Origin of the sequence: Pedobacter segetis, assembly GCF_016623585.1 — a bacterium.
GTDB classification, from domain to species: domain Bacteria; phylum Bacteroidota; class Bacteroidia; order Sphingobacteriales; family Sphingobacteriaceae; genus Pseudopedobacter; species Pseudopedobacter segetis.
In genome coordinates, this window is the sequence record NZ_JAEHFY010000009.1 from 115343 (window position 1) to 158072 (window position 42730).

The 42730-nt window shown below is 37.6% G+C and carries 34 protein-coding genes and 1 tRNA gene; 19 read left to right on the forward strand and 16 right to left on the reverse strand.

Translation table 11 applies throughout. The features are described from left to right. Window positions 1-6: 6 nt before the first annotated feature. The 4 genes from I5M32_RS07920 to I5M32_RS07935 form a co-directional block, all read right to left on the reverse strand. Window positions 7-80 (reverse strand) — tRNA-Asp (locus I5M32_RS07920). Between the two features lie 105 nt (window positions 81-185). Beyond that, on the reverse strand, window positions 186-1259 hold the full coding sequence (prfA, locus tag I5M32_RS07925; RefSeq protein ID WP_200585667.1) for a peptide chain release factor 1: 1074 nt from the start codon (window positions 1257-1259) through the stop codon (window positions 186-188). Between the two features lie 466 nt (window positions 1260-1725). After that, entirely contained in the window at window positions 1726-2556 is an 831-nt protein-coding gene (locus tag I5M32_RS07930; RefSeq protein WP_234461896.1) for a hypothetical protein, read from the reverse strand. Continuing rightward, a complete protein-coding gene (locus I5M32_RS07935) occupies window positions 2553-3314 on the reverse strand; it encodes a UDP-2,3-diacylglucosamine diphosphatase (protein ID WP_200585669.1) in 762 nt (253 codons plus the stop codon). Before I5M32_RS07935 ends, I5M32_RS07930 begins: the two co-directional genes overlap by 4 nt. Window positions 3315-3616: 302 nt before the next feature. On the opposite strand from I5M32_RS07935, the gene I5M32_RS07940 reads away from it, so the two are divergent. From I5M32_RS07940 to rhaM, 9 genes are all read left to right on the forward strand, one after another. Next, entirely contained in the window at window positions 3617-4654 is a 1038-nt protein-coding gene (locus tag I5M32_RS07940; RefSeq protein WP_200585671.1) for a GntR family transcriptional regulator, read from the forward strand. 168 nt (window positions 4655-4822) lie between these two features. Next, a complete protein-coding gene (rhaT, locus tag I5M32_RS07945) occupies window positions 4823-5899 on the forward strand; it encodes an L-rhamnose/proton symporter RhaT (protein WP_200585673.1) in 1077 nt (358 codons plus the stop codon). Between the two features lie 18 nt (window positions 5900-5917). Next, on the forward strand, window positions 5918-8038 hold the full coding sequence (locus I5M32_RS07950) for a bifunctional aldolase/short-chain dehydrogenase (protein ID WP_200585675.1): 2121 nt from the start codon (window positions 5918-5920) through the stop codon (window positions 8036-8038). Window positions 8039-8272: 234 nt separating this feature from the next. Continuing rightward, window positions 8273-9547: a sugar isomerase gene (locus tag I5M32_RS07955; protein ID WP_200585677.1), complete on the forward strand. Its 1275-nt coding sequence runs from the start codon at window positions 8273-8275 to the stop codon at window positions 9545-9547. 252 nt (window positions 9548-9799) lie between these two features. Next, window positions 9800-11179: an FGGY-family carbohydrate kinase gene (locus I5M32_RS07960; protein ID WP_200585679.1), complete on the forward strand. Its 1380-nt coding sequence runs from the start codon at window positions 9800-9802 to the stop codon at window positions 11177-11179. Between the two features lie 4 nt (window positions 11180-11183). Then, complete coding sequence (locus I5M32_RS07965) at window positions 11184-11924, forward strand: (Fe-S)-binding protein (protein WP_200585680.1); 741 nt, start codon at window positions 11184-11186, stop codon at window positions 11922-11924. After that, entirely contained in the window at window positions 11921-13297 is a 1377-nt protein-coding gene (locus I5M32_RS07970; protein WP_200585681.1) for a lactate utilization protein B, read from the forward strand. Before I5M32_RS07965 ends, I5M32_RS07970 begins: the two co-directional genes overlap by 4 nt. After that, window positions 13290-13880 (forward strand): LutC/YkgG family protein, encoded by a 591-nt coding sequence (locus I5M32_RS07975; protein WP_200585683.1) that lies wholly within the window; start codon window positions 13290-13292, stop codon window positions 13878-13880. The genes I5M32_RS07970 and I5M32_RS07975 overlap by 8 nt, the downstream gene beginning before the upstream one ends. A gap of 206 nt (window positions 13881-14086) precedes the next feature. After that, window positions 14087-14401: an L-rhamnose mutarotase gene (gene rhaM, locus I5M32_RS07980; protein ID WP_200585685.1), complete on the forward strand. Its 315-nt coding sequence runs from the start codon at window positions 14087-14089 to the stop codon at window positions 14399-14401. Between the two features lie 36 nt (window positions 14402-14437). Here rhaM and I5M32_RS07985 read toward each other — a convergent pair whose 3' ends face one another. The 6 genes from I5M32_RS07985 to I5M32_RS08010 all read right to left on the reverse strand — a co-directional run bounded on the left by I5M32_RS07985 (window position 14438) and on the right by I5M32_RS08010 (window position 25429). Next, window positions 14438-15697 (reverse strand): DUF2264 domain-containing protein, encoded by a 1260-nt coding sequence (locus I5M32_RS07985; protein ID WP_200585687.1) that lies wholly within the window; start codon window positions 15695-15697, stop codon window positions 14438-14440. Between the two features lie 272 nt (window positions 15698-15969). Next, window positions 15970-17310, reverse strand: a complete 1341-nt coding sequence (locus I5M32_RS07990) for a BNR repeat-containing protein (RefSeq protein WP_200585689.1) — start codon at window positions 17308-17310, stop codon at window positions 15970-15972. 6 nt (window positions 17311-17316) lie between these two features. Then, window positions 17317-19143 carry a glycoside hydrolase family 71/99 protein gene (locus tag I5M32_RS07995; protein WP_200585691.1) on the reverse strand — a complete coding sequence of 609 codons (1827 nt, stop codon included), beginning with the start codon at window positions 19141-19143 and terminating at the stop codon, window positions 17317-17319. Window positions 19144-19145: 2 nt separating this feature from the next. Further along, a complete protein-coding gene (locus I5M32_RS08000; protein WP_234461897.1) occupies window positions 19146-20921 on the reverse strand; it encodes an alpha-L-rhamnosidase-related protein in 1776 nt (591 codons plus the stop codon). A 1-nt stretch (window position 20922) separates the two neighbouring features. Then, a complete protein-coding gene (locus I5M32_RS08005; protein ID WP_200585693.1) occupies window positions 20923-24189 on the reverse strand; it encodes a glycosyl hydrolase in 3267 nt (1088 codons plus the stop codon). 352 nt (window positions 24190-24541) lie between these two features. Next, window positions 24542-25429 (reverse strand): AraC family transcriptional regulator, encoded by an 888-nt coding sequence (locus I5M32_RS08010; protein ID WP_200585695.1) that lies wholly within the window; start codon window positions 25427-25429, stop codon window positions 24542-24544. Between the two features lie 256 nt (window positions 25430-25685). On the opposite strand from I5M32_RS08010, the gene I5M32_RS08015 reads away from it, so the two are divergent. Together I5M32_RS08015 and I5M32_RS08020 are read left to right on the forward strand one after the other, a co-directional pair. Beyond that, entirely contained in the window at window positions 25686-27020 is a 1335-nt protein-coding gene (locus I5M32_RS08015; protein ID WP_200585696.1) for a family 43 glycosylhydrolase, read from the forward strand. Between the two features lie 461 nt (window positions 27021-27481). Then, window positions 27482-28909, forward strand: coding sequence for an arabinose isomerase (locus I5M32_RS08020; RefSeq protein WP_234461898.1), 1428 nt, complete (start codon window positions 27482-27484; stop codon window positions 28907-28909). Between the two features lie 97 nt (window positions 28910-29006). On the opposite strand, the gene I5M32_RS08025 is transcribed toward I5M32_RS08020, so the two are convergent. Together I5M32_RS08025 and I5M32_RS08030 are read right to left on the reverse strand one after the other, a co-directional pair. Next, a complete protein-coding gene (locus tag I5M32_RS08025; protein ID WP_200585697.1) occupies window positions 29007-29348 on the reverse strand; it encodes a hypothetical protein in 342 nt (113 codons plus the stop codon). Window positions 29349-29552: 204 nt separating this feature from the next. Continuing rightward, complete coding sequence (locus I5M32_RS08030) at window positions 29553-30365, reverse strand: sialate O-acetylesterase (protein ID WP_200585699.1); 813 nt, start codon at window positions 30363-30365, stop codon at window positions 29553-29555. A 304-nt stretch (window positions 30366-30669) separates the two neighbouring features. Here I5M32_RS08030 and I5M32_RS08035 point away from each other — a divergent pair, with 304 nt between their 5' ends. From I5M32_RS08035 to I5M32_RS08060, 6 genes are all read left to right on the forward strand, one after another. Further along, window positions 30670-31353 (forward strand): sugar-binding domain-containing protein, encoded by a 684-nt coding sequence (locus I5M32_RS08035; RefSeq protein WP_200585701.1) that lies wholly within the window; start codon window positions 30670-30672, stop codon window positions 31351-31353. A gap of 264 nt (window positions 31354-31617) precedes the next feature. Then, on the forward strand, window positions 31618-31755 hold the full coding sequence (locus I5M32_RS08040; protein ID WP_200585702.1) for a hypothetical protein: 138 nt from the start codon (window positions 31618-31620) through the stop codon (window positions 31753-31755). Between the two features lie 51 nt (window positions 31756-31806). Further along, entirely contained in the window at window positions 31807-32046 is a 240-nt protein-coding gene (locus tag I5M32_RS08045) for a hypothetical protein (protein ID WP_200585704.1), read from the forward strand. A gap of 46 nt (window positions 32047-32092) precedes the next feature. Continuing rightward, on the forward strand, window positions 32093-34738 hold the full coding sequence (locus tag I5M32_RS08050; protein WP_234461899.1) for a glycoside hydrolase family 2 TIM barrel-domain containing protein: 2646 nt from the start codon (window positions 32093-32095) through the stop codon (window positions 34736-34738). A gap of 5 nt (window positions 34739-34743) precedes the next feature. Next, window positions 34744-35937 (forward strand): mannonate dehydratase, encoded by a 1194-nt coding sequence (gene uxuA, locus I5M32_RS08055; protein WP_200585707.1) that lies wholly within the window; start codon window positions 34744-34746, stop codon window positions 35935-35937. A 560-nt stretch (window positions 35938-36497) separates the two neighbouring features. Further along, window positions 36498-36671, forward strand: a complete 174-nt coding sequence (locus I5M32_RS08060; RefSeq protein WP_200585709.1) for a histone H1 — start codon at window positions 36498-36500, stop codon at window positions 36669-36671. Between the two features lie 55 nt (window positions 36672-36726). Here I5M32_RS08060 and I5M32_RS08065 read toward each other — a convergent pair whose 3' ends face one another. The 4 genes from I5M32_RS08065 to I5M32_RS08080 form a co-directional block, all read right to left on the reverse strand. After that, complete coding sequence (locus I5M32_RS08065; protein ID WP_200585711.1) at window positions 36727-37434, reverse strand: hypothetical protein; 708 nt, start codon at window positions 37432-37434, stop codon at window positions 36727-36729. A gap of 97 nt (window positions 37435-37531) precedes the next feature. Next, entirely contained in the window at window positions 37532-38806 is a 1275-nt protein-coding gene (gene purD / locus I5M32_RS08070; RefSeq protein WP_200585712.1) for a phosphoribosylamine--glycine ligase, read from the reverse strand. A gap of 203 nt (window positions 38807-39009) precedes the next feature. After that, window positions 39010-39417: a DoxX family protein gene (locus I5M32_RS08075; protein ID WP_200585714.1), complete on the reverse strand. Its 408-nt coding sequence runs from the start codon at window positions 39415-39417 to the stop codon at window positions 39010-39012. A gap of 83 nt (window positions 39418-39500) precedes the next feature. Continuing rightward, complete coding sequence (locus I5M32_RS08080) at window positions 39501-40391, reverse strand: S66 peptidase family protein (protein ID WP_200585716.1); 891 nt, start codon at window positions 40389-40391, stop codon at window positions 39501-39503. A 110-nt stretch (window positions 40392-40501) separates the two neighbouring features. Here I5M32_RS08080 and I5M32_RS08085 point away from each other — a divergent pair, with 110 nt between their 5' ends. Beyond that, window positions 40502-42169 carry an ATP-binding protein gene (locus I5M32_RS08085; RefSeq protein ID WP_200585718.1) on the forward strand — a complete coding sequence of 556 codons (1668 nt, stop codon included), beginning with the start codon at window positions 40502-40504 and terminating at the stop codon, window positions 42167-42169. Between the two features lies 1 nt (window position 42170). Further along, a complete protein-coding gene (locus I5M32_RS08090; RefSeq protein ID WP_200585720.1) occupies window positions 42171-42674 on the forward strand; it encodes a response regulator in 504 nt (167 codons plus the stop codon). Window positions 42675-42730 lie beyond the last annotated feature (56 nt).

The window sequence follows — 42730 nt, forward strand, 5'->3', positions numbered from 1 at the left end:
TTTTAGCGGAATGGACGGGACTCGAACCCGCGACCTCCTGCGTGACAGGCAGGCATTCTAACCAGCTGAACTACCACTCCGTTTGGTTAAAAACTTATATTAAATTTTTAATTTTTACCCTTACCTTGCGTTAGGGAGTGCAAATATAGACAAAAGGAGCTAACTCCAAAATTTATTTTCAAAAATTATTCTGTTGAGCCTTCTTTTAATTTTTCCGCATTTTCTGCAAACTGTAAAGCTTCTAAAATCTCTGTTAAATCGCCGTTCATAACGGCAGGCAAGTTATAGGTAGTAAGCCCAATGCGGTGCTCTGTTACCCTTCCTTGCGGATAATTGTAGGTTCTTATCTTTGCAGAACGGTCTCCGGTAGAAACCATCGTTTTACGTTTGCTGGCAATCGCTTCGTTATGTTTTGCCAGCTCACGCTCGTATAACTTGCTGCGCAACATTTCCATTGCCCGCTCGCGGTTTCCTAATTGCGAGCGCTCAATCTGGCAAACCACCACAATTCCAGAAGGCCTGTGCGTTAACTGTACTTTAGTTTCTACCTTGTTCACATTTTGTCCTCCTGCACCACCAGATCTAGAGGTCTGCAAATCTACATCGGCAGGGTTAATATAAACATCCACATCCTCGGCCTCTGGCAAAACCGCCACGGAAGCAGCTGAGGTATGCACCCTGCCCTGTGTTTCTGTATCTGGTACACGTTGCACACGGTGCACACCCGATTCATATTTTAAAACGCCGTAAACATCCTCGCCTATTACCTTAAAAATCACCTCCTTATAGCCGCCGTTTGTTCCTTCTGTAACTTCTAATGTTTCGCATCGCCAACCCCTTCCCTCACAATAACGCACATACATACGGTAAAGGTCCCCAGCAAAAATAGCCGCCTCGTCTCCACCTGTACCTCCTCTTATCTCTACTATGGCATCTTTCTCGTCGCCTTCTTCTTTGGGGATCAGCATCAAACGGATCTTGGCTTCCAGTTCTTCCTTCTCTGGCAAAAGCAGGTCTAGTTCATCTTTTGCCATCTCCCTAAACTCTTGGTCTTTCTCGTTGGCCAAAATGTCTTTGTTAGACTCGATATTGCTCACCACATCCCTATAAATATAATATTGGTCCACGATCAAACCTAGGTCTTTATATTCTTTGCTCAATTGCGCAAAACGCTTCATATCCTGGGTAACCTCGGGGCTACTCAGTTCTATCTCAACATCGTCTCTTCTTTGCTTAATCGCTTCTAATTTCTCTAACATTTTTTATTTTGAAAATGGCCAGCGAAAAGGCTGGCAGGTTATGTTCTTTTGGTTTCTGTTTAGATTGTAAATAGCTTAAAATAAAACTAATAGATTTTAAAAATTATTTGGTCGTTTCAATCCCGAATTAAATTCGGGACAGGCTACGCTTTTCGCTATATCTTTTTTTTGTCCTTCCACTCTCTCTTAAACCATCTCTTCGATTCCCTCTTCGACTCCCTCTTCGACTCCGCTCAGAGTGACAATGCTCAGAGTGGCAATACGCAGAGTGACAATGCTCTGAGTGGCGATGCGCAGAGTGAAAATGCTCAGGACGACAGAAAAAAAAGCCTTCCCGAATTACAGGCGGGGATACCGCATCAATCATTAGCGCAAAAAACATTTCCGCTAGATATAAATTCTTAAAAAGAACCATTTTACTTTAAAAATAAATTTTATCCAACAAAAGACATCATGAACTAGCGGCTCAATTATTTTTAACAGCCCACAAAGTTATATCTTTTTCCTTTAAAATTACCAGTCGGTTAAACCTAAGTGCGGCATCTATAAATGGTTCTTTGATCGGCAGATCAATTTTTGACAATGAATAGGTATTTATGTTATATTTCATCAAAGATTTGTCTTTCATAAAATATATTTCTTTATCATTTACTTCAAAGTTCTTCTGGGGGTAAATAACGGCCGTTTTGTAGAAATTCCCAAAACGATCAAAAATCCTAACGCCTTCCTTTTGATCATTCAGGTAAATATAATCGTCATCTGTGAGCATAAAATTGGCTTGCATATCAAAACCGTTTCTTTGATAGATGTTCCCGCTCTTCAAATCATCAATAAAATTATTGCTCAGTTTTCTTAGCTCTCTGTTAATTTGATCATAAACCCAAAGGCCATTGTTGTTTGCAGAAGCAACTAAAGTGATTTGCAAATTTGGGTTTTGGTTAAAGGTAAACTTGCTTATCTCGCTCAAATTATTGTTCAAAACCACAATTTGCTGGTAAGTTTGATAATATAATATTACCCTTAGAGGATCTGTAACATCTATTTGGCTTACTTCCCCAAAAGTTTTGTTGGTATAATTCCAAAGAAACTTACCTTGCGGGCTAAATTTTAGAACTTCGTTTTTTGGCGTAACCACAAACAGGTTGCCCAAATTATCTAAGGTAACTATTTTGGCAACGGTATCTATTTTGGCAATGAATTGATATTCTTGCGCATCAACTTTCAAAGAAATTGAAACCATCAACAAATAAAAGAAGATCATCATCTTGAAAGGCTGCCAGGAGTTTTGTTTTATCATTTATTTGGTTCAAAATGAAGCAATTCCAATTTCTCTGTATCCAATTTGGCATAGCTGGTATAATTTACCCATTCGCCAAGGTTAACGTATTTGGTTTCTTCGTTAATATCTATCATTACCGGGTAGTGGCGATGTCCCAATATTATATAATCAAAACGGCCATGTTCTTTAAACAAAGTTTGCGAATAAGCCTTTACCCATTCTTCTTCTCTTTCTAAAAACCTTTTGCCTTCTCTTTTATTACCGGCCAATCTGCTTTTTTTGCTCCAAAAATTTGCGATCCCTATGCCTAAATTTGGGTGTAGCCTCGCAAAAAGCCATTGGCAAAACCTGCTCCTAAAAAAAACCTTCAATAATTTATAAGCATGGTCTCCTGCCCCTAAGCCATCGCCATGGTGCAGAAACAGCCTTTTTCCGTTAGCTTCCAAAATAAATTCGTTACTAATAACGGTTGCGCCCAGTTCTTTCTCAAAATAATCGAAAACCCACATATCATGGTTGCCTTTAAAGAGATAAATCTTTACTCCAAGATCGCTCAACTCCGCCAATTTGCCCTGTAAGCGGATATAGCCCTTGGGGATCACGGTACTGTACTCAAACCAAAAATCAAATACATCGCCCAACAAAAAAACAGCTTTTGCATCTGCTTTGATAAAATCTAACCAAGCCACGATCTTAGCCTCCCTTTCCCTGCTGTTTTGATAAGTTGGAGCGCCTAAATGAAAATCGGAGGCAAAATAATAATGCTGTTTTTCCAAAAGAATGAAAATTATAAAAGCCAAAATTATCAAAATAATTTGTAACCTTATTTCTTCATGAAACCTATTGTTTGCTTTATTTCCGTTTTATGATGCAGGTTGCCAAAAGGCAAAAAACCAATGCTGCCAATTTCCCTAAAACTAGCTGCCAGACCCAAAATCTGGCAATTGCATCAACAAATTAAAAAAACATCCTTCCTGATACCTCGCTTTACATAATGCCGAAGTTACCAAACAAATTTAACCCTGCGTAACCCTTATTTTAAATCTATTTTTTACCTTAGCCGTTATTAACCGTTATAATGAAGGCCGAAGATTTTTTCAAGTACATTTTTATAGACGAATATTCTGCCACTCCAAAATACCTTCAGTTGAGCAATTCTATTATTGCGGCAGTAGAAAACGGTAACTTTAAAAAAGAAGATATCTTACCTTCTATCAATGAATTAAGCTACGTTTTAGAAATATCAAGAGATACGGCAGAGAAGGGCTACCGCTACCTAAAAAAAAGGAGCGTAATCGTTTCTGTACCGGGCAAAGGATTTTATATTGCCAACACAAATTTTAAAAAGCAGATAAAAGTCTTTTTATTGTTCAATAAATTATCGGCCCACAAAAAGATTATTTATGATTCTTTTGTCTCTGCCTTGGGCGATGATGTTTCTATTGATTTTTATATCTACAACAATGATTTTGCGCTTTTTAAAAAGCTGATACAGAACAAGCACACAGATTATACGCATTATATCATTATCCCTCATTTTGTAGAGGGCGGAGAAAACGCCCATGAGATCATCAACACTTTGCCCGCCAACAAGCTTATTATCTTAGATAAAAAAGCGGGGAGTAAAATTAATCCCTGCTCTTCTATTTATGAGAATTTTGAGAAAGACATCTATGGCGCACTAACTGATGCGAAAGAGGCCTTGATGAAGTATCAAACCTTAAAAATAATATTCCCAGAAAAGAGTTATTTCTCAAAAGATATCATAAATGGCTTTAGGCAGTTTTGCCAACAGTATGCCTTTAACCACGCTATCGTAAAAAACATCCAAACAGAGACCATTTCTACAGGCGAGGTTTACATCAACCTGATGGAAGATGACCTTGTGATATTGATAGAGCGCATCATTTCCTTAGGCTTAAAAATAGGGCAAGATGTAGGTGTTATATCGTACAATGAAACCCCGCTTAAAAAGCTGCTTTTGAACGGGATCACTACCGTTTCTACTGATTTTAAATGGATGGGCACCATGGCAGCCGAATTAGTAAAGAAAAGCCCATCTAGCCCTAGCGATATTGAAGTCCCCTTTTATTTAACGCTCCGCTCCTCTTTATAACCCTCCCATCATCCCAATGAAGGTTAACATCTTCAAATCTCCCTCAAAAAAAATCATTTTTTTAAGAATTAAGGCAACATCATAACAGTTCATAACAGTTCTGTAAGCAATGATCAGTAGTTTAGCGTTACCAATAATTTTAAAATAAACTTAAACAACAAATAATATATGGAAGCAATTTTTGGTGTTATATACCATTTTTTCGGGGGGTTTGCATCTGGGAGTTTTTACATCCCTTACAAAAAAGTTAAAGGATGGGCTTGGGAAAGCTATTGGATCGTAGGGGGTATTTTTTCTTGGCTGATAGTACCACCTTTGGCCGCTTATTTAACCATCCCGGGTTTTGCAGATATAATTACCGCAGCTCCTGGCCCTGTTTTCTATTATACTTTTCTTTTCGGTGCGCTTTGGGGGATAGGTGGCCTAACTTACGGTTTGGGGGTAAGGTATTTAGGGGTGGCCTTGGGAAGCTCGATTATCTTAGGCCTGTGTTCTGTATTTGGTGCCCTGGTTCCTTCTATCTTTTATGAATATTATCCAACAGCTGGTAAAGATTCTATAAGTATGATCGCTGGTTCTACTTGGGGGCAATTGGTTTTATTGGGGCTTTTCATTTGTGTTGTAGGGATCGTAGTTTGTGGCGTAGCCGGATCTATGAAGGATAAAGATTTGGGCCATGCAGAAAAAGATGCTTCTGGCACAGAATTCAAAATAGGGCTAGGCTTATTTGTGGCGATAATTTCGGGGATATTGAGTGCTTGCTTCGCTTTTGGTATAGATTCTGGAAAAGAAATGGCCAACCAAGCTAACGAAGCTTGGAAAGCGATTCATCCTGGGCAAGGAGAGTTTTTGTTTCAAAACAACGTAACCTATATAGTAATAATGTGGGGAGGCCTATTAACAAATTTTGTTTGGTGCATGGTTTTAAATTTCCGTAACAAAAGCTTTAAAGATTATGGCGATAAGAAAACGCCGTTAACCAAAAACTATATTTTTTGTGCTTTGGCGGGTACCACCTGGTTTTTACAGTTTTTCTTTTACGGTATGGGAGAAAGCAGGTTAGGTAACGGCGCAAGTTCTTGGATTTTGCACATGGCCTTCATTATATTGGTGGCAAACCTTTGGGGGCTAATATTAAAAGAATGGAAAGGCGTAAGATCTAAAACCATGGGGACCGTCATTATAGGGATCATCGTTATATTAATATCTATCCTAGTAGTAGGGTATGGCAATTCAATCAAATAAAAATCATCAAAAATTATTATGTCAATAACTAAAAATTCTTTTAAACACGTAAGCTATTTGTGGGACGATGCAGAAGCTGCGAAGCTGGCGGGAGACGAGGTAGCACTGTTAATTTATAGATCAAATATGTTGGGTGCCGATCTAAGGCTCACAAATTACGGTGGAGGAAACACCTCTTGTAAAGCAATGGCCAAAGATCCTTTAACTGGCAAAGAGACAGAGATCATGTGGATCAAAGGATCGGGCGGCGATATAGGTACCTTAAAGAAAAGCGGCTTGGCAGCATTATATGTTGATAGATTAAGATCTTTGAAAAACGTATATAGGGGCATAGATCATGAAGACGAAATGGTAGAACTTTTTAACCATTGCATTTATGATCTAGCTTCTAAAGCACCATCAATTGATACACCCCTTCACGGTTTTTTACCCTTTAAACATATTGATCATTTACATCCCGATGCCGCCATTGCAATTGCAGCGGCTAAGGACGGAGAAAAAATAACTCAAGAACTTTTTAACGGCGCCATTGGCTGGGTACCATGGCAAAAACCAGGTTTTGATCTAGGTTTACAGTTAAAAGAATGTTTGGATAAAAACCCGGGCATTAAAGGTATTATGTTAGGTTCCCATGGTTTATTTACCTGGGGAGATACAGCTTATGAAAGCTATGTAAATACCTTAGAAGTGGTAGAGAAATGTGCAGAATACCTAGAACAGAACTATGGTAAAAAAGGGCCTGTTTTTGGCGGACAAAAAATACAAAGCTTGATAAAAGCAGAAAGACACAAAAAGGCAGCAGAGTTAGCTCCAATCTTGAGGGGGTTTTGTTCAAGCGAACGCTCTATGATTGGGCATTTTACCGATGATGACAGAGTTTTGGAATACATCAATTCTAATGATCTAGAAAGATTGGCACCAATGGGCACTAGCTGCCCGGATCATTTTTTGAGAACAAAAATAAGTCCGCTGGTTTTAGATTTAGCCAAAGATGAAGACTTAAGTGATGTTTCGGCAATCAAAGCAAAATTAGCTCCTGCTTTTGAAGCTTACCGTAAAATGTATGCAGATTATTATAATACCTGCAAACACGATAACAGCCCTTCAATTCGCGATGCCAACCCCGTGATCATTATTTACCCGGGTGTTGGGATGTTCTCTTTCTCTAAAGACAAACAAACAGCCCGAGTTGCTGCAGAGTTTTATACCAACGCCATCAATGTAATGAAAGGTTCAGAGGCAGTTTCTGAATATACCTCATTACCTCGCCAAGAAGCTTTTAATATAGAATATTGGTTGCTAGAAGAAGCAAAATTGCAGCGTATGCCCAAACCAAAAGCATTATCTGGCAGGGTTGCCATGATCACGGGGAGTGCGGGTGGCATAGGAAAAGCTATTGCTAGGAAATTTGTAGAAGAAGGTGCCTGCGTTATTTTAAACGATATGAATGCAGAGCGTTTAGCAGAGGCAGGAGAAGAGTTTAAAAAAGATTTCGGTAAAGACAGTTACGCAACCGCAACAATGGATGTTACCGATCAAAACCAAATTGAAGAAGCAATGAATATTGCCGCTGTAAGTTTTGGCGGTGTAGATATTATTGTGAACAACGCTGGTTTATCTATTTCTAAAACCATAGAAGATCACGCTCAAAAAGATTGGGATCTATTGTACGATGTATTGGTAAAAGGGCAATTTTTAGTAACACAAGCCGCTACTAATGTGATGAAGAAACAAGATATTGGTGGTGATATTATAAATATTGTGAGTAAAAACGCACTAGTAAGCGGGCCAAACAATGCAGGTTACGGAAGTGCCAAAGCAGCGCAATTACATTTGAGCAGGTTAAATGCTGCCGAATTAGGTGCAGCAGGAATTAGGGTAAACGTGGTTAACCCAGATGCGGTAATTAGCGATAGTAATATTTGGGCCGGCGGCTGGGCAGAAGGAAGGGCAAAAGCATACGGGATTACCGTTGCAGAGCTTCCTGCTTACTATGCAAAAAGAACATTGTTAAATAAAATCATCCTTCCGGTTGATATTGCAAATGCTTGTTTTGCTTTCACTGGTGGTTTATTATCAAAATCAACAGGTAATATGCTTAACGTTGATGGTGGCGTTGCGATGGCTTTTCCAAGGTAAAAGCTCCAATTAAACTCTCCGTAGGAAAGAAATTATTGAGGAAAGCAGTTCTTAGCCAGTCCGTCATGTCGAATGATAATGAGACATCTCAAGAATAAGTAGCGGACAATATAAATCGTCTCCGCTTGTGAGATTTCTCGTCCCTCGAAACAACGGGATGCAGAGAAATGAATCAGAAAAAATAAAATTAACAATCCCCCCCTAAACGGGGGGGAATAATCATAACAACCAATTATGAAATTAGAAAAAAATGTAATTGATGCGCATAACCAAAGTTTAGCGCAAAAACACAAAAGTAAATTAGCGCATTTCTTAGAAGAAAATGAAGGTGCCGATGCACATATCCAAAAATTAAGAGATTTCCAGATAGCGATCCCAAGTTGGGCTTTAGGTACCGGCGGAACCCGTTTTGGACGCTTTTCTGGTGGTGGGGAACCCGCTAACTTAGAAGAAAAAATGGCCGATATTGGTGTTTTGCACCAACTGAACCAAAGTAGTGGCGCAATCTCCCTGCATATCCCTTGGGACATCCCAAAAGATGCAGAGAAAATAATGAGCTTGGCAAAATCGTTAAACTTAAAGTTTGATGCCATCAATTCTAATACTTTTCAAGATCAGCCAAACCAAAAATACAGCTACAAATTTGGCTCTTTGCAAAACGTAGATAAAAACGTTAGGGACCAAGCCGTTGCCCATAACATAGAGGTAATTAAGCATGGTATTGCCTTAGGTTCAAAATCTTTAACGGTTTGGTTGGCAGATGGCTCAAGTTTTCCCGGTCAGTTAAATTTTAGGGAAGCTTTTGAAAATACTTTGGCCAGTTTAAAAGAAATTTACGCCGCATTGCCAGCTGATTGGAAAATGTTTGTAGAATATAAATCTAACGAACCCAATTTTTACTCAACTACGGTTGCAGATTGGGGCCAGTCTTTATTATATGCCACCAAATTAGGGCCAAAAGCTTATACTTTGGTAGATCTGGGCCATCATCTGCCAAATGCAAACATAGAGCAAATTGTATCCTTATTATTGATGGAAGGCAAGTTGGGCGGTTTCCATTTTAACGATTCTAAATATGGTGATGATGATTTAACAACAGGTGCGATCAAGCCTTACCAACTGTTCTTGATTTTTAACGAATTGGTTGAGGGGATGGACCATGCTAAAATGAACCATGCTTCTGGTTTAGCTTGGATGATAGATGCTTCCCATAACGTTAAAGATCCTTTAGAAGATTTATTGCAGTCTGTAGAAGCCATCATGATGGCTTATGCACAAGCGCTATTGGTAGATAGAAAAGCATTGAAGAATGCACAACAGAAAAACGATGTAAGCTTGGCACAAGAAATTTTGCAAGCGGCCTACCGTACAGATGTACGTCCGTTAATTGCAGAAGCAAGGTTGCAAAGCGGTGGCGCATTAGATCCGGTTAAATTATTTAGATCTGCCAAAGTAAGGGAAGAATTGATAAAAGAAAGAGGTACAGAAACTAAAGCAACGGGGCTTTAAAGCAGATATGAGAAATGAGATGTGAGATGTGAGAACTTGTAAAAGCCGAATTTCATATCTCTTGTCTCTTTTTGCGTTAACGATAGCAACGGCAGCTTTTTTTGTTATCCGGAGCGGAGCGGAAGGATAGACAAAAAAACTATAGTGGATAGCGTGTTAAAACGCCCAAGTTACTATCATCATCTATTTTCACGATGTCAGTAGTCTCATATCTAGCGTCTCAAATCTAAACGCTCACATCTAATTAAAAAAATGAAAATTCCAGTTATAGCCATATTCGATATTGGGAAAACCAATAAAAAGCTGTTCTTATTCGATGAAGATTATAAGATAGTTTTTGAACGTACGGCAAGGTTTATAGAAACTAAAGATGAAGATGGCGATACTTGCGAGAACCTAGAAAGTTTAAGGCTCTCTGTTTTTGATTCTTTACATGAAGTTTTGAGGAATAAACAATTTGACATCAAAGCCATCAATTTTTCTACTTACGGTGCCAGTTTGGTTTATGTAGATGAAAACGGAAGGCCTTTAGCACCACTTTACAATTATTTAAAGGCCTACCCAGAAGAATTAAAGTCGCAATTCTATAATAACTACGGTGGGGAAGAAAATGTAGCCCTAAGCACTGCTTCGCCTGTTTTGGGAAGCCTAAATTCTGGTATGCAGCTTTATCGCATTAAGTATGAAAAACCAGAATTGTTTGGGAAAATAAAATATGCCTTGCACTTGCCTCAGTATATGAGCTCTATCATCACCGGTAAAATGCACAGCGATATTACCAGCATTGGTTGCCATACCAACTTTTGGGATTTTAAGAAAAAAGATTACCACCATTGGGTTTATGAGGAAGGTTTGGCAGATAAGCTGGCCCCGATTTTCCCGGGAGACGGTGTGATGCAATCTACTTTCCCAAGTGAAAATTATTTGACCGGTGTAGGTTTACATGATAGCTCTGCAGCATTAATTCCTTATATAGAGAGCTTTAAGGAGCCCTTTATTTTGCTATCTACCGGTACTTGGTGTATCAGTTTAAACCCGTTTAACAACCAACCCTTAACAAAACAAGAATTGGATAATGATTGCTTGTGCTATCTCTCTTATCAGGCAAAGCCGATAAAAGCATCACGGTTATTTTCTGGTTTTGAGCATGAGCAAGAAGTAAAAAGAATAGCCAACCATTTTGGCACAACGGTGGGGAAATATAAAACCACCAAACTATCGGTTCCGGTTATTCAAAAATATTTGCCCAAAGGCGAGTTGAGGGCCCATTTTGAAACTTTGGAAGATACCCATTATGATTTTTCTAAAGAAAATTTAAGCGAGTTTAAAGATGATATTGAAGCCTATCATTTTTTGATATTTACTTTGGTTTTTAAGCAGTACAAATCAACCCAATTGGTACTTAAAAATACAAATGTTAAAAGAATATTTGTAGATGGCGGTTTCTCTAAAAACCAAATATTCATGAATTTATTGGCGATGGTTTTTCCAGAAACTGAGGTTTATGCCGCATCAATGGCACAAGCTACCTCAATGGGTGCTGCCGTTGCCATACATAAACATTGGAACACCAAACCTTTGCCAACCGATATGATTGCGTTAAAGCTATTCGTATCGCCAGTAAAAAATTAAGAAAATGAAAGTTGCACTATTTATACCTTGTTACGTTGATCAGTTTTACCCTAAAGCTGCAATTGCTACGCTGCAGTTGCTAGAAAAATATGGGTGCGAGGTAACTTATCCAAAAAACCAAACTTGTTGCGGGCAGCCCATGGCAAACTCTGGTTTCGAGCATTTAACGGGGGGTTGTGATCATAATTTCGTAGATAATTTTAAAGGGTTCGATTATATAGTAGCGCCCTCTGGTAGTTGCGTACTGCATATAAAAGACCACCTTCATGATGATCGCTTTCCGGCGGAAGCCAAAAAAATAAGGGATACCACTTACGAGTTGATCACTTTTTTAACCGATGTTTTAAAAGTTGAAAAACTCAGGGCAAGTTTCCCGCATAAAGTAGGCATACACCAAAGTTGCCACGGATTAAGAGGTTTAAAGCTTGCGCAGATGAGCGAATTGAACGCTCCGCCCTTTTCTAAACCTGTGCATCTGTTAAACATGGTTAATGATATCGAGATCATCCATTTAGAGAGAGTGGACGAATGTTGTGGTTTTGGCGGTACTTTTTGCGTTGCAGAAGAAGCGGTATCGGTAAAAATGGGGGTAGATAGAGTTGCCGATCATGTTCTGCATGGTGCAGAATATATTACAGGTGTGGATATGTCTTGCTTAATGCACATGGAAGGTTTATTAAATAGGGATAAAAGTACTGTGAAGGTAATACATATCGCAGAAATTTTAAACGGAGGTGTACAATGAAAGTAATGGATCACGCAGAAAAATCTAAGGTTTTTAACGGGGATGAAAAACGGGTAGATTGGCATGATGAAACCCTTTGGTTCATCAGGAAAAAGAGAGATGTAGCCACGCACAACATCCCAGAATGGGAAGATTTACGGGAAGCAGGTTCACAGATTAAAAACCATAGCCTATCAAACCTTAACCATTATTTGCAACAATTTGAAACCAACGCAAAAGCAAACGGTATAGTAATACATTGGGCAAAAGATGGGGAAGAGCATAATAAAATTGTTTTAGGATTACTTCAAAAACACCAAATCACAGAGATGGTAAAAAGTAAGTCTATGCTAACCGAAGAATGCCATTTGAACGATTATTTAGAAAATAATGGTGTTGCTGTTGTAGATTCTGATTTGGGCGAACGTATTGTGCAGTTGGCAAAAGAAGCTCCAAGCCACATTGTTTTACCTTGCATCCATAAAAAGAAAGAAGAAATTGGCGAACTTTTTCACGAGTTTTTGGGAACACCAGAAGGCAGTGCAGACCCACAACTATTAACCGAAGCAGCCCGCCAGAGTTTAAGAAATACTTTTTTAACCAGAAGGGCAGCACTTACAGGGGTTAATTTTGCCATAGCAGAAACCGGTGAATTTGTGGTTTGCACCAATGAAGGTAATGCCGATATGGGCGCTCATCTGGCCGATATCCACATTGCTAGTATGGGGATTGAAAAGGTTATTCCACTGCGTAAACATCTAAGTATTTTCTTAAGATTATTGACCCGAAGTGCAACAGGGCAACCGATAACTACCTATTCTAGCCATTTTGCAACACCTGCAAAAGGTAAAGAACTACATATTATTTTAGTAGATAATGGCAGAACCAAACAATTAGCGAGACCAGATTTTAGGAACTCTTTAAAGTGCATACGTTGTGCGGCTTGTTTCAATACTTGCCCGGTTTACCGTAGAAGCGGAGGGCACAGTTATCAGAGCGTGATCGCAGGGCCAATTGGATCTATCTTGATGCCAAATCTGGATATGAAAAAACATGCCGATTTGCCTTTTGCATCTTCACTTTGTGGATCTTGTAGCAACGTTTGCCCGGTTAAAATAGATATACATGATCAGCTTTATAAATGGCGGCAAGTAATAGTTAAAGAAGGCTATGCCAACCCTGCAAAAACCGTTGCCATGAAATTAATGGCCAAAACCTTGGCTTCGCCAACCTTGTATAAAATGGCAGGGAAAGCAGCAAGAACAACTTTAAAATATGCTCCTTTTGTGGTAAATAATAAATTTAACGCCTGGTATTTACATAGGGATATGCCAGAAGTACCTAAATCATCTTTTGGAGAATGGTACAATAAAAACAGGAAAAACAATGACTAGCAGAGAAAAAATTCTTGAAGCGGTACAATCAAGCCAGCCAGATTTAAGGGAATTGCCAAATTTGGATCTTTTTTATAAAACCTATGCTACTGTTGAACAAGATAGGGCAAAGTTTATACAAACGGTGCAGATGATAGGTGCCAAAGCTTATGAAGTAAATGGTTATGAAGAAATAATTAAAAGGATAAAATCTGATTTTGAGATAACGGGTAAAAGAGTAGTTTCTGCAGTTAGGGAATTAGACCAAATTGCACAACAATATACCGCTACCGATAACCACGAATTGGCAAATGTAGAACTTATGATCTTGCCAACACATTTTGCCGTGGCAGAAAACGGGGCTTGTTGGGTTGATGATGAATTGTTTGAAGAAAGATTATTGCTTTTTATTCCTCAGCACCTAGTTTTTATCGTTAAAAAGGATCAAATAGTCCCTAATCTACACCAAGCTTATCGGCTAATAGCCGATAAAAAATATGGTTATGGTGCTTTTGTAGCCGGCCCGTCTAAAACGGCAGATATAGAACAAAGTTTGGTTTTAGGTGCCCATGGCCCTAGAAGTTTAACCGTTTTTATGCTTTAGTATTTGTTTTCCATGGTAAAATTAATGGAATTACATTCAATTTAAGTTTCTGTAAGCAGAGTAGGTAATTATGCCATCTATATTGATAAAATATTGATACCATGTTTTTTAAAATCGAATGTTTTGTACCTGTTCTTTTATCCTTAGGATTCATCAACATGGTTACAACCTCATAAAAAAAATAATCTTTTAACCCAGCGCCCCAAATGGAAAAAATAGCATTCAAAATGAAATTAAAGCCCGGTTTTAAGGCCGAGTATATTAAACGCCATTATTTTATTTGGCCAGAATTGAAGGCCATCCTAAAAAAACACAGAGTAAAAGATTATACTATTTTTTTGGATGAAGAAACAGACACTCTTTTTGCGGTACAATTAAAGCAGGGCGAAAGCGATTCCCAGCAGATCGGATCTGAGGAGGTGGTACAAAAATGGTGGGCTTATATGGCAGACATCATGGAAACCAACGAAGATAACTCTCCCATATCAAAACCCCTGATCAATGTTTTCCATTTAGATTAGTTAAATAATACGAATTGGATTTCCTTAAAATAGGTTTTAAATAGCATGATCTGATGATATATCAACTCCAGACCATGCTTTTTTCGCTGTCCAATCGACAGGTGGGTTGCTCCAAAAAGCATCTGTTTGTGGTAAGCCCAAGGGCAGCATCCCAACAGAACATAAGTATAAACTACCGGTAGAAATATAAAGTTCGGCAATATGAGGTTGATGCCCAGCAAAACCTATTTGCAACCAACCGTTTTCATCAAAAGTTCCAGATGGCTCGATCATATTTTTGATCACCAGAGATAGCCCTTCCCTAACTTGGGCAGGATCAATTTCATTGGGTAGTTTTTTCATTTGTGCAATCATACTTAAACATTGCATTGCTCCAAAACGATAAGCCAAAGACCTGCCAACAGGCGGAAAGCTTCCTTCCGGAGAAATCAATCGCTCTTCTATTGTGGCGTAGCGTACCGCCCTTGTTAACGCCGTTTCATAGCTTGAAGCGTTTTGATCTGAGCGCTTTTTTAGTACCTCGGTTATTTTTACCATCATTGGATGGATAACAAAACTGTTGTAATAATCAAAGTGGAAATCCTTACCATCACCATAAACGCCATCGCCTTTATACCATTCTAAATGTTTGTTAACCGCAAATTCTATCCTTACCAGATCTCCCTCTTCGCCAACTTCTAATAAAAATGCTTCTATCATCGCCATAAAAAGCAACCAATTATTATATCCCGGTGTAATGGCTCTAGTAGCCTTAAAAGCCGTGATAACATTTACTTTAACTTCTTTTGGTAAAGGATGCCATAATTGGTTTGGTGCCCGTAACAAACCATGTGCAAAAAATGCCGAATCTACCAAAGCTTGGCTATGTCTGCCCCCAGTAAAGTTCATAAAATCAGGAGAATTTGGGTCGGTTGCATTGCTTATGCTCCGCTGTGCGAGATTGATGTATTTCTCTCTGATTTTTCCTTCATCAGAATTATCTGCACCTAATTCTAACCATGGTGCAATGCCCGCCAACAACCTACCAAAGGCTTCTAAATGTGTAAACTTAGACCTATCTTGATTACTGTTTGGGTTAATCTCTACAGGCATATTTTTATGCAACGTACCAACACTTAAATTGCTTAAAACCGGGTGTGCTATTTTTACCATCGTTGCTACCCAATAAGCTCTTAAATTGGTTTTAACTCTGGTTTCTTTAGGCTTGCTTTCTTCTTTTACTAATAAGTTTTTTGGCAAAAGCACACTTGTAGCCAGCGTAACTGGGATAAATGATAGAAATTTTCTTCTAAACATATTATGGGTAAATTTTGGTTAGTGGTTTGCCCAAGATAAAATTTGATAGCAAGCTTTGCAATTTAAAAACCCAAATTGTTTTTCGATTACTAATTCTTTATCCCTATGGTACTTTTGGATGATATATTAAGCATTCTTATTATTTACTAAATTATCTACTAAAGCTGCTCTATCCTTCAATAAAAACGGGGGTTTTTCTTCTTAGAGAGCCTAAATAATTGCGCAGCCAAGTAATTGAACACCAACAAAATCTATCGGGTTTCCCTTTACTGCTATTTAATTCCCCATTCTAAAACCGCAGCTTTTTGGCCAGTTAATTCTTTAATGGTTTCTCCATCGCCCTGTTCTACATGCTCCACAAAAAGATTTAAAATTCTTTTATCCTTCCAAAGTTCGGTATCATAAGTTGGCTCCCATAAGCCTACGGATGTTTTGGTTAAATCTTTAAATTTCCATTTATCTTTATCGATATTCTTATTGATAGCCACACTTACCTTGTCCCCTCTTTCAAGATCCCTAAAAAAAACGTAAACATGCTTTTTTTGATGCTTTTGGGCAACAATTAATAGCGGCCTTGAGATAGGAATACGTTTTGTACCCCCGCCCGAAAGGCTAAAAGGGATTTTTCTATTAGAAATTTGTTGGGTTTGCCAAACATCATCCTTTTTATAAACCAAACGATATTGAGGAACACTATCTTTGGCTGTTTTCCAATAATTAACTATGTAGGGGTTGTTTTTTTCATCAACTGCAATTGCTGTGGTATTTATCAATTCTGACTTTTGAGGAATTTTTAAGGAGTATTCTGCATTAGCTGCCGTAATGGGTAATACATATTTTTCATTTGTGCTTTTTTTCCAAGTTATGCCTCCATCATCAGATTTTGCATAACAAATATCATGATTTGTAGCCACGTCTCCCGTCTCCCTCCAAACCCAAGATATTTGGATAGTACCTGCATTATCAATTACGGTTTGCCAATAAGGGCTGCGTTGGCCTTCTCCGTTTATCCAACCATCTTGTAAGGTTTTCCATTCTCTTGTTTGGATGCTATAACTATCCAACATTAAACTGCCATTACCAGAAGCACCATCCCTATATAAAAATAAGAGGTTCCCATTTGCCAGTTTATAAAACTCTGGATAGGTAACATGTTTTTCTTTAAAGCCCGTCATGCTCATTTTTGGAGTTAATTCTAAAGACCCCGGGCTTACGCTTTTACAATAATTCAGCTTTTCGCCGTGTAGCCCCCATGTCATGTGTAAATATCCGTCGCCATCTATCATGATACTGATAGATTTGTGCGCATCGGTAGCATCTCCTTTATAAGGGGTGGTTTTTAAATACCAATCTTTAGAATCGAGCCTTCTTTTACCAAGTACCACGTTTTGGGCCTCATCATAATAAGCAATGTACTGTGTATCTTTAAAGGTTACTAAAGAATTTCTTCTAAATATAACCGTATTAACAGAATTTTTTGCCCAAGCTAAACCAGCGGGGATTATGGCGGCACCGTTGTTCCCTTTAATTTGGGAACTTGCGGCAAAGGGTGCAACTAATAATAAAGCCATCATTAAGCCCTTGTTAAGATGCCTGTAAAATGTATTATCCATTTTTTTTTATTTATTTTCTTTGTGGATGTAGCGATAATTAAACCTAGCATTGGGGGCGGCATCACCTTTATCCAAAAAATTGATAACTCCTTCGTTGGCCGGCACATTATCTGCCCATTTAAAATCTATGGTAAAATTATCTGAGTTGATGTTTAATGATTTTTTAGGGATCTTCACTTCCATTTTATTACCCGATACTCTGTAAGCTACATTTGCCGTGTTTTCCCATTTCCAACCGCCAAGGCTTTTTGCCAGTGAAGTAGTTTTTTTATCTTTAGGATTTGCGTTTACCAAGAATTGATAACCTTCCCAATCTGGGAGCATTCGGTTTCTCATATCTATGAAAAGATTCATCCAATTAGGGCTGCCGTAACCCGTAATTGGTTGTGCGGTTTCCACATAAAATGAAATATAATCTTCATCCGCGGCTACTTTTGCTTTAACGATATCGTTTCTACCGGTATTATTGATGTATTCTTTGATACTTCCGTATCCAGGATGATTGCGATGGAAAGTATCGCCTTTATCATCATAAAATTCTGCACTTACATTATCCCAATCCTTAAAATCCCCATCTATTTTAATTTTTTTATTCCCTGTAAAAGATGGGATTTCACGTGTGCCTTTATATTTCCTGATATTATCAACCAGTTGGTAATAATAGTTATCGGCAAAACCACCTGCCATGGGCTCTGTATCTCTACTATATTCTTGATTATATAAATCAACAAAATAAGTATCGCCTTTTTTTATGGGTTTGCCCAAAAAGTTTTTAGCCGCCCCATTATTAAAACGCATGGCAACCCACTCGTTCCAACCGGTAACAAAAACAAATTCTGGATTTACCTCTAAGGCCCTTTTCCACTGCTCGTTAAAATACAAACCTTTGCCAGATTCTTTTATAGCCGGTTCTTTACCATCATGAAAACTACGCCCAATATTTGAAACAGGGTGTTCTGCAACGCTTACGCTAATTTCTTCCGGGATATCTTTATTTTCATGCCAGCCGTAAGATTGTGGGGTATGATCTAACCACGTCCATTTATCCTTGCCATCACCAAACCATTCTTGATTTTTGCTCCAAGCCCATGATTGGCGAATATTAAAAAAGTCTTTAATTTGTTGGCTCTGATTTTCTGGTGGGGCTAATAAAAGTGGTTTTCCCTTCCAATAAAACCATAAATCTTTAAACAAACCTTTTTCATAAATACTATCATAAAGCCTGTTTACGGTTTGCACCGGTTTGCTGTTAACTATAAAGGCGAAGTATGGTGTGGATAAACCTTGTTTGCGCATCTCTCTGTAAACGGTTGCGATTTTTGTTACCTGTGGTAAATAAATGGCCGCATTGGTAACATCTAAGATGATCACATCAACCCCTGCATCTGATAACATTTGCGCATGTTTTCTGATGATCCATTCGTCATCTGGCAAATAATATCCAAAATAAGGCTCTCCCCAATGATGAAACGCGTAGATCGGGCCATATTGCGGATTATCTGGGTTTGCTTTTAACATCTTACTAATATCATAAGGGCTCGCTTTCTCATCCCCAGATTTTTGGATTACCCCTTCGTCTTTGCGCATTCCTTTTCCATGCTCATCATAACCATGGGCACCTTGCCAAATGAAATAGAATATACCTACATATTTATCGTCTTTTTTGGGCTGATCAATTGGGGTTACCCTTCCTAAACCATCAGTTGCCACCCAAGTATCTGCTTTGGACGATGATATGACATTTTTAGAGGTTTCTTGAGCCGATAAGTTAAGGTGCACAAAAGTTGTACAGATAATTATCCATAATATTTTTTTTGAAAAGCTTTTCTTCATGATTACCCTTTGATGATTTTTATCTCTTTTGGTGCCTCTATCTTAGATTCTATTTTGCCATTAGCCAATTTTGTGTGTTTTATTTTAACTACGCCATAAGGTGTTGGGAAAGTACCTTCTACAAACCTAAGATCGCCCAAATGCGGTACTATCTTTAAAACTCTGCAACCGGGTTCCATCACTTTTACACCTAATACGTTTTCGGTAAGCCAAGAAGTTGGGCCAGATGCCCAACCGTGTGAGAGGCTATGGCGTAATTTTTTATAACTGTAAGCACCATAAGTGGCATGGATATCGATTTTACCGGCTGGTAATAACTCATCAATTCTGCCGGCATTTTTCATCCAGCTTAAATCAAAATCTTCCCAAAAGGTGGTTGCGCCCATGTCTAACATACCGCCCCAATAATCCCTGATGTTATTAATGGCCCCCTCATAATTGCCTGCTTTTGCCTTTGCCTCTAACATATAATAACCATAAAATGTAGAGAAACCTTTTGTTTGGCCTAAAGAAATAATATCGTCTGCTTTTTTTGCGGGCATTAAACCCGCTAAAGCCATTAAAGATGCTGCCTGTTTGTTATTTACTGCATCTGGGATATGTTTTTTCATTTCCTTAATGGTAGCTTCGCACTTTTCTGCGGTTTTTGTTTCTCCCAAAACCCTACATAATTGCGCACCATCTGTTAAAGTCATTACCATCATGGCTTGCAAACCAGCGTGTACCGCCGGTTTATTGGCAAAAGTTGGCCAATCTAAAAAGCGCATTCCGTCTAAATTCTCGTTACCGTCTTTAATTTTAGAAACCAGTAAATCCAACAATGGCACCAGATAATCTCTTTGTTTTTTTAAATAGGTTAAATTGCCTTGGTATTGGTACAATTCCCTTTGAATACGTACCCACCACATAGAATAGGAGCTAATTCCGTTCATCCACGCTGGTAAAGGCGTTACGCTCTTGATTAAATCTAAACTTTTTGGCACTACTTCGTTATAACCAAAAACGTTGTTAATGGTCATTACCTCGGGGTGCATATCTCCTACCCAAACCAAACGATCTCTTTTTGGCCCGTCCCAAAGGTATTGTTGCATATTTAACTGAACAGTATATGCCCCTGTTAACCAAATTTTATTCAACCGCTCATCGCTACTTTTAAACGATCCTAGGTAAGGTACATCGCGAAAAATAAACATCGCCCTTGCTTCTTTTAGCAAAAGTTCAGCATTATCATCTACCAAATCTATACGTACAAACCTAAAACCTGTATTACCAATTTCCAGTTCGCCCAACCATGGCACTTCCAAAGTAAAATCGCGGATAGCATGATCATTGGTTGCTCCTTTAATCGTATCGATATCGGCCATCGCTTCACTCACAGATTCTCCAAAACGCACCCTGATTTTAACAGGGCCATGCTTTTTCATCAATCCGGTTACCAATTGTAAGCCACCATGTAGTTCTTTGCCAAAATCTAACAGGATGCTGGCTTTATGGTCTCCATCGTTTCTTAGCTCTACCAAATTTGTATTGATCAGTTCTGCTTGCCCGTTCCCTGCTTGTAATAATCGCTTTGCGTTGCTTACATATTTCCCAGTCGAATCTGAAGTCCAAACGATACGTTGTGGAGTTAAATAAACTTTTACCCGATTATCCTTTTCGGTAAGGTAATTTTTTGCAGGACCAAAAACAGGCGGCAAAACCGACTGTGCCAATAAGCTACTACTTGAAGCTAATAGCAAGCCTATATTTAAAAGCAATTGATTTTTTAAATTCATCATCTTAATATTTTATGGTGGTAATATTAACTGCGCCAGTTAAGCCGGCTGGTTGTAACGGACTGTTGGGATTATATAATGGATAACTTGTCCAGGTTTTTCTTTCTGATATGGGTAATTTACTATCGCCTATTAAACGGTTTACCCAAGTGTTTACCACAGAAATTTCTACTGTATTTCTACCTTTCTTTATCGCTTTGGTAATATCTACTCGCCAAGGGGCCGTCCAAATACCGCCTACATCCACACCGTTAACTTTTATTTTCGCCATCACTTTAACATCTGTTAAATTAAGGTAAACCTTTTCTCCGTTTTGAGGAGTTACCGCATTAAAGCTGTTGTTGTAAACTGCCGTACCAGAGTAATATTTGATACTATCGTTTGTATTTGTTGTCCAATCTGTTAATTGATTAAAAATTACGGTTTTTTTTGGACCTCTCATCTTTTGGTCAAAAGTTACCAACCATGGGGTATTTATTTCTGTTTCTACTTTTACTTCTGGAAAGTTTTCTCCGTTTCCTGATGTAGCTGTAGTTGTTTTCCTGAAAACAATGAAAGCACTTTGTAGTGGCGCAAGTTTTAAAGGAACAGTTGTTCTGTTATTACTGATGCTGAACTGTGGCAACATTCTTACGCTCCCTGTTACAGGATCCCATATTTCTGGTTGTTTACCTCTAATGTTAAAAACCGGATTAAAGCTGATGCTGTTCTCTGATTGGTTGCTTATAAAGTAAATATCAGCATCTTGGCTTTTTCTGTGGATGTACAAAAGGGGGTCGCTTTCTTCTGCTTTAAAATCGGGAAGGATATTTAACTTGGCAAAAACTTCTTCCATAGTCATCCCAGACATGATATTACCCTTTCCGAATTTCCTAGATTTTACATTTACGCCGTCAACATCTCCCCACAGTTCTCTGGCCAATTTTTGTACCTCGGCATCTGCCTGTGGATAGCCTTGTAAACTTGGAGATCGAGAAGGTGCAGGCCCTAAAACATTGGCGCCTTGAGAAACCAAATCTTTAACTTTTTGTAAAAACTCTGGGCGCATGGTCTCTAGTTTCGGTAATACCAAAACGCTATAAGTCATTCCATCGGGCAACATTAATTTACCATCTACTACGCTAACACGGTTTTTAATTACTTCGGCATTGATATAATCGTAAGAATAACCTTTAGGTAAAGCAGGATCTGTAACTCCTGTCATTTTTGGTGCGTCTTCACCAATAAAGTACGCAACATCGGCAATGTATTTACCCTGTTGAAGCATAAAATTACATCTTTTGAGATAAGTGGTAAAAAGATGCAAATAGCTAAACCAAGTGTTGTGCCTGTTAAATTCGTTCCCGAAATTGGCATTGATCCCTGGCACCTTATCATCAGACGGTTGTTCTATATAAACATGCAATAGTGTATTGTTAATTCCTTCTGTAAAAAAACGATCGCCACGTTGTTTCATCATGTATGGATAACGCACATAAGGTTTGCCCCCAGCCGTAAACGACTCGGCAGAGACTTTGTTTTTCCCGTATATGTGAGCCGATGAGGAGGCTGCCCTGTTTTCTATATTCCCCAATTCTCCCTCGCTCCAAAACTCACCTCCTATTTCGTCTGATTGGCCGCCATATTGCAAGAATTCTCCAGGAAAACCCCAATGGCCATAATTCTCTAACCAAGTATGCAAGCCATATTTATGGCTGATATCCCTTAAACCTCCAACATAATCATAAGCAACCCTATCGGCAATGAAACGCCTCAAATCCCATAAGAAACGATCAGACATTTCTTCGCTCCCTACCACTTCGCCACTCAAAACCGGCAGATAAGGCAGCGCATCATAACCATAATTTTCTTTGAATTTTGACAGCATTCCATCTGTCCAGTTTTGCCCTCCTGTTTCGTAACTATCCTGTACGGCTACCTTCCAAGTTTTTCTGTCTTCGGCAGGGATCCGTTTGATGATTTCGCCTAAGAAAGCATTAAAATGTTCTGCAACGTGTTGTTTGCTCATTTTATCAACCTCTAGCCCAATACCCTCTGGTGATGCCGGGCCGTTCTCTACTTTTGTGGGCAACATTCCAGAGCGAAATACCAACCAATTCCCTTTTGGGGCTTTCCAATCTAAAGTTCCATCGGCTCGCATTTTACCGGTCAAATCTATTAGCGTACTTGGGTCTATGATTAGGCTTTTGTCGGTTACGATTGGTTGTTGTTTCCATTGATATTCGTTCCAATAAGGCAAAGGAGTTTGAAACATTTTAGCCAAAGTTTTTTCGGTAAAGCTTTCTACCCTTGGCGTTGCGCTCAATTCTATTTCTGCAATACCGAAATTTTTTGTAGCCTTTGTAAATACTAACCTAAAATCTTTTCCGCTTGTTGCCGGGAAAGAAATAGCTACGGCTCCATAAGGTTTAAAACCTACGTTTAAGCTTGCTTTACTTCTATTAATCTCAAAAGATTTGATGGCCCTATAACCATCTTTTTCTTTCACCTGTATTTCTGCATTTGCTCTGGCTTCTTTATGGGCAGGATAAACAACTAAACTACGAGCGGTATAATTTTCTTTTGTAACAAAATCCATAGTGAATGAGGTAGCTGCGGGGATCATCACCTCAGTATCTTTATTTCCATCAGTCAGTTTTTCTATATCAGCAACTTTTTCACTTGTTAAAATTTGGGGATTCAGATTGTTAATGGTTTGCCCGTAATTTTCTGGTACGCTGTATGCCGTTACTCGTACATCCTGAAAATCTCCTTCTGGCTTATCTAACGTAACAGAAACTTCTTTACCACCTTTTAAGATAGTTTGTGAAGAGGCTAAATAACGCATGGATTGTTGTGGTTTTATCCACGGACCGCCAGATTGGCTCCAGCCTGGGCTATTGAAAATCCCAATCTCTATGTTCAGTTCCGTCGCTGTCTTTAACGCGGTATGCAAAATATCCCACCACTCATCAGAAAACAATTTTACGTTACCATAAGGTGTGCTTTCATAGCCGATATTGCCGATAAACGCCCTATTGATTCCTTGGCTCTTCATGGCGTATAAATCTTTGATTACGCCCTCTTTTGAGATATTATCAGACAGCCAATACCAATAAACGCTGGTTTGGATAGAATCTGGTATGTTTATAAAGGTTTGCTCTAACAAGCTTGGTTGGTTATTAATTTTTTTTGTAACAGTAGTATATTTCTTACTACATGATACGCCACCAAATATTAAAGCCGAGGCTAATAAAAATGGAGATGCTTTTTTAAAGGATTTCGCTATCATATTAAATTGAGGATTTATTTATTGTTGTATGCAGTAACATTGTAGGTTTAAAAATGGTACGAGATTAAGATATGAGTGCTTTTTAAATAAAGACGTAAATCAAATTGATATACTAAATTACAGATTTGCCGTAGGCATACTGAAAATCAGTAAGTTATTATAATTAATTCTGTTTATTAAAATATAGGCTTGGCTAATAAGCGCCAAAATTGGTTTAAGTTTTAAAAATAGAAATTGGTTTTATTTTTGGCAACCTGTCCTGTCCTGTCCAAAGATCTGGGTTCATCACATAAAATGATCTAACTTAAATCATCTATCATGAAACAGATAACCTATTTAAAGTAAATAGTGTTTATTTATAACTTGTCAAAACCATATTGCGGAACTGCAATGGGGTAAAACCTGTTTTTTGTTTAAACAGTTTGGAGAAATAAAACGGAGACTCAAATTTTAGCATATAAGCCACTTCCTTAACCGCATATTGCGGATTGCCCAACAACTCCTTTGCCTTTTGGATTTTTAGTTGAATAAAATACTGGCCCGGCGAAATACCGGTATTTTCTTTAAACACTTTCCTAAACCAAGAGTAACCAACTTCTAGCTCATTGGTAATGGTTTTAGAGTCTGTGATTTCTAATAAATTTTCTCTAAAAAGTATTTTAGCCTTCTTAACGGTTTGCTCAATCAAGCCTTCATCATTATTACGCCCTTGTTGATTAAAAGCGTACAACATCCCCAAAATATGGATGGTAGCACTAGCAATTATCGCTTGAAATCCGCTGTTTTCATCTTTTGACGCACTCAAAACATCGCCAAACAGTTGGAGTACTTTTTCATTTAAGCCCAAGTGAGACAAAGGCTGCTTTTTAGAAAACGAATTATTTGCAATTAGCTTATCCATATAATCACCACTAAAACTTACCCAATACTCGTCCCAACCGGTTTCTTTATCTGGTTTATACCGATGTCTTTCATTTGGATAAACCATAAAAATGGTACCATCCAAAATACGTTCTTTTATAGATTCAGTTTCAAGAATACCATTGCCGTTAACAATATAAATTAAAGTATATTCTTGCAAAACCCTTCCGGTTTCCCATGTGAAATGATGGTGCGCCGGATGGTTTGATTCGGGATAGATGGCATTTGGCAAAATTCGGGTACATCCTACGCTTAAAACATTCAATCCCCAAATAGCGGCTTTATCATTAGAAGGAAAATACTTGAAGAAATTATTCATTGGTTTTTAAAAGCTGTAAGCTAAATTTAAAATATTCTGATCAAACTTGCTATCAGAAAACCAACTCGTTAAAAATATTTAAAACTTAACGAGTAGGTTAAATATATCGCAAATATGTTTTGATATTGCTTCAACAATTTTATTTTTGATGTTAACACAAAGAAACCTATTTAAGGCAAATAGATCAAATAAGTTTCAGCCAAAATAAAATTCGCTTAGCAAATAACGCTAAAATCACTACGCTAAAATTTATCTAATGAATGTTTCGAAATTTTATTTTATCGGGTTAACATTATGCTTTTTGCAGTTAAATTTGTTTGCGCAAAACCCAATTTTACCGGGTAAGGGAGTTTGCGATCCTCAAATTAGAATTTATCACAATAAGGCCTACTTATATGCCACTCATGATTCGGCGGCCAAAAGCAAAACATTTGTGATGAACGATTGGTGGATATGGTCTTCGTCAGACTTGGTAAATTGGAAATACGAAGCCCGCTTAAAACCAGAAGATACTTATTATAAAAAAGCAACTAACCAATGTTGGGCTACCGATGCCATCAGCAGAAACGGCAAATACTATTTATACTTCTCAAGAGGACCAAAGGAAATAGGCGTGGTGGAAAGTGACTCGCCTATTGGTCCCTGGAAAGACCCGGTTCAAAAGCCTTTGATTGCCCTAAACTTCACACCAACAGAAGCTCGTGATCCGGGAATATTGCAACTGCAAGACGGCACTTCATACATCGTTTTCGGAGTTTGGGATTTTTATATCGCCCGCCTAAATCCAGACATGGTTTCACTGGCAGAAACCCCCAAGAAAATTACCCTGGATAAAAAAGATGGCCCCTATGGCCCCGGAAAAACAGACGACAAACCTTTTTTACACCAAAGGGGAAACAAATTTTATTTATCCTGGGGTTGCTATTATGCTATGGCTGATGATTTATATGGCCCATATAATTACGAGGGATCAATTATCACTAAAGAAAGAACAGATAGCTTGTTCCAAAAAAAGCTTACTTACGATCGTCATGGTTCTTTTTTTAAACTACATAACCAATGGTATTTTGCCTGTAATGACCAAAGCGTTCCAGGTAGCGATAAGCATTTCAGAAATAGTGTGATTAGCTATGTACATTACAAAAAAAACGGAGAAATTGCCCCCATTTACCTTAGCCAAACTGGCGTTGGGCAATATGATGCCTCGCTAATTGAAGCAGAAGATTATTTTTCTGCTAGCAAGGTAAATCAACAAGAAAATACCGATGGTGGTTTTTCGGTCTCGGCTATTCAAAACGGTACTTATCTGTACTATCCCAAGGTTAGAAATTTAGGTAAAAATGCAAAAGTCTTTTTACGGATTTCTTCGCTGGGAGGCGTAAACTGCACTCTAAATATCCGTGAAAATAATAGCAAGGGAAAACTTTTAGGAAAATATAAGCTCAGGTTAAAAACTGCTGAAATGGAAAAGACCATCTCTTTTGATTTAAAAAATAGTACGGGCGATAAAAACATCTGTTTACAATTTAAAGGAGACCCCAATTCATTAAAGTTAGATTGGTTTAGTTTTGATAAAAAACCTGGATTTTAGGTAATAGAATCAAGAGAAATCAGAAAGTACATGGGAAATATCAATTAGGTTATTTTATCGCTGGCGTTTGAGTTTAACTTTGGTTTATCCAATTAGATGTGGGCCGAAAGCTAAGCGCCAATAGCTAACTGCAGATTTTACAATCTTCTGCGAAATTTTGTAGTTGACTAACGATTTAAGTGCTGAAATATTCCTGAATTTAATATGCTAAACCAGATTATATGATGATACGTTTTAAAAAAATACATGGGTTTACATGGCAGATATCATGGAAACAAATGCAGACCAATCGTGAGTTGTAGCGGAATTACCTAGAATATTCCACCTCGCTTAATTTAAAAATCAAAATATTTATAAGATGAAATCGACATGTTTAAAATAATCATTAAACACACAGGGCAATGATTATTTTAAACATCAAAGATTTCATCTGGCAAATGAAAATCAATAAAAATAAACAGATGAAATCTAACTTAAAAATCGGGCTGTTCGGGATAGGCTTGGATACTTACTGGCCACAGTTTGAAGGCTTAAAAGAACGTTTAGAAGGTTACTTAAAAGTGGTGGAAAACAACATTGCCAAAATCCATGAAGGCGTGGTTAATTTGGGTTTGATAGACAATCCGGAAAGTGCTTTTGAGGCGGGGAGAACTTTCCGTAAAGAAGATGTGGATATTATTTTTCTCTACGTTTCTACTTATGCGCTTTCTTCCACGGTGTTGCCTGTAGTGCAAAGAGCTAAAGTGCCTGTAATCATCCTGAACCTATCGCCGGAAGCCAGCATCGATTACAAATCGTTCAACAAAATGACGGATAGAACTAAGATGACCGGAGAATGGCTGTCTTATTGTTCGGCTTGCCCTGTACCAGAAATTGCCAATGTTTTTAACCGAACAGGCGTAAAATTTCATCAGATAACCGGGATGTTGCATAACGATGAAGAAGCCTGGACAGAAATTTCGGAATGGGTGGAAGCGGCAAAAGTTGCCAACATTATGGCTTATAACCGTTTGGGTTGCATGGGACATTATTATAGCGGAATGCTGGATATTTACAGTGATTTAACGCAGCAATACGCTCATTTTGGCGGTCATGTAGAACTGATTGAGGTTGACGAATTAGCGGGTTTAAGAAAAGCAGTTTCTGATGCGGAAATCACCGACCGTGTTGCACTAATTCAGAAAACATTTGATGTACAGGAAGATTGCTCAGAAGCTGAATTAAAAAGAGCTGCAAAAACATCAGTGGCTTTAGATAAATTGGTAGATAAATACCAGTTGGGTTCTATGGCATATTACTATAAAGGAACTGGAAATTTTGATAATGAAGACACCATTAGTTCTATCATCATCGGCAATAGCTTATTAACGGCAAACCACGTTCCGGTAGCTGGCGAATATGAAGTTAAAAATGCGCAAGCCATGAAAATTATGGACAGTTTTGGTGCCGGAGGTTCTTTTACAGAATATTATGCAATGGATTTTAACGAAGATGTGGTATTGATGGGTCATGATGGTCCGGGGCATATCGCCATTGCAGAGGGCAAAACAAAAGTCCGCCCTTTAGGTGTGTATCACGGAAAAGTGGGTAACGGCTTATCGGTAGAAATGCAGGTAAAAAACGGGCCCGTTACCATGTTATCTGTGGTGGAGAAAGCCAACGGAAAATTAATGCTTTTGGTTGCCGAAGCCGAGTCTGTTGCAGGGCCGATTTTGGAGATTGGAAACACCAATTCGCGTTATAAATTCCCGATTGGCGCCCGTAATTTTGTAAACAGTTGGAACAGCTTTGGCCCTGCCCATCACTGCGCTGTTGGTATTGGTCACATCGGTTCAAAAATAGAGAAACTGGGTTTGTTATTGAATATGGAAGTGAATAAGGTTTGTTGATATTTTATCCTAAATTTCATGATTACTCTGTTTTAAAACAGAAAAACCAAGGTTTATTTATATAAGAGCATATTAAAGATCGGGGTGTCAGTTTATTTTAATTCTGATCGCAGTTAAAGAATAAGATAAAAAAGATAGGTCGAAACCCGTGGCCTATTATAAATGTACTATAATCAAGATTTAGAAGCCAACATTTTTTTAAAAGGATAATGTGAGGAAGACTTATTTTTCCTTCAGTAGCTTCAATTTCCCTTGTATAAATCTGCCCGGTATAAATCCTGATGAAAATTTCTTTTAAAACCGTTCCTTTAAAAATGATATTTAAAAAGTCAATTAATAAACGCTTACGGGAATAGGCTGTCAAACCAGAAGAATCACTTCTACAGTCTTGAACATCTGTTCTAAAAAGCTGTATTTTCAATACGTTTTTCTTTAACATATTGCGGTAAACCATGGAACCGATAAACCCATTTCCAAAATAAGGTACTTCGTCGCAACTTTTTGGAAGTATATTAAAACTGATGTTTTTATCGGCTAAAAAAGTTTTGTAGTTGCCATTTTTAACTTAGCTTAACCCGTAAGAGTTAACAAAAAAAATAAGCTCAAGAAAAAAGAATCTAATACTATATCTTTTTTAACACAATCATTCTTTCTTTTGCACCTCCAACATTTTCTTGGCAAAGCGTTGGCCTAAAACAATGGCAGAAGATCTTGTGAAATGTGTATTGTCTCCTCTATCCACTAAACCTTCAGAACTTGCAATGGCCGTATAAGGGACTATTTCTGGTAGATTTGCAGTTTCTCTATTGATATTATCATATTGAGGATTATACCTTCCCAATTGGCCAACAATAAAGGGCAGTTTATCATTACCTACCAGGGTTCTTACTCTTTTGATCAAAGCTTCTAATTTAGGCAGGTAAACAACTGCGTTTTCTGTTTTGCTATCGCTTTCTCCTTGGTGCCATAAAACTCCTTTTACTGTGCCAAATTTCATTGCTTCTAAAACCCTCCTTTCGGCATCGTCCCAGGGGTATTTTCCTGTTACTTTATCTTTTCCTCCGGGTATCCAAGAGTTAATAGATGTACCCCCCACTGCGGTTGGTACTAATGCAATTGTTTTGCTTTTATCGGCAGCCTGCATCGCTAAGCCAAAAGACAAGCCTGGGCCAACGGCAGCAATACCAGGTTTATCAAAATGTAATGGGTTTTTAGCCGGCACCCATCGCAAATCTTTGGTAAACATCAAAACTCTTTGGTTTTCTACTATAGAATCTTCCGCAATTAAATAACCTCTCCCAGACATGTTAGATTGCCCCATTAATATATAGATATCCAATTTTTTATTGGCAACATCTTTTTTTGCAGTTTGCATTTTTTTACTATTACAAGAAAACAGGCATAAGGTTAAAAGTGCTACAAAGGCCAATGAAATCTGTAAGAAAGACTTGATCATTTTAATATTTTTATTTTAGGTGGGAATAATATTTTAACCAAATATACCATTAGAAAGCGGTTATCAAAACCTGTCAAATAGTGCAATTTTACAGGTAATTTTATGCAGAAATAAAGGCGGTTGCATTTTAAATATTTTATAATCAGTAAATTGAGTTTATCTACAAAAATCTCAAACTTTTTTGAGATATATTTTTAGGCAACATTTGCCAAGTCTTTTTGCAATTTATGTACCGTAGGCAAAACATTTTAATGAGGTACTTTAGCATTTACCATTATTGTAGATAAATTCTTTCAAATTTATTATGAAGTTCTTTAAACCTTTAGGTTTTGTTATATTTTTTATTTTAATTTCTATGGCCACTTTTGCCCAAGATGCTAGCAAAAACATGGTTTTAGATACTCATTGGAGATTTCAATATGGCAGGGCAGAATTTGCCGAAACAAAAAACTTTAATGATACACTTTGGAAAACAATAAACATCCCCCATACCTGGAACGCAAAAGATGTATTTAACGATGACCTAACCTACGCAAGAGGAATTGCTTGGTGCCGTAAATCAATAGCTCTTACTTTACAACAACTTTCTAACAAGGTTTCAATATATTTTGAGGGAGCTTACCAAATTACGGATGTTTACATAAACGGTGCTTTTGTTGGCAAACATAAAGGTGGTTATGCTGCCTTTTCTTTTGATATTACAGACAAATTGCAAGAAGGAAAAAACACAATCGCCGTTAAGGTAAATAATGCACAAAACCCGTTCATTCCGCCACTTTCAATTGATTATGCAGGTTATGGGGGCATTTACCGTCCTGTAACGTTAATTTTTAGGAATGCAATTAGCTTTAACGGAGAGTACGCAAGCAGCGGAATAAAAATCAAAACGCCTCAGGTTTCTAAAGATAAGGCAACGGTAGAAATCGAAGCAAGTGTAAAAAATCAGACTTCAAAAAATCAAAATATTACGTTAACCGTTAGTTTGTAAAGTAGAAAATAAATGAGAAATTTAAAAGGAAGCAGAGGTAAACCATCATCAACGTAAACCAAAAAGGCTTGGCCTCTTTTAACAGAGCGCCAAAAGATGTTTATTATTTTTATCAGGCCAACTGGGCAAAAGAACCAATGACCCATATAGCCTCTAGAGATTGGGTATATAGAGCAGGGCAAGAAAACCAAAATGTAGCAATTGAGGTTTATAGCAACTTAAAAACAAATTGCATTAAATGCCGCAGAACCTGCTAAAAACAAAGTGGCTTATTTGGGTTTCAATTTAAAAGCTGATGTTAAAAACGCAGCGCAAATTGTGCTTTCTATAAACGGAAAAGCAAGTACTGATACCACCTTTAGGATTCATGTGTACACCATCCCAAATCAAACTTTTGATTAAAATAAGATTACTTGGGCAACAGTACCATAACTTGATAAAACAGAAGCATTAGTGAACCAAGTTGCTACAAATGCTTTTGTAGCCGGCAAACTAAGTTTTGATGGTACAGATAAAATCCATTACTTAGATATTACCGGTGTGATTAAAAAACATCCATCAGAAAATTATATATTTATCTTAGTTCGTGAAACCCACCATGCGGGCGATGAGGAAGATAAGGATATAACAATCAATATGTTAAGCAAAGAAGGCAACAATGGTGCCCAACTGATATACTGGATAAAAAAATAAAATGATGTTAAAAAAACTATCGGCTTTTTGTTGCTGCTTATTTATTATGGCAACAAGTTTAAAAGCGCAAGAAAGAATTAAGAAAACAATTAACACCAATTGGAACTTCCATAAAGGAGATATTGAAGATTTTCCTAAAAATAACAATGATATAATTAATTGGGACAAAGTAAACCTGCCGCATACTTGGAACGCAATAGACGTAACCGATGACGAACCGGGCTATTACCGTGGGATTGGTTGGTACCAAAAAAATGTGGTGATTCCGTCTTCCTGGAAAAACAAAGATATTTATATTTATTTTGAAGGCGCATCACAAGTTGCTGAGGTTTTTATCAACGGTAAATCCGTAGGTAACCATATTGGGGGGTATAATTTTTTCAGTTTCCCTATTTCTAGCGCCGTTAACTTTGATCAAGCCAACAACATCAGCATAAAAGTAAATAACCAATATAATGATGACATCCCTCCTCTCTCTGCCGATTTCACTTTTTACGGTGGCATTTACCGCGATGTTTATTTAATGGCGGTAAACAAGGTGCATTTTGATATGGATAACCACGCCTCTAAAGGGATTTTTATTTCTACACCCAAAGTAACAAAAGAACAAGCTTCTGTATTGGTAAAAGGAGTGCTAAGTAATACAAATTCTGGCAATCAATCGCTTATTATTTGCAGTCAAATTTTTGATGCCAACGGAAATAAAATAGCAGAGAAGCAGGATAAAATAAAAGCAACGGGAACATCAAACCAAGCTTTTGAACAAAACATCCCATCCATTAAAAATCCTAATCTTTGGTCGCCAAATTCTCCTTATCTATACCGCATAATCTCTCAAATTAAAGATGCAAAAACAGGTGCTTTATTAGATGAAGTCAGCAATCCATTAGGGTTTAGATGGTTTAGTTTTGATGCAGATAAAGGTTTCTTTTTAAACGGAGAACACCTAAAGTTAATTGGCACTAACCGCCATCAAGATTTCAAAGGTTTAGGAAATGCCCTTCCTGATGCTCTGCATGTTAGGGATATGGAACTTTTGAAAGCAATGGGAGGCAATTTTTTGCGTATCTCTCATTATCCCCAAGACCCAGAAGTTTTAGAGGCCTGTGACCGTTTGGGTATTTTAACTTCGGTAGAAATCCCCATTGTGAACACCATTACAGAATCTAAGGCATTTACAGATAATTGCCTTACGATGATGACCGAGATGATCCGCCAGGATTACAACCACCCAAGTGTGATCATTTGGGCATATATGAACGAGGTTTTGTTAAGGCCCCGCTATGATAAAGGGAGCGAAAAGCAAGAAAATTATTTTAAGGCCGTCGCAAAATTAGCCCAAGAGTTAGAAGATTTAACGCGTATAGAAGATCATTCGCGTTATAGCATGATCCCTTGCCACGGCAATTTCGATTTATATAAGCGTGTTGGTTTAACGCAAATACCAGACATTGTAGGTTGGAATTTATACCAAGGTTGGTACAGCGGAAAATCAGAAGATTTTGCGGGATATTTAGATAAACACCATAAAGAATTGCCTAGCAAACCTTTGATTATTACGGAGTATGGTGCAGATGTTGATCCACATTTCAGCAATCCAAACCCGATCAGATTTGATAAATCACAAGAATATTCTAACAAATACCATCAGGTTTACTTAAAAGCAATATTACAACGCCCCTTTGTTGCTGGGAGTGCCATCTGGAATTTGGCCGATTTTAACTCTGAACAAAGAACAGATACCGATCCACATACCAACAATAAAGGGATCCTAACTACCCATAGACAACCAAAGGATCAATACTATTTTTATCAGGCACACCTATTAAAAGCGCCTTTTATAAAAATAGGCTCTCAACTCCGCAATTTAAGAAGTGGCATTTCTGATAGTGAAACAGAACTGCTTCATCATGAAATTTTAGAGATTTACAGCAACCAACCACAAGTAACCTTAAAGGTAAATGGTAAAAGTTTAGGAACGGTTAAAACCGATTTTTGCATCGCTAAATTTGATGTTCCTTTTAAAGATGGCGTAAACCAATTAGAAGCTACCACCTTGGTAAACGGCAAGGAAATAAAAGATTTTGTAGAGATCAATTACATCATTATCCCGCAAAAATTAAAATCTAGCTTAAAACCATTTACAGAGATAAATGTGAGTTTAGGCGATCCTCGTTATTATATGGATAAAACATTGCAACAGGTTTGGTTACCAGAACAGGCTTACCAACCCGGAAGTTGGGGTTATGTAGGTGGGGAAATTTTTAGGATGAAAAATAGCGGCCGCCAAAGTTTTGGAACAGATAAAAACATTCTGGGTACAGATTACGATGCCATTTATGCCACCCAAAGAGAAGACATCAAACAGTTTAAATTAGATGTGCCAGATGGCAAGTATGAGCTTACCTTACATTTTGCAGAGCTTTTATCAGATAAAGAAAAAGGAGGTTTAGCTTATAATTTAGGTAAGGATGCGGAGAACGAAAAACTTTCAGAACGGAGTTTTAATGTTTATGTAAACGGACTTAAGGTTTTAGAAAATTTAGGAACAAAAAATGAGCTAGTCCCAGAGGTTGCCTATGCTACAAAAATCAGTATAAACGTAAAAAACGGAACTGGTGTAGTGGTTAATTTTGAGGCTATAAAAGGGAAAACCATTTTAAACGGGCTGCAACTAAGAAGGATCTATTAATTAAAATGAATACGGAAAATAACAAATTAGAACAAACATTTAGGTGGTTTGGCCCAGCCGATGAAGTAACCTTGGCAGAAATTGTACAAACCGGTGCTAAAGGGATTGTAACCGCTTTACATCAAATCCCTTGCGGGGATGTTTGGACAGAAGAAGCCATTTTAGAACGCAAGAAAATGATTGAAGATGCCAATCTTAAATGGGCTGTGGTAGAAAGCGTAAACATCCACGAAAGCATTAAAACCGGCTCATCAGAAAGAGATTTTTACATCGATAAATATAATATTTCCTTAAAAAACTTGGCTAAGGCAGGCATAAAAGTGGTTTGTTATAATTTTATGCCCGTTTTAGACTGGACAAGAACGCACCTCCGTTTTACTTTACCAGATAATGCCGTTGCTTTGCGTTATGATACCATTGCTTTGGCGGCTTTTGATCTTTATATTTTAAAACGCCAGGCAGCTTTTAACGAGTTTAGCGAAGAGGTACAGCAAAAAGCAAAAACCTATTTAGCTTCGCTTAACGCCGATGAAATAAAAGCACTTACAGAAACCATTATGGCAGGTTTGCCCGGTACCGATGAGGTTTTTACCATCCCAGAATTTAACCAACATTTAGAGAAATATAGCAAAGTAGGCAAAAAAGAGCTGAGAGAAAATTTAGCTTATTTTTTAAAAAGGATTATCCCAACAGCAGAGCAAGAGGGCATAAAAATGTGCATCCACCCGGATGATCCACCTTTCCCTATATTGGGCTTGCCGCGTATTGTTTGCAATGAAGATGATCTGCGGTTTATTGTAGATGCGGTAGATTCTGATAGTAATGGAATTACTTTCTGTACAGGTTCTTTAGATGCAAACCCAGCCAATGATCTGCCGGCAATGATTGAGCGTTTAGGGCACAAAGTTCATTTTTGGCATTTGCGCAACGTACAAAGAGAATCAAACGGCAGTTTTTACGAAGCACCACATTTAGAAGGTAGTAACAGCATGTATGCCATTATGAAAGCGGTTGTGGGTCAACAGGAAAAAAGAGTTGCATCTGACAAAGGAATCGTAAATATCCCCATGCGCCCAGATCATGGTCATTTAATTTTAGATGATTTTAACCGCAATACTTATCCGGGTTATTCTGTAATTGGCAGGCTTAAAGGTTTGGCAGAATTACGAGGTTTAGAAATGGGGATTAGAGGAAATTAATATCAAAATATTTTTTATTGAAGGCTCTCTTACAAAAGATGGTCTTTTTTGCTTAGGATAATTTGCATGAATTTTATTATCGCCTGAAAATCAATAAAAAACAAGTCTCCAAATCGAAATAAAAGGCCGTTGTATGCTAAATAGTTTAGATATTTTGCAAATTTTCATAAACTAGTCCCGTTTGATAAGGATAGGAGATTTAAACACCAAGGCGTTAGGGTGGTAAATTTTAAACTTGATAAAGAACTTGCCATAACCGTATTTGCAAATCCATCAAAAGATGATATTATATAAAGTTCAGTAATTAATTCCACAAATTTTTTCTAATACATCATTTGGTTTTTGAAATGTAATTATTTAAAGAGATTTATTTAAGTACCATAACAAGGTTTTTGAACTGTTCTTTAATTAAATGGATTAAGATTTATAGAGGTTTTATAGCGTTTTGGTAAGCATAAAATTTTCCCTGCCTTTGAGCAAATTGAGATTAACTTTCATTTTCGATAAAAACCGCTTATATTGCCTATTATAGGTTATAAATCAAAATAAAATTTAGAAAAATGGAAAAATTTGAAGAGATAAAAAAATTAGTTGCAGGTTTAGAAGAAGATGTGGATAAATTTTATAACAAAGAAAATAACGCCGCCGGGACAAGAGTTAGAAAAGGGATGCAAGACCTTAAAAATCTGGCTCAAGCAATTAGATTAGAAGTACAAGACAAGAAAAACGGCTAAGATTAATTAACAGATACTAAAGATCCGTTTCCGTTTGGGGCGGATTTTTTAGCTTCTACCTTTGGATAAAAAAGCCGATCGCCGCAAACACCGCACCAACAATGGAGATGATAAAGGCCGATCGCCCAAAGATAAACCCCAAGGCTAAACCCGCAAGCCCCAATACCAAACCGGCCCACATCAGGTTTTTACCTCTTTGATCAGCTTGTTTGGATTGTTTTTCTAAATCTGGGTTTTTAGATTTTATATCGTTAAACGCCAATGCCCTAATCTCGGCAGCATTTTTACCCGCCGATTTTATTTTGCTATCTATGGGTCTTAAATCTTTATCTTTTGTAAAACCTGTTTTAAACGGCAACTTTAAAGCCCCATTTAATTTATCGGCAGTAGATGGAACTGCCCTAGGCCGATCAACTTTAGAGTTGTTTGTAGCCAAAGTGCCTTTGGATATTGATGCGCCCTTACTTTTTTTTTGAAACGCCCCCGCTTTTTTTTTATTTACTACATAAGGATAGTTAGGTTCAACTCCTTTTGTTTGATCTGCAAAAAAACCTGAAGATTGATCATAATAGACCGTTTTGTCTTTTTCTTTTAAATCGATGGTTATATCAACTTGATTTACCGTATCGCTTTGGGGCACATATTTTCTAGCTTTTTGTATTTTTTCTGGGTTAATGTTTATCCACTCGTAATTACGGGCGCAAGAAGATAGCAGCATTAGGGTTGCCAATAATCCTAGAACATACTTACCCGATTTATACATTGGTTGAAATTTGTGTTTTACTTATACGTTTTAATAAAGATAATAGTTTATTTTTAATAATGGATTGGATTAATTATGGCTTTTTTTGCCCAAAAATCTACAATAGATCAAATCCTATATCTTTTCTAAACGTTGCTCCATCATAATAAACCCTTCCTGCATCGGCAGTAGCCTGTTGTAAGGCATCAAAAAGGTTGTTTTGCAAAGTTGTTACTGCCAATACCCTGCCAGCGTTAGTTTTTACTATGCCGTTTTCTAGATCGGTACCAGCATGAAACACCATACTTTCTTTGATGTTTTCTAAGCCGGTTATAGATTTGCCTTTAATATATTCTCCTGGGTAACCCGCAGAAACCAACATCACACTTGCCGCGGTCTTATCAGAAACCTTTAGTTGATAACTTTTTATGTTTCCATCGGCCACAGCCTTTAATAATGCTACAAAATCACTTTCTATCCTTGGCAAAACGCTTTCCGTTTCGGGATCTCCCATCCTACAATTGTATTCAATTACTTTTGGGTCTCCATCTTTGTTCATCAAACCAATAAAAATGAACCCTTTATAATTGATTTTTTCTTCTTTTAGCCCGTCAATTGTTGGAATAACGATAGTATCTTCCACTTTTTTGATGAAGGCCTCATCCGCAAAGGGAACCGGAGAAACAGAACCCATACCGCCTGTATTTAAGCCTGTATCGGCTTCGCCAATCCTCTTGTAATCTTTTGCAGAAGGTAAAATCACATAATCCTTACCATCTGTTACCACAAAAACAGAAAGTTCTATCCCTGTTAAAAACTCTTCTATAACTACCTTTTCGCTAGCTGCGCCAAACTTAGCTTCTGCCAACATTAAAGTTAGTTCATGCTGTGCCTGGGCCATATCGTTACAAATTAACACGCCTTTTCCTGCCGCCAAACCATCTGCTTTTAAAACCACCGGCATTGGGTGATGCTTTAGATAAGTTAAGCCCTGTTTTAGAGTTTCTTTGGTAAAAGTTTGTGAAGCCGCAGTTGGCACATGGTATTTTTCCATAAAAATCTTGGAAAAATCCTTGCTCCCCTCTAGTTGCGCACCATCTTTCTTAGGCCCAATTACCGCCACGTTCTTTAGCTCTTCATCAGCCAAAAAGAAATCATGAATACCTTTAACCAATGGTTCTTCTGGCCCAACCAAAACCAGATTGATGGTGTTTTTTAATACAAATTCTTTGATCCCTTTAAAATCGGTGGTGTTTAGCGCAATATTTTTACCGTAGGCACCGGTACCTGCATTGCCCGGTGCGATAAATAAATTGCTGCATAAAATACTTTGGGAAATTTTCCAAGCGAATGCACTTTCTCTGCCGCCAGATCCAAGGATTAAAATATTCATGCACCAAAAATAGCACATCTGTTTTATTCCCGAAGGTTTAATTTGAAATAATAGCAGATATGAAGATGATTATCTGTTTCTTCATGTAGATCCGCCAAACGGCGGAAAGACATCTCGCTCGCAAAGTTTCCACGTAAAAGCACACTTATGTGATGTCTGTTATCCTGGATAGGGAGCTTATTGGTTTGGGTAGGTTGTAAGATTTACTTTTTATCTACACTGTATTTCCCCGGGCCCACAAAAAACAGAATAAAAAATGCCAATCCGGTCTCAATTGCGTGGGCAGCTCCCATCCAGCCATCGCCAGAGGCAAAATGATTGGTGCCGGCAACTATCAAAGTAAATATGATAAGCAAGATAGCGGGCCTGAAAAGCAAACCTAATATGATTAATAAACCGCCGATGCCTTCTGCAAAACCAGCCATAAACCCCCAAAATGCCGGCAAAAATGTTACGCCCAAATGTTGCATGGTGCCGCCGATAGCTTCCCATTTTGCTGGACCGGCCATTAATTTTGGTATGCCGTGAAACATCATCATTCCGCCTAAACCGATGCGCCCGATCAATAATCCTAAATTTTTGTAATTTGTTGTTTTTGTTAGATATGCCATAATTAAGGTGTGAGGTAAAAGGTTTAAGGTAAAAGGTTTAAGGTGTGAGGTTTAAGGTTTAAGGTAAGTAAATCATCCTAACTTTAAAACCTGATTTTTACTATTTCTTTTGTAACGCTAAGTTTAGTTTCTCTACCAAATATCAAAGCCCTGTTATCGGGTAAATGCCCCGCCGGGAAACCATAGCAAACCGGGTAATTATATTTCGAAACAATAGTTTCGATGATATCATAAGCAGAGTAACCAAACGGAATATCGTTCACTTTAATATTTGTAAAGCCGCCCACAATTAAACCCGTTAAATTTTTAAGTTTCCCCGCTCTATCTAAAGTACGCATCATCCTATCAATAGCATATTCATACTCGCCAACTTCTTCTATAAAAAGTATTTTATCATCATAAGAAATATCATTTTTGGCATTTATGCAAGCGGTTAACAAGGTTAAATTTCCACCAATTAGTTCTGCTTGGCCTTCGCCGATTTTATTTTTCCCGTGGGCAGCGATCTCATACTCCAAGGTTTCCCCAAATAAAACTTTACGCAAGCTTTCTAATCCTTCTATGCTGCTTTCGCTGATGTTTACCGGCATTTGGGCATGTAAACTTTGCAAGCCCATGCTTTGCAGCTGCAAATGAAAAACGGTTATATCGCTAAAACCGATCAACCATCTTGGGTTTTTTATAAGTGGTGTCCAATTGATCCTATCTACAATCCTGATGCACCCATAACCACCTCTTGCGGCAATAATTGCTTTGATTTCTTTATCGTTGATAAATTTCTGCATATCAGCAGTTCTTAATTCATCGGTGCCGGCAAACTGATGAAAAACCGTATGAACGCTTTCGCCCAAAACCACTTCTAATCCCCAATCTTCTAATAATTTTATGGCATCCACCATAGGTGCTTTTAAACTTTTTGCAGGGCAAGTGATGGCAATTTTGTCTCCTTTTTTTAGAATTTGTGGGTTAATCATTTTGTAAAATTACATTATGTTCTAATTCTACAGAATATTTATTTTAAACAACAATCTCTTTAGTTGTTAGAACCCTAAATATTTTTTTAATTTAGGCTAAACAAGCTGTTTTGAAACTATATCCGTTTTTTATTTTTGCCTTATTGCTTTTTTGCTCTTGCAATTACGGAGCAAGAAACAGCGTTTCTTCCGATGAAAATTTAGATTATAAAACCGCATTTCAATTTAGGGAATCAGGAAAGGCAGATAGTGCCTTTTATTATTTTAACCAAGCAAAAGATGCTTTTTTGATCAAAAGAGACAGCTTTATGGCGGGCAAGTGTTTGGTAAATATGGCCATGATCGCAACGGCCCATGGCGATAGTTTTGGCGGACAAGAACTTTCTTTAGATGCTCTTCCCTATTTTAAAACGGATAGCCTTAACCATCGTGTTTACTTGCGCTCTAACTATAATAATTTGGGCATAAGTTCTTTTCAGCTTAAAGAATACAGAAAAGCGATTGAATTTTATCAAAAGGCCTTATACTTTACCGATGATAGTTCGGACGTTTTGGTGGTTAAAAACAACATCGCCCATGCTTATCAACAAAATAAAGAATACGATAAAGCTGTAGAAATTTTTGAAACCATATTAAAACCCGACAAAGACCCAGAAAACTACGCCCGTATCTTATCAAATTTTGCACACACAAAGTGGCTTCAAAACCCAAGGGAAAATATTGTGCCTTCGTTGTTCAAAGCATTAAATATCCGTAAAAAACAAAAAGATCTATGGGGACAATGTGCCAGTTATGAATATCTATCAGATTATTACCTAAGCCCAAAGCCAGACTCTGCCTTGTTTTTCTCTAAGAAGATGTATGCTTTGGCCAGTGAAATGAATTTGCCCGATGACCGTTTAGAAGCATTAAAAAAATTGGTTATGCTGAGCAAAACGGATAGTTCTAAAATCTATTTTGAGCGATACCAAAATTTGGATGATAGTTTGCAAACGGCAAGAAGCAGGGCAAAAAACCAATTTGCCCTAATTAGGTACGAAACAGAAAAGCACAAGGCCGATAATTTAAAGCTTCAAAAAGAGAATAGCGACAGAAACCGATATATTGGCTGTTTGATTTTTTTACTGATAACCGGCGGCATTGGGACTGGCTTTTGGTACAAAAAGCGTAAACAAAGGCTACAACTAGAGGCCGAAAAAGCAATAAGGGAAAACCAGCTAAAAACTTCTAAAAAGGTACATGATGTGGTTGCTAATGGTTTGTACAGGTTAATGTCGGCAATGGAAAACAATGTTGACCTAGACCAAGAAAAATTGTTGGACGATATGGAAATCTTGTATGAAAGATCAAGGGATATCTCTTACGAAGATGATAGCTACAATAATCTTGACTTAAATTTCAAAGATTTTGTGAAAAATCTGCTCGGTTCTTTTGCAACTGAAACGGTAAAGATAATTATCTCTGGAAACTCCGTCTCTTTATGGGAAAACGTAACACCGATCATCAAGCATGAGCTTCATCAGATATTGTTAGAATTGATGGTAAACATGAAAAAGCACAGCAATGCCACCCAAATAGTTTTAAGGTTTACAAAAGATGGCAATGCAATTAAAATTTTTTATAGGGATAATGGAAAAGGTTTGCCCGAAAATCAAAAAATAGGCAATGGATTTAGAAATACGGGAAACCGTATAAATGGAATTGGCGGGAACATTAATTTTGTAAATGGTAAAAATGGAGGCTTAGAAATAAACATCCAATTTCCGTTATCTAATTAAGATGATTAAAAAAGTATTGATTGCCGAAGACCATGAAAGCGCAAATATTTCTGTAAGGAAAACCTTGGAAGATTTAGGCATTTCACAACCCACATACACTTATTATTGCGATGATGCTTTTTTACAGGTTGAAAAAGCGATTGCAGAAAACAAACCGTTTGACCTTTTAATTACTGATCTTTCTTTTGATGAGGATGACAGACCGCAAAAAATTGCTGACGGTATAGAATTGATAAAAGTGATCAGAAACCTGCAGCCAAAAATAAAAGTGTTGGTTTTTTCTGGTGAAGGCAAAATGGCGATGATCGATCATCTTTTTAAAGAATCGAAAATTAACGCTTATGTGCGCAAAGCGAGGAGAGATGTAGAAGAATTGAAAAATGCTTTATTGGCGATACAAAAAAATAAAAACTACATCAGCAAACCGTTAAGGCGATCCATCAACCAAAAAAACACATTTGAATTTAGCACTTATGATATTTCTATAATTAATTCAAGTTGCTAGTTAATTGCTTTGCTTAATTGCAAACCAAAAACAAACAGGGTTAATTTTATTAGAAA

Bases quoted from the DNA above. Each gene is read 5' to 3' on its own strand.
- prfA (WP_200585667.1), bottom strand. From the start codon at position 1,259: ATGTTAGAGAAATTAGAAGCGATTAAGCAAAGAAGAGACGATGTTGAG.
- I5M32_RS07930 (WP_234461896.1), bottom strand. From the start codon at position 2,556: ATGATAAAACAAAACTCCTGGCAGCCTTTCAAGATGATGATCTTCTTT.
- I5M32_RS07940 (WP_200585671.1), top strand. From the start codon at position 3,617: ATGAAGGCCGAAGATTTTTTCAAGTACATTTTTATAGACGAATATTCT.
- rhaT (WP_200585673.1), top strand. From the start codon at position 4,823: ATGGAAGCAATTTTTGGTGTTATATACCATTTTTTCGGGGGGTTTGCA.
- I5M32_RS07950 (WP_200585675.1), top strand. From the start codon at position 5,918: ATGTCAATAACTAAAAATTCTTTTAAACACGTAAGCTATTTGTGGGAC.
- I5M32_RS07955 (WP_200585677.1), top strand. From the start codon at position 8,273: ATGAAATTAGAAAAAAATGTAATTGATGCGCATAACCAAAGTTTAGCG.
- I5M32_RS07960 (WP_200585679.1), top strand. From the start codon at position 9,800: ATGAAAATTCCAGTTATAGCCATATTCGATATTGGGAAAACCAATAAA.
- I5M32_RS07965 (WP_200585680.1), top strand. From the start codon at position 11,184: ATGAAAGTTGCACTATTTATACCTTGTTACGTTGATCAGTTTTACCCT.
- I5M32_RS07970 (WP_200585681.1), top strand. From the start codon at position 11,921: ATGAAAGTAATGGATCACGCAGAAAAATCTAAGGTTTTTAACGGGGAT.
- I5M32_RS07975 (WP_200585683.1), top strand. From the start codon at position 13,290: ATGACTAGCAGAGAAAAAATTCTTGAAGCGGTACAATCAAGCCAGCCA.
- rhaM (WP_200585685.1), top strand. From the start codon at position 14,087: ATGGAAAAAATAGCATTCAAAATGAAATTAAAGCCCGGTTTTAAGGCC.
- I5M32_RS07985 (WP_200585687.1), bottom strand. From the start codon at position 15,697: ATGTTTAGAAGAAAATTTCTATCATTTATCCCAGTTACGCTGGCTACA.
- I5M32_RS07990 (WP_200585689.1), bottom strand. From the start codon at position 17,310: ATGGATAATACATTTTACAGGCATCTTAACAAGGGCTTAATGATGGCT.
- I5M32_RS07995 (WP_200585691.1), bottom strand. From the start codon at position 19,143: ATGAAGAAAAGCTTTTCAAAAAAAATATTATGGATAATTATCTGTACA.
- I5M32_RS08000 (WP_234461897.1), bottom strand. From the start codon at position 20,921: ATGATGAATTTAAAAAATCAATTGCTTTTAAATATAGGCTTGCTATTA.
- I5M32_RS08005 (WP_200585693.1), bottom strand. From the start codon at position 24,189: ATGATAGCGAAATCCTTTAAAAAAGCATCTCCATTTTTATTAGCCTCG.
- I5M32_RS08010 (WP_200585695.1), bottom strand. From the start codon at position 25,429: ATGAATAATTTCTTCAAGTATTTTCCTTCTAATGATAAAGCCGCTATT.
- I5M32_RS08015 (WP_200585696.1), top strand. From the start codon at position 25,686: ATGAATGTTTCGAAATTTTATTTTATCGGGTTAACATTATGCTTTTTG.
- I5M32_RS08020 (WP_234461898.1), top strand. From the start codon at position 27,482: ATGAAATCTAACTTAAAAATCGGGCTGTTCGGGATAGGCTTGGATACT.
- I5M32_RS08025 (WP_200585697.1), bottom strand. From the start codon at position 29,348: ATGTTAAAGAAAAACGTATTGAAAATACAGCTTTTTAGAACAGATGTT.
- I5M32_RS08030 (WP_200585699.1), bottom strand. From the start codon at position 30,365: ATGATCAAGTCTTTCTTACAGATTTCATTGGCCTTTGTAGCACTTTTA.
- I5M32_RS08035 (WP_200585701.1), top strand. From the start codon at position 30,670: ATGAAGTTCTTTAAACCTTTAGGTTTTGTTATATTTTTTATTTTAATT.
- I5M32_RS08050 (WP_234461899.1), top strand. From the start codon at position 32,093: ATGGCAACAAGTTTAAAAGCGCAAGAAAGAATTAAGAAAACAATTAAC.
- uxuA (WP_200585707.1), top strand. From the start codon at position 34,744: ATGAATACGGAAAATAACAAATTAGAACAAACATTTAGGTGGTTTGGC.
- I5M32_RS08060 (WP_200585709.1), top strand. From the start codon at position 36,498: ATGGAAAAATTTGAAGAGATAAAAAAATTAGTTGCAGGTTTAGAAGAA.
- I5M32_RS08065 (WP_200585711.1), bottom strand. From the start codon at position 37,434: ATGTATAAATCGGGTAAGTATGTTCTAGGATTATTGGCAACCCTAATG.
- purD (WP_200585712.1), bottom strand. From the start codon at position 38,806: ATGAATATTTTAATCCTTGGATCTGGCGGCAGAGAAAGTGCATTCGCT.
- I5M32_RS08075 (WP_200585714.1), bottom strand. From the start codon at position 39,417: ATGGCATATCTAACAAAAACAACAAATTACAAAAATTTAGGATTATTG.
- I5M32_RS08080 (WP_200585716.1), bottom strand. From the start codon at position 40,391: ATGATTAACCCACAAATTCTAAAAAAAGGAGACAAAATTGCCATCACT.
- I5M32_RS08090 (WP_200585720.1), top strand. From the start codon at position 42,171: ATGATTAAAAAAGTATTGATTGCCGAAGACCATGAAAGCGCAAATATT.